This window comes from Pseudoalteromonas peptidolytica (assembly GCF_012641745.1).
Taxonomy (GTDB): Bacteria; Pseudomonadota; Gammaproteobacteria; order Enterobacterales; family Alteromonadaceae; genus Pseudoalteromonas; species Pseudoalteromonas peptidolytica.
This window is the reverse complement of the sequence record NZ_WEHZ01000018.1, coordinates 1-57671: the sequence shown is the minus strand read 5'-3', so window position 1 is coordinate 57671 and position 57671 is coordinate 1. Positions and strand designations below refer to the sequence as shown.

The following is a 57671-nucleotide window of genomic DNA, read 5'->3' as shown; positions in this document are numbered from 1 at the left end:
TTGGTACCATTGGTCTAACCGAGCCAGAAGCCGAAGAGAAATACGGCAAAGACAATATCAAGGTTTATACCTCTACCTTTGCTGCAATGTACACAGCGGTTACTCAGCATCGCCAGCCATGTCGTATGAAACTTGTTTGTGCGGGTAAAGAAGAGAAAATTGTTGGCCTGCATGGTATCGGTTTTGCGGTAGATGAAATGATCCAAGGCTTCGCCGTTGCCATGAAAATGGGCGCAACCAAAGCAGACTTTGACTCGGTAGTCGCGATACACCCAACCGGCTCCGAGGAGTTTGTTACTATGAGGTAACCTCATAATTTAATCATTAAGGCTAAATAATCAACGCGAGTTAACCAGTAACTCGCGTTTTTTGTTTAAACTAGGTCTCTTATTTATTTACCCGTTTAGATAGATACACTTAGCATGTCGGTATTCAAAACAGCGAATGCAAACACATAAACAGATTAAGGTTTAAATTCTAGAATATCGCCCGGTTGGCAGTCCAAATAATTGCAAATTTGGGCCAGTGTTTCAAACCTAACGCCTTTGACTTTACCGCGCTTTAACAGCGATAAGTTCGCTTCTGTGATGCCGATTTCTTTTGCTAGCTCTTTGGATGAGACCTTTCTCATGGCCATGACCACATCTAAGTTCACAACAATTTCCATCGCTAAATAAACTCCTTGTTTTCATCACTGATCTCTTGCGCTGCGCGCAGCAGATAAGCAACCGTCGCTAAAATACTAAGCGTAACCAACTCACCAAATTGTAATGACAGGACAAGGGTTGTGTGCTCAAAGTAAGCATCATGCCAGTATGCAAAGATAACGCTCAGTGCACTGACGAAAAATATCGACAACACTTCAGTAATGATGAAATAGATAAAGCAAGACAAACACTCTCGAGTAAAAAAGTATCCTTGCTCAAAATACTTTAGCAATCGAGTAATGAAATGGACCCCCGCCAATGCAAGGAACAATATTGGAGTCGTAGCTAGAAACAGAGCAACATTATTAACCTTATCAGACTGCCATAACTCATCAAACAGAGCATTGTCATAGTAACTGACACGATGATTGAATACCAACTCGTAGGCCAGAAATATCAGTACTATCGCTGTAGTAGATAGTACTCCCACGCGGATAAATTTACTTCTTCTTTGAATCATATCCAAAGTGATAGACATGTCAGCTCCTCATTTCTCATGCTCAGGGCGTACTATACCACACAGAAAAAAACATCAAAAAACAACAATGAATTATTGTTTTAAAATAATTAAAAATCATGTAATGATAATTTTAGAAAAAATGGAGTAGCCAATATGAAATACAATTTAATAAAAGTAAAAACGACAATTATCAGCTCACTTGTCCTTGCAGGGCTATCCCTAAGTGGTTGTCAAGTTGGTTCATTTACACAAAAAACCATACATACCGTTGCTCAAACGCAAACTCAGTTAATCGCGTTAAAAGATCTATTTAGTGAGCAAACAATGGAAAGTGTATCGCTATCACCTGATGGTGAATGGATTGCATTTCTTCAACCGCACAATGGTGCGAATAATATTCATCTAGTACGCAAAGGGGGGGATCTCTCTGATGCTAAACCAATCACCAACCTAACAGATTCTGTAGATAATTTCGTATGGTCTCACCATACGAATGAGATCATATTTAGCAAAGATCACGAGGGCAATGAAAACAAACAAATCTTCACGCTTCAGTTCAATCCTAATAATCTTAAAAATAGTATAATAATTACAAACCTAACGAACAAAGAAGATGTAAATTACATTCTTGCAAAACAGCTCCACGATAATTCAAACAAGCTGGCTGTATTTGCAAACCTGCTACAAAGTGATACATACAGCCTGTACCAGCTAGACACAAAAACCCACACTATGACGCTGATCGATCCCAATGAGCTGAAGTTTAGCAAGGCGATATTAAATCGCGCCGGAGAAATTATGGTGGGTGTCGTTTTAAACAATGATAGTTCTATGACTTTATACAAAAAAGAAGAGCAATCATGGCAACAGGTTTTGCGCACACAACCTGGTGAACAAGTTGAAGTTATTGGCTATAACGAACCAAAGCATACCGCAGTACTGTCAGGCAGCATCCAAGGGCGAGATAAGCAAGAACTTATTGAGCTTGATCTCGGTACAAATATATTACACACGCTACATCGTGATCCGCTCAATAACTCAGATTTATACCATGTTATTTTACAAGATGATGGGCAACCTCTTATCGCGGCATATTATGATTCGAGGCTAAGAAACTACCCGCTCACTGAAAGTGCAGCATCTATACTATCTCGTATTACTTCACATTTCTGAGCAGACGCAGACATACACGTTGAACAAATAGAAGGTAAAACTGGACATTGGCATATCACCGCAAAGTATGCCAATAAGCCAGACCAACAATTTGTATTTAACCCAAATACTGATCAGCTTATTGGCCTGCTAAATCCAGAACCTTCGTTTGACCCTGAGCAGCTAGGTACAAGACAGTCAATAAACTATACCGCAACAGATGGCACAAAAATCCAAGCATATCTAACATTGCCTAAATATGCTAACACCACACTTCCCACAATTGTATTGCCACATGGCGGCCCTTGGGTTAGAGATAAATGGGAATTTAGCAGTGGTTACTTTGTTCCTATTGCACATTACTTTGCCAACAGAGGTTATGCCGTTCTACAGCCTAATTTCAGGGGCTCAACAGGGTTTGGTAAACATTTTACTAGCGCAGGTAACAAACAGTGGGGCATAGGTTCAATGCAGCAAGATATTACTGATGGCGTGCATTATCTTATTGCTCAGGGCATCACAGATAAAAATCGTGTTGGTATTATGGGAGGGTCGTATGGTGGCTTTGCTGCATTAGCGGGAGCGACGTTTACACCAGATTTATATAAAGCCGTTATTTCATATGTAGGGCCTTCTGATCTTAATGTATTTATGGCGTCATTCCCTGAGGCATATAGACCATATTTAGGCAACTTCTACGCTGCGATTGGTGATCCGGCAATTGAGGCTGATAGAAAGGACATGGCTGCACGCTCTCCCATCAACTTTATCGACAACATTAAAGCGCCAATTATGTTAATTCAAGGAGCAAATGATCCAAGAGTGCCACAGGAACAGTCTGAATTAATTGCTAAAGCATTATTCAACGCTCAATTGCCTGTTGAATACATCTTAGCGAAAAACGAGGGGCATGGTTTTATTCAACACAACAATAAACTGGCTTCTATCATCGCCATGGAACGCTTTTTTGCAAAACATTTAGGTGGAACAAAGTCTGATAGCGATGATCCTGATTTAGTCAACCATCTAGCCACATTGACGGTAGATGTTAGCACCCTCTAAATACCGTGAACTCGGGATAATAACTTGTTTTCTTGCAGCTGTTATCCCTTACTACTGCCTTAAATTTTTTTGTAATAGACCAGCTATTGACGCACAAGTTGCCTGATATTAAAAAACAACTTTTGGCTAGTGTGATATTACACCTGTTGAGCTTAGGTAATTTAGTTGATTAACTCATTTCTGACCCCGAGTTCAAGTTACATAAGATTAGTGTCTCTTGAAGTAACGCACGGATAACTATATAAAAGCTTACAATCTAAACTGGGGGCTATAATGAACCAGCCCTTTTTATATTATAAGCAATCAAAAATGACACTATTTAATCGTCAGCACCATTTCGTACGCACTCAACTAAAAAAGCCCAAATAAGGATATTTGGGCTTGGGGGGAAGTGACGATGAACGTCAACTAGTATGGATTAGCGCTGGGCACTATGTCAGATGTTATCGGTTAGACAGCTCGATCAGTGCTTGCGTAATAAGCTCAGGGTGAGTGAGCGGGATCAAGTGCTCTGTAGAGGTTATTGGCAAATATTGCCCTCCGCTTATTTCTGCGACTTCTTGAGACCATTTTCGACCTTCGGCTTCCCACTTAATCAAACCCGCTCTGGCTTCTTCTGTTTCTGCTTTTTCAATATCTAACTGTTCAAACTCACTATCGATCACGGTAATTGGAATACTGCTATCTGGTTGCCAGTTTCTCACTAACTCCAGATCGTCATGATAGTTCATCATTTCATTTACTCGGATAAGTTGAGCCTCAATACTATAACGTGTTTGCATGATTTGATTGAAGTAATCCCAATCCATATGCTGGGCAAACTCACTTTCTTCTAGCAAAGACTCTACATGCGCCTGCTCCTCAGCTATTTTGCCATTCATTTTTTCCTGCCACTTTCCTGCACTCACGTGGTCTATCAAATGCTGACCCCACTCGCGATAAATATCAACAGGGTAACCCTGATACTGTGCAATTGAGTGCGGTAATAAAATGTCCGGATCCATCCACAACATACTGGCAATCTTTTGTTTGAAGTCTTCCGACTGTTGCATAGCAATAAGCGGTACAGAGTTGCTATTAGCAAAACTCACCAAATGCACATTGCTCAAATCAAGCTTCTCAAATAGCACTGGAAGATCCGTTGCAAACTTTTGCATTGACGGTGCGCTGGTGTTACTACTAAGCCCTTGCCCAAGCCTATCAATCACATACACATTAAACTGTGTTGATAAGTAAGGTTGTAGCAGTGCAAACCATGCGCTATCACTATGAAAGTGTAAATTGGCTCCTGACAGCATCACCACGGTTGGCTTGTCTGTTTGCGGTGTTACATTCCGCACATGGTAGTAGTCTTCATTAATAGCAATAAGATCAGAACCTTGTGGAAGCGGATGCTTACTAGCTTTTTCAAAAAACTCCATGATTGATTGAGTTGTGTTTATTGGCGAAAGGTTCCAGCTGTGACCAGCTCCATCAACACTGATAAGCTCCGTTTGAATAGCACGGTTTGGATAATAAGTTAACGTGACGCCTTGCTCTACTTTTTTATCTGTAGAAAGTGCTGAGTCATAGTTCAAGTTACCTATGATCTTGATCGCTTGTGGTGATGAGAGTAGACCAAAATTAGCATGACTTCTGCCGGTGTATGGCAACACTGTATCCGCCTTGCCATGCATAATACGATAATGTGTAGGTGTATCAAAACTACAGCTATCACCTAGCTGATATGACATGGGTGCTCCAACGGTCACGATTGCATTAAAGACCTCAGAGCGATTACATAATAAGTTTTGTACAAAGAGCCCGCCTTGAGAAAAACCAGTGGCATAAATTTCGCCATCAATTAGCTGATATTTGGCTTTAAGTTCAGCAATCATGTCATCTACAAAACCAAGATCATCCACACCTAAGCGATCTGCTTTATTACAACGGCAGCCTTCATTCCACTCTTCATTTTTTGATTTTGGATAAACCACTAAGTAGTCATCACTTTGTTCATGCAGTTTGGTCATCGCAGCCATACCTTGACTGTTCCCTCCAGAGCCGTGAAAAGCAAATAGTAACTTATACGCTTTATTGGTGTTTTCGACTGGCTTCATATAGTAGAAACGCTCATTTACTTCATGTTGTTCAAAACCACCAACCATCTTTGAATCATTACCATTACTCACTGGCGCTTCATCATTAATGTGATTGCTACCGCCACATCCAACAAGTAATGCAGCTAGCGTAAGGCTTAACACCCGTGGTAAAAAAAGGTTACTTGTCATGTTGGTCATTCCTATTTTATCGTTTTCCTGTACTCTAACTACCACGGGATAAAGCGCGACGATTTAATATGAAATCGTCATGACGAATTCATTACCATAAAATATAAATAATAAAATCAAGGGGATAAAAAGAGATGCGCTATGAGTTTGCAGCAATTCAGTTTGATACTGTTAATCGTACGCTGACAAATAGCACGAATACTATCAGGCTTGAGCCTAAACCTTATTCATTACTACTCACCTTAATTGAAGGCGGTGGTGATGTTGTCTCCCGCGATACATTAATAGAAAAAGTATGGCTGGGGCGTATTGTTACAGAAAGCGCCGTAAATAAAGCGGTCTCTACATTACGTCAACATATCAATAAGTTAGATGGACAAAATGAATATATTGAAACCATTCCAACACTTGGATATCGGCTCGTACCTGCGGTTACGCAGTTACACAAAGATGTAACTCCTACGGTTTCGAGCCGCAAAAATATTACGTTAATAGCGGCTACATTCATATTTAGTATTTGTATAGCGCTATTCGTAGCTTACTTTTTTCAAGCACAACCAAACGTCTCGCCTCTCGTTCCACACAAGTTGACTAGTCAAAATGGTATTGAATTACAATTAAGTGGCGCACCATTATCAAAGAGCTTTAGCTATCTGCATCCAATTTCTCCACCATACTCGGAGCTTTGGCTCAACCGTAATGGCACAAACATTCAGTTATTGAGTGGTAATTTGAGAGCGCAAACACTGAGCCAAGATGCAAAATACATTGCCTATATTGATGATGAACAAAACTGTTCAGTTAAACGACTAGATATAACAGCACAAAAAACACAGACACTATTCCCCTGTCAAGTAATAGAAAATATAAAACTCAGTTGGGGTAGAAACCATCAAGAGCTTATCTATCGTAAGCGCACTAACATACACAGTGGCTATGGACTTTACCGCTTTGACCTCAACACTCGTAGGCATACCCAGCTTACACTCCCTCCAGCAACAGGAAACCTGAAAGGCGACCACCTTTTTAGTTTGTCTCAAGCAAAGGACAAACTTAGTGTTGCAACGTACCTTGGTGAAGATAAACACCGATTAACGATTTATCGCTATCCAGAGATGACTGTTGAGCAAACTATTGCGCTCCCTCACCATTTGTCATCGATAACATGGTCAGCTGATGGCAAATTAGTGTACTTTACTGATGCAAATAGTATCTACAGTGCTAATGTTGGTAATAAAGCGGTGACATTGGTACACAAACTCACAGCCCCTATAGAGAGTATTGCTCTGTTAAATAGCAATAATACTCTGCTGTTTAATCAATATAAGCTCACGAGTGCAGTTAAACTCTTTGATATATCAGAAAACACCATAACGCCTGTCGTTAATAACCAAGCACTTAACCGCCTGCCCCGTGCAAACCACTCACAACAAGTATGGTACATCTCTGATCATGGTGCTGATTCAGCTTTATGGTCTGTCGATACAAACACACAAACCAATGTCGCTACGCCACTGCCACATGCTTTTAATTTTCAACGCTTTACACTTAATCATGATGCTTCAAAAGTTCTCTTTGAGTATCGAGATGCAATTTATCAATTTGATACCAAATCACAGCATGTAACTGAAGTCATCAGTGACGAATTAAAAGCTTACGTTGCTAACTATGGCAAACATGATGATGAGATAATCTACAGCAGTGAACGCTCAGGTAGTTGGCAATTATGGTCAGTCAACTTAAATACAGACAAACACCAACAGCTCACCACAAAGGGAGGATACAGTGGCTATGCACATGGTGATGCTATTTATTTCACCAAGTTTAGCCAACCAGGTATTTGGCAGCTACAGGAAGGCCTAGAGTCTCTTATTGTTCCTGATGTGGCGATTAGAAATTGGTTAAACTGGCGGCCAAGAGGCAACGCATTATACTATGAAAAAGATAACCATATTTGGCAGTTTGATCTCAACACTCAACAAGAAAAACAATACCTAACGCTGCCCTCAAGCTTCATTGGTCAATTTGATGTGTTAGCAAATGGGGATATTGTTTTTGCACAGCTAAACCAGCCCAGCGGCGAGCTTTGGCGGCTATCACTAAATAACTAAACAACTAAACAACTAAACAACTAAACAAAGGATTGTTTGGCTGAAAACAAAAAACCCAGCCGAGGCTGGGTTTTTATTGATTCTTGAAACGAATTACTTGATTTTCGCTTCTTTGAAGATCACGTGTTTACGAACCTTAGGGTCGAACTTTTTGATCTCCATTTTTTCAGGCATGTTACGCTTGTTCTTGTCGGTAGTGTAGAAATAACCAGTACCAGCTGTAGAAACTAAACGGATCTTATCACGCATGATTTAAGCTCCTTAAATTTTTTCGCCGCGAGCACGGATATCTGCTAGTACCGCGTCGATGCCTTTTTTATCGATAATACGCATACCTTTAGTAGTAGTGCGTAGAGAAACGAAACGCTTTTCGCTTTCAACCCAAAAACGGTGTGTTTGTAGGTTAGGTAGGAAGCGACGCTTAGTAGCGTTGCGCGCGTGCGAACGGTGGTTACCAACCACTGGGCGCTTACCTGTAACTTGACAGACTTTAGACATGTCTATGTATCTCCAATAACTTCGCTCGAGCTTAATTTTCCCTTAAAGGCCTTTTAACTGCGTGCCCTAGGTAAAATCAAAGGGCGCTCTTTATACAGTATCTACAGGCAGAGATCAAGGATCTGATCCTACTGAAATCAGCTCATGGGTAAATTTGATAGCGGCCAATTATAATGATCCGAAGCCCTTGAGGAAAGTAAAAACTGCATTTAAATTGAACTAATTTATAAAATTTATACAAATATGCTGATTTAACGAGCAAAATTCTTATTTTCCTCATTTCTAGCTATTTATTTTTGTTGTTTGATTTTCACTCTTAGCCATCCACTTTGTACTTATTTCTACAACACCTGCGTTAAAGTTGAGGAGCAAAGTCCAAACAACACTAAAACCCCTGAAATTTTATGCCCGCAACAACAAAGTCATATCATTGCCTATACAAGCCCTCGTTCAGCAAAAGAAATACAATGATTGCCTGCAACAATTAAGTGATCCAGCACATTGATATCAACTAGCCCCAGACCTTTTTGCAGCTTGTTGGTAATAAGTTTGTCGGCCTCGCTTGGTTCAGCCACTCCTGATGGGTGGTTATGGGCAAAAATAACCGATGCGGCATGGTGCTTAAGCGCAGCTTTAACAACCTCCCTTGGATACACCGATGCGCTATTTATTGTGCCATGAAATAACACTTCATCTTTTATTAAACGATTCTGATTATCTAGATAAAGCACCATAAAGACTTCATGCCCAAGTCCTCGCAGCTGAGCAGTTAAGTATTCGCGCACCGCGCTGGGATTGTGAAACACCGTATCTCGTTGACATTCTTCTCTCAAATAGCGACGACTCAACTCTAACACGGCTTGTAACTGGGTATATTTTGCAACACCTAACCCTTTTAACGCAGAAAACTCTTCCAACGACGCGTTAAATAGACATTGAAGTGTTTGCTGTTGTTCTAATAAGGACTCAGCCAACTCAATAGCGTTCAACCCTTGAATACCGGTGCGCAAGAAGATAGCCAACAGCTCAGCATCACTGAGCGCTTGTGCGCCATATTTAATCAGTTTTTCTCTCGGTCTAGCCGACTTTGGTAAAGCGGATATTTGCATGATATGTCCCTTATCTAGTAGATTTCCGAGCAATTTACTCAATTAACCTAAACTGCGGCTAATTAATTACAACCTCCCTTGCAGCCTCTTTGAACTTGTTTGTATTCGATTACTTCTCCTCCAATTGAACAAGTATAAAGCTAATTTGTGTAAACTAAGCTTAGCTGCCGTGCTCGATTATTCAAAAGCAAATACAGACTGTGTTATCTTAACGTTATGAACACCATCAATGTATAAAACTCACATGCAAAGAAATAAACGTCTCTTACTTGGGATCAGTGGCGGTATCGCTGCTTATAAATGCGCAGAACTTGTGCGACGCTTAAAAGAGCAGCACGTGGATGTCAAAGTAGTGATGACTGAATCAGCAAAACATTTTATCACTCCATTGACCATGCAAGCGGTATCTGGAGAAATAGTGTCTGACTCTTTGCTTGATCCACAAGCTGAAGCATCGATGGGTCACATTGAATTTGCCAAGTGGGCAGATCTTGTTTTAGTCGCACCAGCAACTGCTAACATGATAGCGAAAATGGCTGGCGGAATAGCGGATGACTTACTGACGACCTTGTTACTAGCCACCCCTGCACCAGTTGCTATTGCACCTGCTATGAATCAACAAATGTATGCTCACCTCTCCACGCAAGCAAACCTAAGCACGCTCGCATCACGCAATGTACACGTGTGGGGGCCTGGGAAAGGCGAGCAAGCGTGTGGAGATGTTGGTGCTGGTCGTATGCTTGAACCACACGAATTAGTCCAGCTTTGCCTTAATGCACTTACTCCTTTACCACAAGTTTTAGCAGGAAAAACAGTAACGATAACTGCAGGTCCAACACGTGAAGCACTAGATCCTGTACGCTTCATCACCAATCATAGCTCTGGAAAAATGGGCTTTAGCCTTGCCGAGGCTGCACATGCACTGGGTGCCAAAGTCAACCTAATAGCAGGGCCAGTTTCACTACCCACTCCTGGCGGTTGTAAACGCATTAACGTTGAAAGTGCAGCGCAAATGCACCAATCTGCACTAGAGTATGCTCCACAATCTGACATTTTTATCGGCTGTGCCGCGGTGGCAGACTACCGCGCCGCATCCGTTGCAAGTCAGAAAATCAAAAAGCAAGGTGATGAGATCACGCTTACCCTCACCAAAAATCCAGACATTATTGCCAGCGTTGCAGCCTTACCCACATCGCGCCCTTATACCGTCGGCTTTGCTGCGGAAACACAAAATGTTGCACAATATGCACAAGGCAAATTAATCAATAAGGGGTTAGATATGATTTGTGCCAATGATGTATCGAATAGTAATGTTGGCTTCAATTCTGATAACAATGCGCTGACCCTTTATTGGAAAAAAGAACGAATAGAGCTTCCCCAATCTAGCAAAAAAGAGTTAGCACTCACTGTCATGCAAGCCATTGCTGAAAAGATAAAATAACCTTCATGTAAAAAACTGGAAAGAAACTGAATAAAACATTAACATGATACCTCGATAGCGTGTAAACGAGTCGGGGTTTACATGGCTGTGCATTACTCTCTGTGCTTAATAAACCCGACAAAAAACATAACAATTAGAAAAATAAGGGAAATTTCATGCCAGCGACAAAACGCAGTAATCGCAAAGAGCAAATACTTCAATCTCTCGCACAGATGCTGGAAACCAGTCCGGGGCAACGTATCACCACCGCTAAGCTGGCCACCGAGGTCGGTGTATCTGAAGCTGCACTATATCGCCACTTTCCGAGTAAAGCGCGAATGTTTGAGGGCTTAATTGAATTTATCGAAGATACTTTACTATCTCGTATCAATTTAATTTTAGAAAATGAAAAAGAAACGCGTAGCCGCATTTACAATATTCTGACGTTACTACTTACTTTCGCCGAAAAAAACCCGGGGATCACGCGGATCCTAACAGGTGACGCTTTGCAAGGTGAACAAGAGCGTTTGCGTGAGCGCGTGCAAAGCTTATTTGAAAAGTTAGAAACACAATTCAAACAAGTATTAAGAGAGCGCAAGCTTCGTGAAGGCAAGGCGTTTACAAGTGAGGAAAGTGTCCTTGCGAACTTCTTTTTGGCATTTGTTGAAGGCAAAATGAACCAATTTGTGCGCAGTGACTTTAAAGCAAAGCCAACAGCACAGTTTGATAAACAATGGGTTGAACTAGAGAAAATTTGGCTGTGATTTAGTCGCTTAATAGCCACCTCACACCGCAGAGCATTTTAGTTTCACAGATAAAAGTGATAAAAATACAATAAATAATTAACTAAAATGCTCATCTTATGACTTTAAAACTATCCTTGCTAAGCGCAGCACTCATCAGTGCTAGCAGTTTTGCAGCAAAGCCCAGTCTTGAATTTAAAGACGTTTTTGATTTTCGTTACCCTCATGGCACCGTCATGTCCGAGCAAGGAAATTACCTTGGCTTGAGCGCTAAGCCCTACCGTGGCGATAGCGAAGGGCAAGTGTACGCATTACAAAATCATACCTTAATCGCTACCGTGCCACGCGGCACAAACCCTGTCATTAATAAAAATGCACAATGGGTTGGCTTTACTCAGGTTCCCACTTTACTCGCTAAAGAAACTGCCAGTAAAAAAGAAAAAAAAGCGCTAAAAAATAACTTAGTGTTAGTCAATACACACACTAAAGCGCAGCACACCTTTGCTGATGTGAAGGATTACCAACTATCAGATGATGGGTTATGGCTGGTATATCGGGAAGATAAAAAGAGTGCTAAGCAAGCAGAGTCAGCAGCCAAAGACGAAAAAGCCTCAAGCGATCTGAAAATCACAGCAGATAAGAAAGACCAAGCACTTACCTTAGTTGTCACCGACCTCACAACCAACAAGAGTACTCGTTACGACAACATAGCAGCTTATGATTTAGCACCAGACAGCCGCGGTATCCTTGTCAGCCAACATAGCGAAGATGGCGGAAAAAACCGCGTCGCATTTGTTGATTTACAAAACCTTCAACTTACCAGCTTGATAGATGAGCCCGGTGTAACCTTAGGTGATATTGCTTGGCAGCCAAATGCCGAGCGAGTTGCATTTTATTTAGGTAACTATGTTAACGATGATAAGCGCCGCCGCGACTACCAGCTAAAACTATGGTCTCCTGTAGACAATAAGCTGACTGACATCACTAACCCCAGCGGCTGGTTTTCAGGTAAGACTGCAAAATTAGAATGGTCAGAAGATAGTACTCGTCTCTTTTTTGAAAACCGCCCGGTTTTGGAGGCAAAAGTACCAGCAGCTAAATACGAAGATGAGCGCTCACTTTATGATTACGACACAATCCGTGAGCAAAAAGGTTTGAAAGTTTGGCATAACGCTGATCTTGAGATAAAGCCCAGAGAAATAAAAACATGGAATGAAAGTCGCCGCGATCAACACTACCAAGCGGTGTTTCATATTAATGGCCAGCGCATAGTCCAACTTGAAAACCAACAGGTGCCAAGCATTACATTACGTAGCAATGCAAACTTTGTATTAGGTAGTAATGATGAGCCTTATCTAAAACAAATCATGTATAAAGGCTTTTATCAAGATTATTACGCTGTAAACGTCAATTCTGGACATGCCCAGCTCATCGTAAAAGAAAGTGCCAATCGTCCAAGCCTTTCACCAACGGGTAAACATGCTGCATATTTTGACGGCGAGCAACTGTGGTTAACAGCACTCTCCACTCAAAAGCGCACAGCCATTAGCCAAGCGGTAAAAGAGGCGATATTTGTTGATGACAAGCACGATTACCCCGGACCAAACTCTGGCTATGGTTTTGCTGGTTGGCAGCTTGATGGCTCCGTACTTTACGCTTACAGTAAATATGACATTTGGGCATTTGATACCAGCACATTTAATGCGACACGCTTAACTGATGGTTACAAAACAAAAACCCAATACCGCATTGAATATAAGCCTAAAGACAGCCTTGGCTTTAAGGCTGATGACACCATGGTTTTGCGGGCACATAACCTCGAAAATAAGCAAACACATATCGCCACACTTGCACTAAAAGACGGCCAGTTGCAGCATGTGTTAACAGGTGAATCAAAACATCGTGTAGTCAAGAAATCTAAAGACGCAGACACTTACTTAGTAACTAGGCAGTCCTATCATGAATTTCCTGATTACTGGGTCACAAATGGCCAGTTCGCTCAGCCTACCAAGCTCACTAACTTGAATCCACAACAGCAAACTTTTGCTTGGGGTCAAAAGCCTGAGCTTGTGCAATACAAGGGCTATAACGGCGAAGCACTACAAGGTGTACTAATCAAACCTGCCAACTATAAAGCTGGTGATAAAGTGCCTGTGGTCATTTATTTCTATCGTTATATGAGTCAGCGTATGTATGACTTCCCAAAAATGGAGCTAAATCACAGGCCAAACTTCCCGATGTTCACTTCAAATGGCTATGCGATATTCTTACCGGATATTCGTTTTGAGGTGGGTCATCCAGGTCCGTCATCTACACAAACCATGATCAATGCAGCTCAAGCGCTGATAGATATGGGTGTTGCGGATCCTGAAAAAATTGGCTTGCAAGGTCACTCTTGGGCGGGCTACCAAAGTGCATTTATGATCACCCAGACGGATATGTTTAAAGCGGTTGTCTCTGGTGCACCGGTTTCAAACATGACCTCTGCATACAGTGGTATTCGCTTGAAGTCAGGCCTTGCGAGACAATTTCAGTATGAATCAGGGCAAAGCCGTATTGGTAAAACACTGACGGAAGCACCCGATTTATATATCGAAAACTCTCCGGTGTTTTTTGCAGATAAAGTAAATACGCCTATTCTCATCATGTTTGGCGATAAAGATGGCGCAGTACCTTGGCAAGAAGGTATTCAATACTATTTAGCATTAAGAAGACATGATAAAGACGCTATTTTCTTACAATACGAAGGTGAGCCGCACCACCTAAAACAGTTCCCTAACCAAGTCGATTTTTCAATTCGTATGAAAGAATATTTTGACTACCACCTAAAGGGGATGCCACCAGCCAAGTGGATAACCTCAGGTGAGGCATTTATCACTGAAGAGTAATCGGCACTTCTGGTATTAACCATCAAGGACACCATTTCGGTGTCCTTTTTTTTGGCAACACCGACCTACCTCTTTATACAGTTTTTGTTTAAAAATGCTTTATTTCAACTTGCCTTCATCTGATTTCATATACAAAAGCCCATATCATCATTACATTTGACGGTTTTATAAACGAATCATTGAACTTTACATAGATGCAATGTAAGTTCTATGTTGCAGGTACATTTTCCTACTCTGCTAAAAAATAAATAAAGAAATAAGGAAATAAGGAAATAAGATGAAACTTTCTAACTTATCAGCAACAATCAGGCTGTCTTTGCTTGCTTGTTCAACGCTGACTGCTGGCATATCAGGTACTGCGCACGCTGAAGAAGCAGACGTCGACGCTACTGATAGTGTAGAACGCATAGAGGTTACTGGTACTCGTATCAAGCGAGCAGCTATGACTGGTGCAAGCCCTGTCACAAGTGTTACAGCCGAAGACATTAAAGTTGCAGGTATTACGAGGGTAGAAGATCTACTCAACGATATGCCCGCAATCTTTGCTGACCAAACTTCAGGGCAAGCAAATGGAGCTACAGGTACCGCCACAGTGAATCTACGTAACTTAGGCACAGAACGTACATTGGTACTAGTTAATGGACGTCGTTTGCCTTCTGGCTCTCCTGTCGCAGGAGGTATCGGTGCTGATCTTAACCAGATCCCAGCAGCATTGGTAGAACGTGTTGATGTTCTTACTGGTGGTTCGTCAGCAACATACGGTTCTGATGCTGTTGCTGGTGTTGTAAACTTTATCATGAGAGATGACTTTGAAGGCTTCCAAGTTGAATATCAAGGTAGTGTTTATCAACATGATAACGACCACAAAGACATGCAACGAGCGCTGAATGAAAGAGGCTTCCCAGTACCTGATGGTAGTCAATGGGACGGTGATACTCATGATATCTCTTTAACTTTTGGTGCTAACTCTGCAGATGGTCGTGCAAACATCACAGGTTATGCAACTTGGCGTGATATCGAAGAAGTAACGCAAGACAATCGTGATTACAGTGCTTGTGCTATGAACATAAACGCCACAGGTACTCGAATTTGCGGGGGGTCAGGAACAATTCCAGAAGGCCGTATTACCGATTTTGACACTTACGACTACAAAGTATCTGGCACTGACTTCGTTCCTACTGATGGCACGGTTTATAACTTTGGCCCTCTTAACTACTTCCAACGTCCAGACAAACGTAAAACATTTGGCTTGCTAGGTCATTATGACTTTAATGACAGCCATACCTTTTATGCTGAATTTAACTACATGGATAACCGCACTGTAGCACAAATTGCTCCTTCAGGTTCATTCCTGAATGAAGTTGATATTAGCTGTGATAACCCGCTACTTTCAGCTTCACAAAGAAACACACTTTGTGGGCCTGATGGTGTCGCAACAAATGGTATTGTTGAGGGTGCCTTTATCGGTAAACGAAATGTTGAAGGTGGACCTCGTCAAGACGATATTCGCCATACCTCAACTCGTTTTGTACTAGGTATTCGCGGTGAAATCGATGACAATTGGATTTATGATGCGTATATGAATTTCGGTAACGTGTCATATAGTCAAACTTACCAAAACGACATGTCGACTACCCGAATCATTCGTTCATTGCAAGCTACAACTGATGACGATGGTAATGTGGTATGTAAGTCAGTTGTAGATGGTAGCGATCCAACTTGTATTCCATGGAACATATTTGATCCATCGAAAATCACGCAAGAGCAAATAGATTACCTAACGATACCTTTATTTGCTCGCGGTGACACCAGAACAAAACAAATTAGCGGCTATGTTACCGGTGATCTTACAGATTATGGTGTTGTAGTACCAGGTACTTCTACTGGTGTGGGCGTAGTATTTGGTCTTGAGCACAGAAAAGAATCGCTAGATTTTAATCCAGATCAAGGCTTCGAATCAGGTGATGGTGCGGGTCAAGGTGGTCCTGTTCTTGGCGTAAGTGGTGAGTTTGACGTCAATGAATTCTTTACGGAGCTCAACGTGCCATTAGTTGAAGACTCTGAATTCGCTGATTATATTACACTAGAGTTAGCTTATCGCTACTCTGATTATTCAACGGACAAAACGACTAATACCTATAAAGGTGCGTTTGATATTCGTGTTAATGATCAACTTGGTTTGAGAACAAGCTTTCAGCGTGCTGTACGTGCAGGCAACGTGCGTGACCTATTCAGATCTGCTGGCTTAGGTTTGTTTAACTGGGAAGATCCATGTGGTGGTGACAACCCAACTTTAACGGTTGAGCAATGTGCAAGAACAGGTCTTGACCCATCTAAATATGGTTCAAACGCACTTATCAGCCCTGCAGGTCAATACAACAGTATCACTGGTGGTAACCCAGATCTAGAACCAGAAAAGTCAGACACTGTTTCATTCGGTATTCTACTATCCCCTGACGCTATTGAAGGCTTAGACATTGCTATTGACTACTTCGACATTACTGTTGAAAATGCAATTCAAGAAATCCCTGAAGCAACAATCTTCAACCAGTGTGCGATTAATGGTAACGATCAGTTCTGTGCACTTATCAACCGTGGTCCGACTGGCTCTTTATGGTTAAGCCAGGACTCGATCACAGCGATTGATACCAACATTGGTAGTGTAGAAACAAGCGGTATTGATTTCGATGCTTCTTATCGTTATAGCCTACCTGATGACATGGGTCTTTTACGCTTTAAGCTAATCGGTACATGGCTAGATAAATTTGCAACACAAAACTTACCGGGTGGTGATATTGACGACTGTGCTGGTCGCTGGGATAGAGCGGTATGTGAGTACCCTGTTCCTGACTTTAAAACAAACTTCTCAACAACTTGGGTCACTCCTTGGGACGCAAACATAACAGCAACCTATCGTTATGTAAGTGAAGTGAAGGAGTTTGCACGAAATGACGAGGGTCAAGTAATCGATGGACCAGTACCATTGACTGCACGTGACTACCTTGATATTGCAGTGACTTGGAATGCATCTGACAACCTGCAATTCCGAGGTGGTGTGAATAATGTCTTTGATAATACTGCTCCACTAGTACCAAATGGTCCTTCAGGTCCAGCAAATGGTAACATTTACCCTGGTTTCTATGATTCTTTGGGCCGCTATATCTTCGCAGGTTTCACATTTAGACTATAGTCTAGAATTCGAAAGATTTAGCATAACTCCCCCCATAAGTTAATAACTTGTGGGGGCTTTTGACTTTAAGATCACTCTCATCACTTTTTAATTATACTCTCTCGTGAACAAATATTTGTTAAATCTCCACCTTTCATCTTGCCCTTTTCTGCTAGCTACGCTTCTGCCTGCTACTATCGCCAAAGTTTTGGGTTGTTCTAAGATAATTTTTATCGTAGCTAGCATCAGGTTTAATCCTTCATATTAACTAACCGGAACCCGAAATAAAAGTTAGTTAGTCAACTAAAATATCCATGTTCAAAAGTGTAGTGTCGATCTATCCAAATGTTATTTCTAAATAAAAGGAAAACTTGTATGTCAATAGCTGCTCTGTTGCAAACGAATTTAACGCTGTAGTAAGGAGTAACAGCTGTTAAAACACAAGATACTGAACACACAGCAATACCCTGTATCATTAACGTTCAGGTATGGTAAGCACAATTAAATAAAGGAAGTAAGTTGGAGTAAAGTGATGACGACTCCTGGAGCAATATCTCTTGCATAAATTTGCCTACCCAAACTAAGTAAAGCAAACGCGTAATTAAAATTGGAGAGACAGGGAAATGGTTCCCCTATCAGAGAAGCTTTCTGTACAGTGAGCAACGGCTCACTCAACTAGAACAATTGCTCACCTAAAAAACAAAAATTATTGTTTGCCAACAGTATTTTGCTGTCGGTTAAGCATGTCTTTTGCAGCACGTTGTTCAGATTCAAGCTGATCTTTTGTACGGCATCTTCGCTTTGTAAATTTACTACCAGTGATGATATCTTGCTTACAGTATAGATCTTCTTGATTCTTAGCTATCTTGTCCTCAGTATTATTTTTTGCCGACTCGGTTGTCGAGCTACAACCCGACAGAAGTCCCAATAGAACCACACAAATTCCTGCGATTTTCATAGCAAATCCTTTATTATTAATTATATAAAGTACCTAAGTACACTTCAGAACGAAGTGTTCAAACTTTAGTCTAATCAACATTACAAAGAAAAGCAATTGCACCGATTTTAACAACATAATTGACTAATTTGACTTTAAGAACTCCAGTAATTTCTTTTCTGGCATCGGTTTCGCAAGCAAGAACCCTTGTACTTCATCACATCCAAGCTTTTGTAGCACCGCCATTTGATCCTCAGTTTCAACTCCCTCTGCAATCGTCTTCAGCCCTAACATTTGGCTCAGTGAGATCACAAGATCAGCAATCGCACCGCTGTCATCATGCGGTATATCCTTCACAAAAGCGCGGTCTATTTTTAATCTGGCAAGCGGCAGTCTTTGTAAATAACTTAAAGAAGAAAAGCCTGTACCAAAGTCATCAATGGCGACTTCAACACCAAACTCCTGCAACTCTTGTAGTGTATTAATCACCGCGTTAACTTCGTCCATAACGACACTTTCTGTGACTTCTAGCTCAATATGCTTGGGATCGACATTGAAAGCACGGATGGTATCTTTAACTTGCTGTGCATAATGAGGAACTTTAAATTGGGGTACTGATACGTTCACCGCAACACTTAAATTACCATACCCTTGCTGCTGTAAAGTCGCTTGTAGTTGACAAGCTTGCTCTAGCACCCACTGACCTATCTCGACGATTAAGCCTGCATTCTCTGCCAAAGGCACAAAAATCCCTGGTGAAATGTAGTTACCATTACCAGAAGGCCACCTTAGTAACGCTTCACAGCCAATCACTTTTCGATCTGCAATAGAAAATTGTGGTTGATACCACACTTCTAGCTTATTCATCTCAAAGTCTTGGCGAAGCTGCCTGATCAAGCCGAGCTTCCAAGCCATTTTTTCTTCAAGGTCAGGCGTATACCAATCAAGTGGAATACTAGATTGTTTAGCTTGGTTCAAGGCAATATATGCCAGCTTTAGGGTTTCTATACCTTGCGCCTGAAAGTCTTCTTGGCGGCATACGCCGATATGAAAGTGCATTGTCAATACATGTTCACCAACTTGATATGGTACGCATAAGTTGTCTATAAATGATGCTTCGTCAAATTGTGCCTCTGCTAATAACAAACCAAAGACATCAGCACCTATCCTTGATATCAGCTGGGCTTCAGGAAATTCCATAGCAATACGCTCTGCAACCCCTTGCAGTAACAAGTTACCAACCTCCTGTCCCAAACCATTATTAATGTCTGAAAATTGGGCAATATCGATGAGGATAAATACAAGCGACTGCTGTTGGTTAAAGTAGCCCTCAATCTTCTCAATGAAATTAGTGCGGTTTGGAAGTTTAGTGAGATTGTCCTTGTACGCTACCTCACGTAATTCGTGAAATAATTTAATATTGTCCAAGCCGACACCAACATTAGTTAAAAATATTTCCGCAAACTTCAGTTGTGCCGCGGATGGCTCAGCCTCCAGCTCTAAGAATATCGCAGCTTTTTTGTTTTTACTCTCCAGTAAAAATGTAACATCGTGCTCGGTAGATTGATGTGTTTCTGTATCAATACAGTTTTGCACCTGCATGATAACGCGGCCATTATCGAGCTGCTCAATACCATGACCAAAAAATGCTCGATATTCCTCACTACCACCAAACACCCGCAGGTGCACCTCATCCTCAGGGGAACCTATCACCACCCCTTCACCAGGCGCCCTTAGTATATTAGCCAATTGTGCGACCACTGCGGCGGCAAAGGAACTCATATCGGTGTGACCAAGTATGGCTCGAGAAGCAGTTAATATGTGCTCAAGCGCATGGCTTTGGGCTTCAAGTTCACAGATCTGTTGATACGATCGAATTGCGGTAAGTAGGGAGGTAACAAGCTTGCTACGTGTAAGCTCCGTCTTCATTTTATAGTCATTAATATCAAACTCTCTAATGACTTTTTCTTCAGGCGCATAACCTGGCTGACCAGTACGCATGATAATTCGCACTGCCATATTTTTAATTTCTTCACGAACCCTACGCACCACATTAAGACCAGCGTCATCGGTTTCCATAACAACATCAAGCAGCATAATGCTAATGTCATTTTGCTGTTTTAGTATTTCGATTGCCTCAGCGCCTGAATAGGCATGCAAAAACCTGAGTCTTTTACCCCAAAATTCTAGGTTTGACAGAGCAAGTTTAGTAACAGAATGAATTTCTGGATCATCATCAACAACTAATACATCCCAAAAAGCACTTGTTATTTCTTCTTCTTGAGTAACTTCATCGTGCTCTGCAAACAAATAATCATCTTGCTCAGGTGCCATGCTTTACCCTTTAAATCCGTACTACTCTTTCATTATAGGCACTGATCCAACGCAGTGTTTACCATCAAATAAAATATGGTACATTTTTACTATTACAGTTCAGTTTGATTAAAAAACGTGAAATATTATAGTCGAGCATAGAACAAAATAGATGATTTAGCATACTTTTTACTAAAGAGGATTTTGTATCAAACGACTATCGACTCCCATGAGAACGCTGATGCTTCTAGCACTGCTGATTATCATTTCAGGATTAGCGATGCCGCACGACTATAAAGTAGTGAAGCAAAGCAGAGCTGAAGTAACGAACACTGCGCTAACTCCCCTTGTGTTAACTCACTGGCCAACACTATTTAATTGGCAATCAACACAGAGTGTTTATTTTCGAATACTCCCAAAGAAGCAACACGTAGGTAGTTCAGCGGTTTTAGTCCACCCATGGGGCGAAGCTGAGTTAACCGTGACCAAAAGTACGGCTCAACATCTTGGGTTATCTTTATATATTGATGATGAACACTTTGCCAACATAACCCTTAACTTATTGACTGCACAAGCCGATACACAATTAATGGTCTCCATCGAAGGCAGAGTGAATACTCCATTTTTAGGAAGCTTTATTGCCCTATTTATGCAGCAATATTTGCAGCAAATCACAGACTCCGCCGTTAACCATATGAACACACATTATAAATTAAGAGCATGATATGGCAGTCAAAAATGCACAGGTAAAGTCAGCACTGGCACTTTCTATTGAAGAGCAGCTTGGCTACCCAATGGTCAAAAGGATCACTCCTCTCGTGACACAAAATGACCATTACCAGTCTGATAAGAACAAAGATAATCAATATACCGTCAGCACCCCGCACAGCACGCTGAAGCGCGCGCTAAAGCGTCAGCAATTGATAAAAATCCAACAGCAGCAAAATTTAGAAACTATTATGGGCATGTCACTCACAATCTGCCCTGAGGTAACTTCAAGAGGTCGACCAGATCCAGATTGGCTAGCGCACTTTAATACGATGGCTGAAGACATTGCCAATCACTCAATGCAAAAGTTATGGGCAAAGATTTTAGTCGGCGAAAGTATCAACCCTGGTACATTTTCAATTAAAAGTTTGCAAACATTGAAAATGATGACACAACGCGAAGCAACGGCACTGCAAAAGTGTGCACCGCTTTGCGGTTACTTGGAAAAAGAAGATAGCTATTTGATACTTCACGGTTACTATAAAAAGCCATCTATTTTTGATTTGTTGAGAAAAGGCAGTACTGAATCTGTAAACCTTAGCCAAGCGGGGTTAAGCTTTCCGAACGTACTGACACTCATGGATATCAATATCCTGTATCGACAAGAGATAGAGTCTGCTTCTTTGCAAAAAGGGCAATCTATGCAGCTGGTTTATCAGCGTAAAAAGCTCACACTGACAGCCAAGTCTAATGACCTCGTATTAAGTTACTACAAACTAACGCAGACAGGAGATGAGCTGAAAAAGCTACTACAAAATCCAATCAACAAAAACTATAAGCAACTACTAGAAAAAGCACTAGAGAATGAGTTTTTACTAGAGTGGGAAAGTAGATAACTAACCAGAGGTTTGGATAAAGGATGTTCCAACTCATTGTTGCTAAAACACAACTTAGTTTTCCCCTTGTCTAGCCAGAGCTTTAGGGAAAACTCCGCTCCCGTGTCCTGCTCTCGCTAAGGTACCTACATTCTGTAGGCAAGGCGAGTTCACTCCCAATAGTTGGCAATTGGGAGTGAATTCAACGCAGTTAGCGCTAAAACTGGCTGCTAGAAAGGCATTAATGCTCTAAAGCTCAGGTTATTTATCATTTTATAGCTGTTTTTAAGTTAGAAATGTAACTGGATCCCAGCAAAAGGTCCCGATACATCTAAATCAGTATAAATATCATCAATATCATCTAACTCAAGTACCATTGAGCGATAACCTACTTTAACGGCAACATCAACAGCCATATTATCGATGAACTCGTAAGCAAGACCTACTTGATAATCTTGAATTTTACTATCGTCAATCGCCAACATACTGCCCTCAGCAAAAATGCTCAGCCCAGTTAATGGTAATCCAACTTCACCACGTAAGTAACCTAAAGGTACAAAGCCCGAAAACTCAACTTCTTCCGTTCTAGTTTGGCCATTCGCAGTACCTGTAACCATAATTGAGCCGTCAAATTGTTTGAAGTTCAAACCAAAGTCAAACGTCAACAAGTCGCTGTCTAGTACTTCGTAGTACAGCGTATAATCAATATGGTTTAGATCGGCACTCGTCGTTGCATTGGTACCCACCGTGTACACTTGGCCGCCAAAGTCAAAAGACTCGGTCAGCGTCGTTTGACCCGCTAATTCGAGTTCGGTGTAGCGCAACTTGATATTTGGCACTAAAGGTACTGGGTGCTCCAATGCCGCATAAAAGCTAGTAAACGTCTCGTCGTCAAAATTAAAGGTTTGCATATTGCCTTTTTCAGCAAAGCTTCCTTCGGTTTCGGTATCCCACCCTTCTGCACCGACATAAAGTCCAAGTACCGTATCTGCATGCGCAGCCGGCGCTAGGCAAGCGAGAGATAATGCCGCTGCTAAAAAGTGTTTTTTCATGATGTTATCCTTGCGCTAAAAGTTCACTAAGTTCGATAAGAGCCGCATTGGCTCGCGAAATATAATTTGCCATAACCAACGAATGGTTCGCCACTAAGCCAAACCCACTACCGTTTAAAACCATAGGGCTCCACACTGTTTCCTGTGTTGCTTCTAATTCTCTAATGATCTGTTGGAGGCTCACCAACGCATTTTTCTTTTCGAGTACCGGCCTAAAATCATGTTCAACTGCTTTTAGGTAATGCAGCAACGCCCAGGTAGCGCCTCTTGCTTCGTAAAATACATCGTCAATTTTCCACCAAGAGGTTTTCACCACATTATGACTAGGAGCCGATGTTGCCTGATCAGCAGCCGAGTCGCCAGCTAAATCTGTGTTCAGCCTATCTTGACCAACACTGGCGCTGAGTCTTTGGCTTAAACTACCCATACGTTTTTCAGCTTCTTTTAGCCAAGCTCTCAGGTTGTCAGCGCGCGCATAAAATTGGCTATCGCGATCACTGTTATCAGAAATTTGCGTCAAATACTGGCGCAGCAAATCGTTGCCTTTTTGGTATTCACCCTCAGCACTTGGCCACATCCACGCCGTTGAGCTGATATTAAACTGTGGTTGAGCTAATTTTAAACTTGGGTGTTCTGTCGATTGAGATTGTGAACGACTGAAGTCTTTGCGCATCGAAAGCGTAAGATCTCGTGTCATTTCTAACACGCCATACTCCCAAGCAGGCATATTATCCATTATTACACTTGGTGGCATCATATCATTAGATAAATAGCCTCCAGGCTTATTCAGCAAGGTATCCGTCACTTTTATCAAGGTATGTGTTGTCACATATCCAGTAACTAATGTATTACCATTTTTCTGCGCATCTGCCTTTGCAGCTGCGACAACGTCAAACTGATCCGGCTCGACACTCCAGTAAACAGCAATAACATACCCAAGCAGTATGACAGCGATAATACCAGAGATGATTTTTCCCGTATGATTTCCCATTTAATACTCCACAGAGTTAATGATGAGTGTGATGTGGTGTGTCTGACTTTGCTTTACCACCAAACATATCTGCAAGTGCCACGATATCTGCCATCGTGTAGACTCGATCACCATCAGCAAAATATAGCGTAAGCTTGTGCTTATCACCGACTTTTAGTGTCTTAAGTGGCTCAAAAACCATTAAGTGATACCCGCCAGGTTGAAATACCACTGACTTTCCAGCTGGGATCGTCAACTCATCAACACGCTGCATAGTCATCATGTCTTCTTTGTGAATATGTTCATGAATTTCAACGCGTTTCACCCCCTCAAGCGACGCCTTCACTAGTATTTTGTCGTGTTGGGTTGGGTTGTCGATAACAAGATAACCCGCTGTTGAGGGCGCTGCCGGTAAAAACGCACGTACCGTCGCGCTGTGTACCATAAGCTGCTCAGAACTATGATGATGGTGAGCTTGCTCATCGTTTTGATGAGAAAAAGCGTTAAAGCCGATAAAAGTTGATAAAGCAAAAAATAAGGTTTTGATTACACTTGATTTCATATTGGCTTTCCTTGGAATTATACTGCAAATAACTATATCACAGATCCCAATTTAGCGTGTTTTTATCTGCTACATCAATATAAGTCAAAGGCTCAAGCTTGCGCCTGAGCAGACTTATCAACCACTAGCCACACTATCGCAATAATACAGATGAGTGGAAATAGGACAATCAGCGAATTAAATAGCAGTGTCATTACTAGCCCAATGAACACAATAAGGAGTAGACCTAAAATACCCGCACTAAGGAGTGCAACTATTACCACCAAGGCCACGATTGCCAAAAGCAACGCCAATATCTCAAAACCGACCCAACCTAGGTCAACACCCATTTCAAATTGCAAGTCGCTGATGTCCAGCCACATTAGTGGTAGCGACACCCACGAAAGCGCCAATAAACATACCAACGCAAAAAATATACCGGCAACAACTTTCATAGTGCCTACCTCGCCACCTTGTCTTAGTTATCGTATTTGGCTTTTGGCATCGCAAACCACGCCACACCGTAGACCAACATTACAAACATTGGGAACTTAAAAAACAGTAGTACTGTAAGTAAACGCGTTAGCCAAATTGGCATATCAAAGCGTTGTGCTAATTGCGCACAAACGCCGCCGATTTTCTTTGAACTATTCATTTGAGACAGTGTTGATTGATATCTATTTTTCATCTTAATCCCCTTTTGCTTTAGTTGTTCAGCCGTCATTTAAAGCGAGCTTAGCTCGCTATTTTTTGCTTCAATTGTGCCAGCTCATCGTCAATTTGCTGTTGCTTTTGCTCATCTTCAAAGCGTTGCCACATATCTGGCTGCCCCAAATCGTAAGACTCAACTTCAGCCTCTATCCGCGCCACTTTACGCTCCAACTCATCAAATTTGCGTGTCGCTGAGCGCATTTCATCACTACTTAGTGTTTGCTTAATATGTAGCCTTGCTTGCCCTGCCTCCAGACGGCGTAGCATTCCTTTCTCTTTTGCTTTCAACTGTTGGATTTTGCTTTGCAACTTATCAGCATCTCCACTGAGTTTTTCTAGTGCAGGGGCTAGGTCATCAACCTTTTGCTGTGCTTCTTGCGCCTTTTCTATTTCTCGCTGCTTTTGCTCAAGGGCAGAGCGAGCGAGATCTTCACGACCTTTTTCAAGTGCATGTTCAGCTTTGCTTTGCCACGTTGCAGAAGCGTTATTTGCTTGCTCAATTTGGCGCTGTGCAATTTTTTGCTGACAAATAAACTCCGCAGCGGTTGCACGACAGTCAGCTAGCGCCTCTTCTAAATCACGAATTAACTGAGATGTCAGTTTTTGTGGATCTTCAGCTTTGTCTAGTAACGCGTTAAATTCTGCTTTGATAAGATCTTCAATTCTGTTGATGATGGTCATTGTTCGGCTCCTTTTATAATATAGTTAAACTATTCCAAGAGCCGTGCCAAAAATAAAAACAAAATTAAATCATGAGGTTATATATTTTTTAGAAGGTAGCCAGATTAATTGAAAAGCATTAAATAGTGAAAAAGACGATAAAATCGTCTTTTTCACACTGAAGGTGGGAGTAATATATTTTACACTTCAGGCACAAAAGACAGTGCCTTTTCCATCACCTCAATACCTGCCTCTTTTTTGTGGCCATTTTCTGATAAGTGGCGGCGAAAGCCTCGCGCACCAGGTTGGTTTTGAAAAATACCCAACATATGACGCGCGATATGCCAAAAGTTTGCGCCATTCGACATCTCACTTTCAAAGTAGTCATACATGCTTCTTACCACCTGATGGCGAGTTTGCGTAAACGCAGCTTCGCCATACAGTAGCTCATCAACTTGCGACAACATAAACGGGTTACTGTAGGCTTCGCGGCCAACCATTACACCGTCAAGATGAGCCAAATGGTGCTGACACTCCTCAAGGGTTTTAACACCACCATTAATACTTATGTGCAGATCAGGGTAGTCTTTCTTTAATTGATAAACACGGGGGTAATCAAGCGGTGGGATCTCGCGATTTTCTTTCGGGCTTAACCCTTGCAACCACGCTTTTCGAGCATGGATAATAAAATCATCACAGCCAACGGCCTTTGAAGCTTCAATCAACGCAGTGAGAAACTCATAAGAGTCTTGTTCATCAATACCGATGCGTGTCTTTACTGTAACCGGAATACTCACTTGCGCCTTCATTGCGGCCACACAGTCGGCAACGAGCTGAGGTTCAGCCATTAAACACGCCCCAAAGCTACCATTTTGCACACGATCTGACGGGCAACCTACATTCAGGTTTACTTCACTGTAGCCATATTCTTCTGCGCGTTTAGCGCATTCTGCTAATGCTTTAGGATCAGAGCCACCCAACTGTAGCGCTACCGGCAATTCATGCGCACCAAATGCCAAATAATCCCCTTTACCAAAAATAATCGCACCTGTGGTGATCATCTCAGTATAAAGTACCGCATGTTTTGTCAGTTTACGGTGAAAGGTTCTGCAATGTCGATCCGTCCAATCCAGCATGGGTGCTACGGAAAATCTTCTATCTATAGTTTTCATTGGGAAACCGCACTATATATAGGTTTTACAATAATTTTTTTCAATTTTAAAAATCTCTAATACTCGCTCATTTCTGCACATTTTGACATATTTTAACAATAATTGTCCCCTAGGGAACTTCAAAAGGGGACATTCCTGGGTACATTTCTCGGAGCGACTGTGTTAAAATTGGGCATTATATCAGAACAAGGAACGAACATGGCTACTGTTTCTATAGAAAAGCGTAAGTTAAAAGACGGGGTTTCATACCGAGCAAGAGTAAGAATTACTAAATTCGGGAAAGTCATTGATAAAGCAGAAAAAACTTTTAAGAACCGTGAAACAGCCGCAGCTTGGGCAAAAAAAGCAGCCAAAAAACTTGAAGAAAAACAGGTTGAAATTGCAAATGGTACTTACTTTGCGCCTAATGAAAAAAAGGAATATCGAGAGGTAACAGTTGGGGAGTTAATAAAAGAGTACATTACAAATCCTCTAACCTCCAAAGACCTAGGACGTACCAAAGGCTTTGTTTTAGAGTCACTTTTAAATCATGATATAGCAAACAAAATTGTCAGTCACTTAACCCATGATGATCTTATAAGCCACTGCAAGATAAGACTACAAGGTCAAGAGATTAATAATAAAATGGTCATCCCTTCCCCTCAGACTGTTTATCATGATGTCACTTACCTTCACTCAGTAGTAAAAGTTGCCAAGTCCATTTTTAAAGTAAATGCCAACCTTTCCTACCATGAAGAAGCTATACCTTTATTGGTGAAACTTGGACTGATCGGTCGTAGTAAGAAAAGAAACAGAAGACCAACAAGGGAAGAACTTAGACTGTTGGAAGAAGGATTAGAAAAGAGAGAGAGCCACAGATCTGCCAAAATTCCATTTTGTGATATTTTACAGTTTTCAATCTTTACCGCTATGCGAGTTGGTGAGATAACAAAGTTAAAATGGTCAGATGTTGACCATGAGCATAAAACAATTATCGTCAGAGACAGAAAAGATCCTCGTAGGAAAGAAGATAATAACTGGGAAGTGCCATTATTGGCGGATGCTTACCCAATATTAATGAAACAAAAAGAACGATTAGATCCCGAAAAACAAAATCTTATTTTCCCATATAATCCAAGAAGCATCACTGCTGGCTGGCAACGTGTAAGAGCAAAACTAGGGATTGAAGATTTACGTTACCATGATCTGAGACGTGAAGCAGCTTCGCGTCTAGCTGAACAAGGTTATGATATTCGAACAGTAGCTAAAGTTACTGGTCATAAAAATTTAAATATTCTCTATGATATTTATACAGCACTAGAAATTAAAACACTTTCAAAAAATGAATATGAAAAACATCAATTAAAAAAAGAAGCTGAATTACAAGAGGGACTATAAAGTCCCTCTTAAAAAAATAAAAATTATTTATTATTATATTCCTGAACTAACTTCTTGGCTAAACTTTGCTCTTCTTTGTCTGTAATATTTTTATAGTCAACTACTTCAATCTTTTTCTCAGAAAAAGTATTTTTAGCCCTGCCAATAGCAAGCTTCAAGCCTTCCTCAGTTCGTGCAAAGCTTTGTCTTTCAAGTACCAAAGTGCGCTTTCTACGTGGCTTAGTAGAACCAGTTGGTACTAGCATTTCAACACTTAAACCTTCTTTCTCTAGCATTTGAATCAGTTCAGGAGATAAGCTTTTAAGGTGTGACACAGCCCCTTGATCTTCCACACCATCACCAACCAATACAGATTTAATTTTCATTGAATTAGCAACGTCTAGAGATTCAAAAAACTTGATAAGCTTATTTCTATCAGTTAAAAATTCAATAAGTTCTTGGTTTGACATTATCAATGATCCTTTTTATTTAAAATAACAAAACTTCAATTAACAATAGTTTTATTCTAAAGTTCAAAATCCACATCTTCAACTTCACCAAAGTCAATATCTTCCAGTTTTTCCCAACCTTCTCTTGTGTCTAGTGGCATATCGCTATTCAAAAAGCGGGAAAGTTGCTCAAGTTCATTTTCAACGGAGTTTTCTTGAAAAACAATTTCTATTTCATTATTTCTAACATAGTCTTCAAGAGCAGATTTTTCTTTTTCCTCAAGCTCTGTCAAATTCCTTTGGTTGTTCTTCTCTTTATTATATTCTTTTACATGCCTTGACTGAAAAACATGGTAATTATCTGATTCTTCGCTGTATGACCAAGAAATAAGAAAACCACTATTGACTAAAGCATCAAAGTAATCAGATATATCACTCTTTGATATATCCTTATCTCTATGATAAACGTTACTAAATGATTCATCATCACCATTCAAATAGACAATTTTATGACCTAAAACTTGTTCTAAAGTGGAACGCTTAAACTCAGTTATGATGAAGCCACCTTTATTATTATAATCTATTGAATTAAAATAAAAATATAGTTTCTTTGCACCAAAGGTTTCTATTGAATTGTATTCTTCACGAGTAAAAAATGTTTCTCGTTTTGATTTTTCTAAAAACCTAATCAAATTTTCAGGAAAGCTTACTCTATAAGTTGTTTTAGCTGATTTTCCTTTATCATAAACAACTTCATTAATTAGACCTGTTATCACCCCTATTGAATCACCTTTCAAATCTAAATCCAAAGTAATACCGCGCAATCTTCTCAAGCAAGACTTAAATATGTGACCATACCTTTTATTGTTAAATTTTTTAATACCAAAAAAATCTTGAATTTCTTTCAAAGACACGTCTATCCATAGGTCATGGTACGTTATTTTTTTATTAATTATTTTCCTATTCAATTTTTGTAGTAAAAAACAGTAGATCAGAAAATCTTTGTCCATATTAAGAAATTCAGAGTTAATTAGTATCCTACACTTTCTGTCATCTAAGACTCTGTTTTTATTTTTTAAAATATTTAAGCATAGCGACTTGCTGTCTCCACCTAAAAGTGAATTATCATCATCACGAGCTTCTTTAGTGTAATCAACAACAATTGGAGCATAAGCTGCAAAAAGTAAATACCAATTTATAAATAGTGTATCATCATTAAGATAGCTATTGCTTATTTTATTAGGCCTTTCCATTTATCAACCCTCTCCTTCTGTCTTGATCAAAAAAAACGAATTCATAAACATTTAGATCTAATAGCTTACTATATACCGATGCTACATTTTTAAAACTACGTGATTCCACGGTACCAAACTTTAATATTGAATATTTTTCACTCTGCGAGTCTAAAACACAAAATTTAAAAACTTCATTTTCTTTATAGACTATTCCTTTTTTGAAAAAATGGCCTACACTCATTTTCTTTAAATCTTTTTCTAAAATTAACCTTGTCATTTTATCCCTCCATAAGATTAGATTAACAACAATAAAAAAATCCTCAACACCATTTACTAAATAATTTAAAATTAATTATTTAATTTAACCTTATCTTTGTTATTTTTAATTTAACAATAAATCCAATTTTTATTTTGTTATTTTAAATAAGAAAAATTAATTACAATTTATCTTTTCAGCATGATAATTAAGGCAATTTAATAACTATCCTTAAAAGGATGCAGGCGGGTTGGTAAAAGGATGTAGGCAGATTACAAAAAAGATGCAGGCAGGTTAGGGAATTTGCATTTACGCCTTACCAGTAAAGGGATTTATAAAAAATAATACTATATAACACCCTTAATAAGCTTCGCATTTTTATCTGAGGAATATTTTTAAGAAATACTTAACGTTTCTTACCTTTCCTTTTTTTTATGTTTATTAACTTTGAAAAATCTAATTCATACTTTCTATTTTTAGAATCGTATTTTACATGTTCTTTCATGCTTTTAAGTAAATTTTGATGTTCATTGGACAAGTTTGATTCACTTCTGTAATCCAAATCCTTCATAACAAGCAAGTTATTCATAATTATGACCTCCTGACTAAAATCTTTAATTTTGCTTTTTATTTCTAATCTTTTTTTAACACTCAATCTTCTATATAATTTTTTCAAATATTCTTTTAACTCTTTCAATTTAGCTCTAATTTCACCAATATCACGCTCCTGATTGCATACGCTTATGACTGATTTTTGTCTCTGTAGTAGACGATAGCGATGCTCTTTACATACAAGAAAATTATTAATTTCATAATCGTTAGGTTGATGTAGAAGTTCAAAGAAAATTGCATCATGTTCTTTATTAACATACTGCAAAAAGTCGCCAAAAACATCTCTATCACTTGAATGGTCAGCATGTTTTATCAGAGATTTGAATCCCTCCAGCACTTCATCAGAGCATATTTCATAAGGATTATATTTTTTCATTACAGTAACCCATTCTGAATTTTATATAGTTCTTTTATTTTGTTATAAAAGTCTGCATCAGATTTTATTAGTTCAAATAGCTCCCTATCATCAAATTCTGCAAGAGAGTCATATTCAAGAAGCACTTCGTGAAGATCATAATCTTGTTCAACGAATTCTGAGAATCCAACAATTAAATTTTCAACCTCTGAAAATGTAAATTCAAAATCCATCTCCAATTTTAATTTCTCCTTAAATCATTCCTAATTTCAAGTTAACTTAAAAACAAAATAAATCAACAGGCAATAACATTTAAAACGAATTAGTCTTTTATCTATTTCATTATTTAAAAAATATGAAAAAATTAAATTAGAGAGAAATTGAGTACCAGAAGCTCCATTTCTGACTTTTTTGCTTCGCTGCAATAGTCAGTTGCAATACTCGCAGGCTCGATTGAAATGGTCTGGTGCTTAATCAGCAGGATCAAAAAACAAAAAAGGACTTATTAAAAATGAATTTTAACAATGAAGATTTCAAAAATAAAAAAGCAAATCAAAAGCAAAATAAAATTGAAAAAGCATCAAAATCTTTTAATAAACAGTTAGAAGCTAGTGAGCGTCAACAACAACAACACGAAGAAGCTAAAGCTAAAGCAGCATCTGAGAAGATGATGCTAGACTTAGAGAAGCTTGTAAAAGAAGCTGCAAAGCAACAAAAGATAAGCGATTTCAAAACAAAATCAGCTAAGAAATTAGTATCAACTTTTAGAAATAGATTACCGATTGATAAACATTTCAACAATAAGATTCTGAACGTCTTTGAAGCTAATAATAGAACACCGACAAAGCAAATCACAGGGCGTTTTAGCTCGATAAATTACAGAGCTATGCAACAAGGAAAAAGGTCACTAAAAACGCTTAAAAACAGCCTTACACATTCATTGAGGTTACAGAAAAAAGATGTTTTGGAATGGGAAGACCAACTAACAGAAAAAAATTTGTACTTTTATAATAATACTATCTATAAAGGTGATGAATTTAATGACATTAATCAGAAAATTTTTGATGAAATCATTTCGGATAAAGAAACAGATCTGCTGAATCAAGATGATATCCAAAACAAAAAGGCCATAAAAAGATTATCAACATCTAGAGCAAACTACAGGAAAAAAGTTCTAACTATTGCAGATGATGATGCGTTCAAAAAGGTCATTAATATGCTTGAAAATAGATCTAGCAAGTTAAAAGGTAATGAAGATGAAAAGATAGCCCTGATCATAAATAAAGCGCGAGAGATGGCTTATAAGCGCATTGAAAATTTAAATCTATCACCAGCCAAAGCAGAACAGAAAAAACGTAATTTTGAGAATTTTATAAACATAAGAGATAAGCACATAAAAGCTAGAAGTGAAAAGCGTATTTTCTCAAGCGCACAAACATGTCTAATACAAGAAAGTGTGTTTAAAATCCCTCATAAAAACGGGGATCTGTCAAAGATTGAAGCTCAAGAGTATATGCAAGTTGCACAGACTTGGTTTAAAAAAGCATATCCTAATCACCCTGTAATTTTTGGTGCTATCCACCTTGATGAAACAGCCGATCTTTCCATTCGTTCTGGTGATAATTTACATTTTTTTGTTAATGGTAAAAACTTTCAAACTGGTGAGTACGATATCCGCCAAGCTCAGATTGATTTTGCTCGTAAAGAGCAACACAGACTAAATAAAATTTACGATATTGATTTCAATTTAGATGAAGATAACGGTTATAGACTTACTGACAAAGAAATGACCTTAATAGGCCAAATTATAAACTTATCTTTTTATACAGAAATGCAGAACATGCTTTTTAGACATAACATTGCATTAAAGTTTCTAAATTCCACAGAAAAATCTTCTTTTGAATATATTCAAGCTTGCCTTCAAGAGCAACTCCCTCTTTCATGTCGTACACAGAGCCGTTATCAAATGAAAAAAGAAATGACTGAACAAGCACAGATTGGGCTTGAGAAAACACAAAGATTGTCTGTTAAAGCAAAACAAGACTTAAGGGCTACGAATGAAACCATTGAAAATAAACAGAAACTCAAAAAGGAGCTTTCTTCAAACATATTGTCAAAACTTAGTAAAATAGATTTGCTTAATAAAGAAATTGAAAGTCTTACTAAAGCAGCACTTAAAAAGATTAATTATTGGCAACGCACCATTGAAATAAATGATATTGAAGTCAATAAACAATTCGCAACAAAAGAAGCTGCTGAAGCTATAGATAAGCTGAATCATGTTTCTCCAAAAGTTACAGATAGAATAGTTAAAAGTGCTGTTAAATTCGAATCCGCCAAAGACAACTTTATTGAAGAGCGATTTAAGGTGTCAAATCAATTAATTTACAAATCACAAAATAAAAGAAACAAGTTATAATAAAAATTATTTTTTAAATCATGGTTGACAAATACCCCAAGTGAGATAAACATTCAAGTTACAAATAAAAATTAAAGGAGAAAAAATGATTAATATATGCAACTTTTGCGCTGGCACTTGCTTTGATGTTTCACGAGAGTTCGTTGGTTGTTCAATCGAATGGAAAAAAGAAGTTAATTCGGTTGTTAATAAACAGCTCGATCAACCAATTGATCCTAATGAAATTGATGGATTTATTATTTGCAGTAAGTGTGAAGCAGTAAATTATCTTTTTGTAAGAGAATAATTTCATCTAAAAGTATGTAACTAACGCGCAAGCTTGTTTCCTCAAAATTTCAAACAAAACAAGTTTATTATAAATTTTCGAGCTTCAATAAAAACATAAACATTATAATCCAGTCCATCTGGATTATTTAGATCAGAATCACTACAGAAAGCCCACAAATCACGTCATCTTGCCAATCAACGTAATCATATCAGCAATCAGTAAAAATGGGTTACAGAGCGTGATAGTGATGATTTAGACATAAAAAAGGTCAGCAATTGCCAACCTTTTCACAACTTAAACTTTACCAAATCTCTAGAATAAATTGCTGGTCATTTGGAATTGTCTTTGAACTTTAAATGAATCTGAATCTTCATCAAAATTAACTAGGACTGTGTTCATATTTTCAAAAGCCACTTTGTACGACTTTTCTTCTTTAACTTCTTCCACATCTTTTATAGAACAGTCAATCTTATTCGATATATTATGCTCATACATATCCATATTCATTTTATGAAGTCCCTGAAATGCATTTATAACATCAGGATCGGCAATATCTTTCATCTTAAAATTTGCTTCCGCAATATTATCGCAGAACTGAACTGCTACTGATTTAGCGTCAGCAGCAGGATCACCACAACCAGTTATAGCAGTTACTAAAGCTGATATTATTAGTAGTTTTTTCATTTTATTAAGCTCCGTTTGTTTTTCTTTTTAGTCGTTAAATTAGTTTTTTCGTCTTGCCAGTAATCCACCACAAAGTAGAAGCATCAGCCACCCGAATGATCCGCCACTACTGCTTTTCTCTGGTTGTGTAGTTTCTGGCGTACTAGTAGAGGTTTCGACATTTTTCACCGTTACGATTGAAGAAGTACTTACTTCATCAAAACCATCAGATACAAAAACCTCTACTGTTATACCTGTATCATTTGAAACGTCAGGAGCTGTAAAAGAAACTGTATTGGTTGTATCGCCACTTAAAGTGATAGAAGCACCGTTAACAAGCCAACGATAAGACAAAGCATCATTGTCATCATCAGAGGCTGTTACAGAGAGAGATACACTGTCACCTTCATTGACGGTTTGATCTGCTGGTAACTCAATCACAGGGGAATTATTTGGTTGAATAGTAACAGTCACTTCACCTTTTATATTATCAACAGAATCAGAAACACTAGCTTCTAATATCACTGTACTAACAGCATCAACTAAAGGTGCAGTAAATGACACTGTAGCAGTGTCAGAACCGTTTAAAGTAACGCCTGAACCGCCTGTTTGTCCCCAATTAAAGGTTAAAGCATCACCATCAGCATCTGAAGCTACAACAGTCAGTTCGACTGGAGATCCAAGACGAACTGTAAGATCATCAGGCATGGTCAAAACAGGTGCGTTATTTAAAATTACTGTTTGATCTTTGAACTCAATTACTTCAATACTTTTCAAAGAATCAACATCACCAGTTGACAGGGAGGTTACAGTGACGAAGTTATCACCCTGATCTATTGAATAATCAGCTTTATTACCAGGATAAATGACTTTATCTGAGCCTAAGCCCCCATCCAGTTCATTATTGGCTTCATTACCAACTAACGTATCATTACCTGAACCACCTATAGCATTTTCAATAACCGTATCAAACGAAATAGCAAGGCTGTTGTGGCTTCGGTTCATGTGTTCACCGCCAACATCAGCATCATAAAAACCTGTAGGGTTTGGAGCAATTGAACTGAATGCGCCAGAGCGTAAATCAATAACATTGTTTCGCTCACTGTTGGTTACGCTGATCGTATCAATACCGTCCGTATCAACAATCATCTTGTGATATGAAAAAGTATCATCATATTCATAATGGTCATTTTCAATAGGCTTGGCAGGTGCGCCATACAGGTGTTGGAGTGCTACAACGTCATACTTTTTAACCGTAGTGGGTTTGTACAATTCAGAGGTTGTTGCGGGTAAGTTGTAAGACATTGCAGTAAACATCTTATTTTCTTCACTGTCATCCAAAAGACGTACTATTGTACCGTTATCAATGTACGCAGGATGTTTCAAACCCAGCGCATGTAAGACTTCATGAACTATTGCGTCTTTAGAACGAGATACATCATGCTTAAAATCAATATCGTTTGTTTTTTTACGATCATAAGGTTGAATATCACGATTAGGATCTAGGTAATTTAAGTAGTCATTTTCACCAACATGAACAATTCTAGGACGAGAGGCATCACTATCGTTTGTTGGTGGAAATTCGGCACCAGCAGCATTAGAGCTAATTGTAAAAATAATATTGGTGTTGGCAACATCACTTACTTCAACAAAAGTAACACCTGTCACCGAGCTGATATTTTCAAAAACTTCTAAAAAAGCCTCTTTTTCATAATCTTTAAAGTCACGTTCAACGCAGCAGTCAGCATATGGATAACCAAAATCACTACCAGCAAAAGCATAAGTGACTGTAACAGATGTCCCTAAAGGATTATTGTAATTCCACCTGCTTTCTTCATTGAGAACAAGCGCATCTAAAACGTATTGCTTGGAATATTTTTCATTCTGAACATATGAATGCGTAGTATTCATATCAAATGGTTCTGTTGCATTTGAAGTAAAATTAAATGAAGCCAAAACAAGCGCTATAGGGGTGATAGTTAATTTTTTCATTACGTCCCTTTAATTAATCATATAAAGATCACAAAAGGCCAGTTCATAGACCAGCCTTTCAACAATTTAAAATAAAACATTTAAATAAGTTTTAGTGTATTGATATTATTTTCTTTATATACGTACACTTTCTTAAACTTCTTAAAATAGAACTTCGTTTGCTTTTTACTTTCTCTCGTCTCTACGATCTCACAATCATATTTTTCGGCTTTAGTTTTATGCCTTGCTATTTCTTTCTCATTGGCAAAATAAATACTTTTAAATTCTTTCCAATCGCTTTCATTACCAACTAGAACCTGTAATTGTTCTAAGTTCGTATCTTTCATTGCAGTGCAATAAAGCGTGGCCAACTCTGGCGCAGACATTTTTGCTAAATCTTCATTCGCAATCACTTCAGTACCACAACCTACTAGACCAGCAGTTACCAAGCCCACAGCAATGGCCTTTTTCAAATTCATCATATCAATTCCTTATAACCCTTCTTCAAAAACAAATTCCAAGTGTGACTTGGAGATATAGATTACAAGACTACTTAAAATTTCTCAATAAAAACATGAATTTATTGAGGAACATCTAGGTGTTAGATCAAGATGAAGTTAACGCATTGATATCAAAGAACTTACGAGCAATTAGACTAGAAAGGGGGTACTCATTACAGAGGCTTGGGGATGTGCTGAATTGCTCTAACCAACAGTACTCTCTATTTGAACTCAATAAAAATCGTATATTCGCTGCTCAGCTTGCTTTGATAGCAGATTTTTATGGGGTTGATATTGGTTACTTTTTTAGTGAGTAACCTACTAAGTAATTGTAATCACAAAAGCTTACCAGAAAGCTCTATGTCAAGCTAAAGCGATGCTACTTATAATCTGTAGACTTATAGTGTTCATATGCAATTATCCTTTTGAAAATAAAAGAGGTAATCATGCGAAAGCCAAGTACAGAGCTTCTAAAGATATTAGCCAATAATATTCAATGTTTAAGAAAGGAAAGCGGCCTTTCTCAAGAAGAGTTAGCTGAAAAGTGCGGTTTACACCGAACCTACATTGGTTCAGTAGAAAGATGTGAACGAAATGTAACTCTTAGCACACTAGAAGCTCTATCAAAAGCCCTCCAAACCCCTATTCCACAATTACTAACTAAATAATGGACTTAAAATTTTATGGATACGTTATCTTCTGCTGTAACTAAAGTTACCAATATTTCCAATTCTGGACTCTCAATATACGACCAAATCGAAACAGGAGATCTAGATTTATGGCTAACTAGTGAAGAGTTGTCATCTATTTTAAATGAAAAATTAAAAGGGAACTCTTTTGAAAACCTCCCAATTAGAACTCGCTCAAAAGTAGCAAAAGAACTAGTTTGTGAAGCACTCGGATACCCTCAACCAAAATCATTTAAGAAATGCCAGCCCAGATTTACTGGTCAATTCTTTGATACGTATGTACAAAAATCAAATAACCTTCAAGTTTGGAACGAAGAACTAGATGTTGAAAGAAGATATGTGATTATCCGTACAGACGAAAATGACATAATAACAAAAGTTAAAGTTATTTCAGGAAGTGATTTAGCTGCATTAGATACAACAGGAACATTAACTCAAAAATTTCAAGCTCGCTTATTACCCACAGATGAAACTTATGAATTAATAAGTTCTCAGGATACGCCGAATGTCAATACATTGTTAAATGAGAGTGTTAAGAACTTATCTAGCAGTTGCCCTATATCTAAACCTCAAGCAAACCTACTACTTCCAATATCTACATGCTTCGAAAAGCTAAAATCTATTGTGGGTAAATCGTTCAAAGATGCTGGAGCAGATCAAGAGCGTAATAGGGGTGCAGTGCTTCATGCTTTAGTTTGTGAAGCTTTAGGTTACTCAGACTATAGAGACAATGGGCAATTTCCCGATGTTAAACATCAACTTTTGGAAGTTAAATTACAAACTTCTCCAACTATAGATTTAGGTTTAGTTTGTCCAAATAGTGAAGCATACCTTGATATTGAAAAAGTAAATGGTTATCAGATAAGGCATTGCGATGTCAGATATGCTCTTTTCTATGGGAATATAGAAAATGGAATGGTTAACATAACTAAATTATATTTATCAACAGGCGCAGATTTTTTTAGCAGGTTTGAACAGTTTGGAGGTAAAGTTTTAAATAAAAAAATTCAAATACCTTTACCCCGCAATTTTTTTGACAATTAAGATTCGATAGGGAGGTAAAAAGCCTCCCAAACTAATTCATTTAATTTGGCTTGAATGCTATCCGATTTCTCTTGATTTTCTTCATTAAAAATTTCTTTAGCCATATTAATCATTTTTAAAGAAATTTTAGAATCAGGATCTGGTAAAGGGAACTTTTCTACATACTGAGAGATAAACCTTCTTTTATTCGAATACAGTTTATTATTAAATTTAATATCATAAAATTTTTCTATAAACTTTGAATTTGCTACTGCCAAAATAAGCCACAATATATCATCAGACTTTGAATAAGTCTCATTAGTCATCCAATAACAATCACCATTAACAACAGATTTTTTATCATCTATCCAGAATGTAGGCTCTTCACAAATATCTCTAAATACAATTTTCTTTTCTAACCAGAGTTTGGGGTTTTGAGGAACCCATATTTCGTACCAGTTCCTTTTAGCCTTGATTACATAGTTACGTGCTTCCAATTGCTCTCGATGTTGTAATAAGTACTCTTTACTAATTGGGTACTGTTCAATATCAATAGCTTTCTTTTTTCCCTCTCGCACTTCATGGGTATACAGTATCTTTTTTGTTTCACCTTTAGCTTGCTTAAATCTACCTGCAACATGGTGAGTTATCAGAGGTTTGAGTAATTCTGGTTCAAAGCCCGTTTCTTCTTTCCAAAAGTCTTTGATAAAAACATTATCTGCTGTGGTTTTTACACCAACTCTAATTTTTCCAATATCTCCAAACTCTGCCCAAGTATTATTTTTAATGTGATCCAGCCATTTCTCAGAATCTTTATCCTGTATTCTCCAAATATCCTTTGGCTCAGAATCAAACACTAATTTCCCACGTTTTACTTGGTAAGATTTACCATTAGCGCATTTCACTATTCCATCAAGTAATACAGCGTCTACAGGGGTATCAGCATATAGATTTGATTCTTCTGTTGACTCATATATTGAGCTAAATTCTGTTTCTGAAATATTGTTTTCAGATTTAAGTGAAAATAACAATACTGCTGGTAATACAGCTGCTTCGAAAAGCTTTGTATCACCAAAATCCCAAATATTATATATATCATATAAACTAAAAAGTGACTTTCTTAACTCGCCAGTTCCTTTAGTGGTAAGAAATCTATTTGATACAATTACGCCAGCAATGCCATCTTCTTCAAGGCATTTACTCATACCAACTAAGAAAGCTTGGTAAATATCAACTCTACCTTTGAGACCAAAGTTCTTTGCAAGAATTTGTGCTTTTTCAGAACCTAATACTTGAGTTCTTATATAAGGTGGATTTGCAATGATTAAATCGAATTTTGGAATTGATATATCTTCTAAACATGTACCGACATTTAAGCAAAAGTCTAGAAAATCTCCATTTATAAGATTAATTTTAACGTTTGGAAAATATTGATGAATTCTTCTCTTGCTTAACTCTATTGACTCAGCATTAACATCAAAGCCAAATACTTCTACTTCTACACCTTCCCCAATAGTTTCCAGTAAACTTAAAATCAACTCAGCATCGCCAATAGCTGGATCTGCAATCGTTAATTTTTTTTTATTATTTGATTTTTCTAAAATCCTTGAAGCTACAAACTGAGATAACTTCTGAGGTGTGTAATGAGCACCTTCACTTTTTCTACATTCTACATGTTCATATCTTTCTACGGTTGCACTCATTGATTCTCTACTTATAGTCATCATTATTTAGCTATACTAACATGGTTTAAGTTTAGTGAAAATGAATTACATACCTTCTAACCAAGTCCTAAGTACTTCGCTCGCTATCTTGCCTCTATTGTAGTTGATGGCTAAATTCCTCTTGAAGCAATTAATACTCTTATCTCATTTGTAAGTTTTACTTTTAAAAAATATTTTGTGTTTGTTATTATGTTACAGCTAGATTTAGCAAGACTCGCTTATTGTACATTGTCTAAAAAGTAGCAATGTTTCAATGGGATTACGCAGTAAGCTATTGATAAAACTATTTTTAGCTAAATCTTCTTTTTCATAAGTGATGAAAGTTTGAGTGCTGATGCAATAAACGATCAGGTGATCTTATGACAAAAGCAAGAAATGCTACACAAACACAAACCGTTTATCTTCTGATGGCTGAATATGGCGCGAAGATCATGATACCACTCGAAGATCTAGCACTTAAAGTGCTGGGTATGAGCGTGAATACAGCCAAGCGCAAGGCAAAAAGTAATGAATTACCTTTTCCAGCGGTGAAGCTCAATGATAGTCAAAAAGCACCTTATTTAGTTCATATACAAGACTTGGCTGCTTACATTGAAAACCAATGTAGTTCAGCTAGGATCGAATGGGGAAAAGCACAGTGTTTTTAACGTGGCACAGTGAGGGGACAAGCAATTGTCCCCTTTCTTTTTTAATTCATTCAACCCGTAAATTTATCCCTTTTTATCCCCTGCGAATTATCAAAACAAAATAACAATCTGATTTAAAAGGAAAATAAAATTCAATCCCGCCAATCCAGCATGGGTGCAACGCTAAAGCGGCGAAAGGCGTCAACGCAGTGGTTCGGTGTTTGTGGCGCTAAGGGTGGAGTTGGTTGTTGGCTCATGGTATGGCTTTCTCAATCAGATTTGCTATCAACGAGCAGTGCTAGATTATCTATAGCAGTACATAGCTCAAATAGGTGATTGTGTATTATACCGCAGCTTCTAATAGTTCTTAAGTATAAATACACAAAAAAGCCGCAAGCCCTTGAACTTGCGGCTCTTAACCTGTCGGGCTTGTGGCCTTTTGATGACTTATAGATGGCGCTCTACTTCCGCCATTTTATTTTTTGCAAACTGGCTATTTGGGTTGATGGTAAGTAGTTGCTGGTAGTGCGCAAATGCTTGTGCATATTGCTTATTTAACTCATACGCTTGTGCGATACTGTTGTGGTAATAAGGCTGCTCGTTATTTTGCGTCAGCGCAAATTTAAAGATTTCAATGCCATTATTAACTTGGCCATTTTCAACAAGTTTGTTGCCCCACTCCACCAAAATCTCTAAATCATAAATTACGCCAGTATCTTGTTGCGCTGTTGCAAACGTCGCGGCAAAGTTGCTAAAGCCTCGCTCATCTGTGAGCTGCGATAAGTATGCCATTGGCTGATAGGCCTTTTGCTTACTTGGCTCATTAAATTCTGGAATATAATATGCGGCAATATCATCGACAAAAGTAATGGGTAACCCGCCCAGTAGATTAGTAAGCACGATTACTGACACCTTGTCTTCAGGATAGGTGATCACTGTCACCGCGTCGCCACCGCTGGCACTGATCGCTGAGTGATATTTGCGCTGCGTTACCTGCCAGCCCATTGCATAGCCGTTTTCTTTGTTGTTAAAGGCCTCAGTGCGACCATTATTCAGCGTAACTGGTGTCCATAGCATATCCAGCTCTTTAATTAGTTTACCTTGTTGTAACGATACAAGATAATTAGCCAATTCTGTTGCAGTTGAGCTCATTCCTGCTGCAGTTCTTAGTATGTAAGGGAATTCACCGTAAAAGTTTTTATAGTTCCCCTCACCTAAATGAATATATTGACGAGCCTGATGAGGCACCATGCGTTCAAGATAATCAAATCCAGCTTGCGCCGTTTGCGGCATATTGGCGCGTGCTAACTGCATCTTGGTAATAAAAGCAGGAAACCCTTCTGGTACATATTTATCAATAATCTTACCCAAAATCACATAGCCAGTTTGGTTATAACTAAAACGCGAATTAGGTGTAAATTGAAAAGGCTGCTTTTGTACAGCTTGCCATGAGGCCTCTGCATCGTTTGGGACAATGGTTTCTAAGCCAGCACTTAATTCGAGGATAGGCGGTAACCCAGTTGTATGACCCATTAACTGATTAATTTTGAGTGGCTGCCAAGCCTCTGGTAACTCCGGTAAGTGCTTACCAATTTCATCATCAATATTTAAATAGCCTTGCTCAGCGAGCTGCACAATTGCAACACCGGTAAACGCCTTTGTCATCGAGTTAATCGGAAATAATGTCTGCTCCGTCACTGGTACTTGATGCTGTAAATCTGCAAAACCATAACTTCCTTGCTTAACTACTTTATCGTCCTTAATAACGGCCAACTGTAAGCCCGGAATGTGTCTTTCTTTCATGAGGGTTTTGATCAGCTTATCGACCGACTCAGCTTTGACCAAAGATGAAAATAATGCTGACCATAACAGCGTGCCAAGCCATAACACAGTTGATAATAATACTTTGTTGTTCTTATACATGTTCGTTCCATTGCTCATTTCGTTTGAGAGATAGTGCTATCTTTCCAAGTACTATACCAACATTAAAATTCATTTATAATCAAAAGGTTAAATTAAATCTAGAGCTATTTGTAGTAAAAGAATTAATAAAAAGTGGTGAGATGGACAAACAAGTGGTGTATTTAACAAGAAGTAGTAAAGTGGAAGTCTCAAGCGTAAACATCTCATGTTGGGATGTTTACGCTTGAGGTGTGAGTCAGCCTATAAGCCGGGTTCTGTTCTCTCCCGAGGGAGATCGATAATCATTCGTCTAGGCCTAGGATCGCTCCTAGGCTCAAGCAACCTACCCGGTTCCGATGCGGGCCACACCATAAGGAACCCTATTTGGTCTTGCTCCGGGTGGAGTTTACCTTGCAACCAACTGTTACCAGTGGCCCGGTGCGCTCTTACCGCACCCTTTCACCCTTACCGGTCCCGAAGGACTTAGGCGGTCTTCTCTCTGCTGCACTTGTCGTAGGCTCACGCCCCCCAGCCGTTAGCTGGCACCCTGCCCATTGGAGCCCGGACTTTCCTCCCCCTGATCATTTTCGTCACAGGCAGCGATTATCCGGCTGACTCAGGCGGTGGATTATACGCAGTATTGTGCCAAATAGATATAGCCCATTATTGATAAATTGTTTCTGCAATAGTTTGCTTTTGGCATTTCATTAGGTGCAGTTGAACAATGATTAACACCAATATTTGCAGACCGGCTCCGAATCCAAGTATATACTCGACTTGAAGTGGCTCTATTGAAAATTGACTTTGCAACCAAGGACTCAGCAATAACGATAACAATCCTCCCAAAAGCACCCCAAGCATGCAAACAAGGGTAAACTCTCCAGCAACGGCGATGCTTTGTTTACGGTGACTGATCCCAAGCGCACGTAATATTCCCATGGTTTTTTGTCTCGCCACAAAGTTAAACTTTACGACCCCCCAGACAGTTGCAAAAACCACCAACATAAATGCCCCCATCACAGCAGATAGCATAGCGCTCAATGCAAAATCTTTTCTCAATCCAGCAGCGCGATAGCTTGGTAATACGCCGCTTTTTGCTATTACTCGCTTTAGCGCTTGCTGTTGCAGCGCATTCTCCAGCATACTTTGTGCTATCGCAGTGTCTGTATCTGGCGCAAATTTCACTAACATCGATGTCCACTTGCCCAGCTTCACTTGAGGTAGCACGACCACAAATTGGCCTCGTGTAGATTTAAAGTTTGCGCCCACCAGCGGATCAATGACTCCTACTATGGTATAGCTACTATCACCTGCGGTGATAACTTTGCCAACAACAGAATATTCACCAAATAACTTGAGTGCGAGCGCCTTGTTGATTAAGGCCACACTGGCATCTTCATCACTACTGACCACATCATTCGAAATAAAGTTTCTACCTGCAATGATGTCCACCGCTAGGGTTGGGACAAACTGCTCATCGGCATAAAACACACTACTGGTTAATTCATCATTGCTATTGGGCTGCTGTAACTTCAGCTCAGGACCGCCGCCTCCAAATGGCACGGGGGTCGCAAAACTGACAGTCTCCACTTCAGCCATCGCTAGTAGTATTGCCTCATCCTTTTTCGCTTGCATATCATAGTCAACATCCTGCTCAAGGTACTTGAGCCATACCGAGAATGTTGTTTCACCAAAATAAGGCGTGTGCTTTATCTCTCCTTGTGCTTTGTTCAGTACCGCTGCGGCATTCACCATCACCAACAAGGCTAAGGCAATAATAACGGCCATCAACAAATAAGGGAGTTTTCGATACGCTAAAAATTGAAGTGTTGTTTTTATTATCATTGCTTACCTCTGCACCGTTAACCCATCAGCATTACAGCACTTACCTATTGGCAATGCACTGGCCAAGAATACACCAATAAAGCATGTTGCCACTGCCAACATCACCGGCACTACATTCATATTGGCGACCTGTGCATAACTGCTGCCATACAGAAGCTCCATGTAAGACAGCCCTATTGCTATAAATATCACGCCTAGCAAACATCCAAGTGCAGTTAAAACACTTAACTCCGCTAACAACAGTTTTATGAGGTATTGCTTTGATGCGCCTATGGCTCGGTATACGTTCAAGGCATGTTGTCTTGAGGCATAACTTGCAAAGAGCAACCCTGCAACACAGAGCAAGCAAATTAATAAAAATACAATCGCCAAAAAGAGTAGAAATTGACTATCACTATTAACTACTTCGTTTTCACGCAACCATTGAGATGGGGTCAGTAGTCTAAATTTATCTTGACCGCGTAACATTCGGCCAGATTGGTGTAGCGCGTTTGCATACCCAGCCACACGCTGCTCATAGGCTTGCATTTGTGCGCCACTGTCAAAACTAACCCACAGCTGTAGCCAGATCATGGTGGTATTAAACACGTCCTGAAAACCACTCAGCGGCTCATTGCGCCACCCTAATAAGCGCCCGTGTGGCAAGACACTGTTTTTAACTGCGGTAGAAAATGGAATAAACACGCCCTCAATATCTGAGTATGGTGCTACATGTAAATCGTATATCTTAGGTGTCATACTAAATTCAAACAGCACACCGACAACCGTATAGGGACGATTATCTAGCATTAGCGTTTTACCAACGCTATTTATACCGTTAAATAATTGCGCGTTTGCTTGTTGAGACAAAACTACCACCTCAGTTTCATCATGCTCATCTTGCATAGACCAAGCATTTCCATATCGAAATGGTATCGTAAATATGGAAAAAAAGTCGGGGGTGGTAGCTCTGGCTGTGAATTCATAGATATAAGGCGAATCAGGTACTTGTGACACCAGCTTTGAGTCGTAAGTTAAAGCACTTTTCCCCATTTCGTTCAGTGCGGCGAGCTGCTTTGCATCTTGATAGCTCAGAAGCGGCGGAGAAAAGTCAAACTCTTTGTCTGGACTCCAATCATCTAACAACACATATCTTGTGGTGTGCTCAGCATATGACATTGGATTGCTAGACATGACGTGATACACAGAATAGGTAGTGCCAAATGCCCCAAGGCCGGTGGCGATAAGTAATATAACTAATGCACTAATCAAACTCTGTGACTTAAGGTTATTAACTAACGAGCCTAACCGCATGAAGCTAACTCCTGCTGCTGAGACTCTATGATATTACCGTCCGACAACATAATTTGCCTCGTTGCCAACTGTGATAAATGCTCATCATGCGTCACCATCAAAATGGTAGTGCCTTCTGCATTAATTTCTTTCAACAGTTTCATAATTTCCATTGCCATTTGCGAATTCAAATTCCCTGTTGGTTCATCGGCGAGGATAACTTTAGGCTCTGAAATCAATGCACGCGCAATCGCAACCCGTTGTTGCTGACCTCCAGAGAGCAAGAAATGCTTGTGATCCATTCGCCCTTTTAGTCCCATCCTTTCCAGCTGATATACCGCTTTTTCTTTTGCTATGGCAGAGGAGACACCCGCTATTTCTAGCGGCAACATCACGTTATCTAGCACCGTCATCTCAGGTAATAAATTAAAATTTTGAAAAATAAACCCAATATATTGGTTTCTCAGCTGCGAAAGCTGTTGGTCTTTCATTGTTGCAACGTCTGCTCCCGCTACTTGTAAGCGCCCAGACTGAAACTTCTCCAACAACCCGATTGTATTTAGTAACGTTGTTTTTCCTGCACCGGATGGCCCAACGATAGAAACAAACTCTCCTTCCTCAACTGCAAATGACAGCGAGTTAAAAACCTGCGTCTTAATATTGCCGACTTGATAATACTTTCCGAGTTCACTGGCTTTGATAATGGCTTTTGACATCTTACTTCCTCTTATTATTAACCACCCAAAGACTGATATTTAGGTCTTCCTACCGTCCATAGCAGTTTACTGAATAAAATAAATACCAAGAGCCATAGTAGTTGTAACTCAATTGCACTGAGCCCTGTGACACTTTGGCTTGGTAAAACTTGTGAAATTGGTGCGTGAAAAAGTGCAGCAAATGGAGAATAAAGGGCTATTTCTCCTAGCCATTGAGGCAAAATACTCAAAGGTAATAACTGACCTGAGAGCAGCATCATAAAGCTAAATAAAATATCTCTTAGCCCAAATACCTTTTCCAACCACAATGATAGTAGACCAATAACTTTTTGAATTTCAATTAATAGTAATAAGGACAACCATACTGAAAACGTGAACATCACCCAACTAAAGACGCTACTTTGCTGAGGGGCGAGCCACACTGCAATGACCAGTACAGGCAAGGCGAACAGCGCATCAATCCCAGGTCTGGACAGGTTTTTTATTGAGATTAGCGTTAAATAATTGAAAGGCCGACAAAGGAATTTATCCAGTCCTCCTTCATTGATATCACTCCATACTTGATAGTTCACAGTATATGCTGATGATAAAAATGAATTAATAAAATGCACTAAAAAATAATACATGACGATATGTTGCAAGCTGTAACCCGCAACTGAGTCAGTAAAGTGAAATATCCCTTGCCATAGCATGTAAATAATCAACAACTGCAATGGATGCGATAACACCCAAGCGTACAAGTTTGTTCGAAAGTGGGTTGCTTCTTTTAACTCTAACCGGAGTAATTGTAATACGCTCATCTTACCCCCCTAACGAGTCGTAACGGCGCAAAGCGCAGCGCCAAAGCCAGACAAAGCCACATAGCCAGAAGAGTAAAATAACTCCCTGAATAATCAGCATCGAGGCTGGCTCGTCATACATTCCAACAAGAAACATGACCGGTATAGATGACACTAAACCAATGGGCAAAACATAAATAAGAAAGTGCTGTAATAATTTAGGAAATAAAGTGATGGGATAGCGCTGAAAATCGCCAAAACTATTGATTAAATAAAATAACCTGTCCACATTACCAAACCAAAATGCACTCAGTGCAATGCAACCCTCCATCAGTACCAGCGTTAAACTGCCCACCAAAATAGAGATTGAAAAGTACACAAAAGATAGCGTAGTAAACTGGTAGTCATACACTTGGTCCATAAAGAAGAACAAAATGCTACAAGTTAATAATGAATGGCCCGCAGCCCAAATCTTGGTATCTTCAGCTAGTAACGCTAACAAAGGGGAAACTGGACGACAAAGGTATTTATCAAGTTCACCGTTGATCACCTTGCTACTCATGGTAGTGAATCCGAAAAATAGCATTCTGATTGAAGAAAATATTAAGCCAACCAAAATAAGTAGTGCCAAGCTCCCTTTGTCCCACTCACCCAGTGGTGAGTCCAGTTGTCGTAGTAACGCATCCCAAAATAAAATAAAGATCCCCTGATAGATAAGGATGTGTATGATGCTAATAATAAAATCACTACGAAATACCGATAAATCTTTGAGTGACAACTGCAAGAAGCGAATAAAAACCATGCTATTCATAACGTATTTCTCGCTGCAGTCATAAAGTGATGAATGGCATGATCTAAGCTCGGTGGAGAGAGGTTGACGTCTTTCACGTTAGGGTGAAAAGCCAGCCGTGACAGCGCTTCTTTCGCAAGTTCAGTTGAGGTCTTTATACGATAGTGATTATCTTCTATCAATTCGTATTCGAACTCAGACAACAACTGGCTATCAAGCGCTGAGCAGGTTTTAATTTCTAATACCTTACCGTGCTCCAATGACAAGATATCCGAGGTTTTACCATCAAATAGCACTGCGCCTTGCTCCATTATCACACTGCGCTGACAATAGTGATGAACATCTGCCATATTATGAGATGTCAGCACGATACTCGTGCCTTCATCTCGATTAAGCTGCAACAAGAAGTTCATCAAATTAAGCCGCGAAACCGGATCCATGGCAATGGTTGGCTCATCCAGAAAAATAAGCTGTGGCTGATGTAGCAACGAAGCGACAACTTCAGCTTTCATGCGCTGACCCAAAGAAAGTTTTTTCGGTGGCGACGACAACAAATCTCTGAGTCCAAGTAACTCGCTGAGTTGCTCAATGCGACGTTCACTATCTTGGCGGCTGAGTTTGTAGATAGAAGCATAAAGCCGAAACGACTCAATGATAGCCACATTCCACCACAGTAAGCTCTTTTGCCCAAATACGGCACCAATTTTCTTGGTGTACGCTTTGCGCTCTTTAGATGGGTGATGCCCAAGTACCGTAAGCGAACCAGCATCAGGCTGCAAAATCCCTGTGAGTAATTTCAACAATGTTGACTTGCCTGAACCATTCGCCCCCAACAGCCCCACAAACTCACCTTGCTGAACGGATAGGGAGACGTTATCAATAACATTGATATTCTCTTTTGGTGGTGCAACAAATTGTTTTATCGCCGCAATAACCCCAGTTTGGGTCGACGCCAAAGGTCTTGAAAACGTCTTACACACGGCATTTGCTTTTATCACTTCCATATTTTACACCTCAAAACATTTCCACTGGAGGTTCAGGTAACTTTGCACATAAATAGTCAGGCGCATAAAGTCGGCCATTAATCAATTGAGCGCGGTAATAGCAACGTTGACGCACATTGCATTGCTGAAAATGATCACAGTCAAAACATGGCGTCCCCTCATACTCTTCTCGTGGCGGATCTAGCAAGTATTCCAATGCTTCACCATTCCAGATATCGCGAATAGAAGATTCTTTCACGTTGCCAATTCGAGCCTGTTGATAAGGCATAGTGCGATCGCATGTCGCACACTCTCCATCAGAGCCGATTACCAGTGCCGTCTTACCACCCGCGCAAGAGCCAAAGCCAGGGATCGATACAGACACTTCTCTTTCACTCTTCACGGAGATGTTGCCTATTTCAATATCAGGGTATTGTGCTGATATTTCGTTAACAGCATTAACTAGCCACTCTCGTTGCTGCTGATTAATTAGCAGATCATCATCATGTTTATGTTCAGAACGTAAATAGCTCGACATGCCAACATCTGTAATACCCTTTTCTTCAATGAGGTATCTCAGCAAGTCTGGGATCCCATCAATATTCATGGCCGTCACAACAATATTAGCGCGAACATTCAAATCATATTTCTGACATAGCTCAATAGTTTGGTTAATTTTTGGCAGCCAGTTTTTTACTTTCACAATGGCATCGGCAATTTTTGGTATTTTGCTATCTATACTGACCTGAAGCGTATCTAACCCCGCCTTTGCTAGGCGCTCGATTAAACTCTCCCGTAGTGGCATTTTGGTTGACACATCTACGAATACATCATGCTCAAGCAGGTACTCAATGATCTCTATCATGTCTTTACGTAAGAAAGGATCGCCACCATGCAAATTGACATACTTCACCCCAAGTGCAACACACTCAGACAAAAACTTAAATGCCTGCTCTGTTGTGAGTTCATTTGGCGCAATTTCATTGGCTTTTAATGTCGGGATAACACAATAAACACAATCAGCAGGACAACGATTTGTTGTCATCCACACCACGGTATTGGGCACCTCTAGTTTATTTTGCCAGGGTGTTGGCTCGGCTTGATATATAAAGTCCTCGGCATCATAACGTGCATTAAGCTCAGTAAAAGCATGGTCTTGCACATCGATAAAGTCAGCCGTTTGAACAAGCAAATCACTGATGAGCTGCTGCGCTTCACTTTGCTCAAAGTCAAAAATCTCCATCAATCCATCTCGGATATCCGTGGTACTGTTTTCACCAGTACTCAGTGCAAGCACCAACGCGTGCACCACAGATAAAGAGGCAAACTTCTCTCCATTGTCGACAGTAAATAAGATGACGCGGTTGGACTCTTTGACTAGTCGTGATTTATCTTTTAGCTTTAAGAATTGATTAACAAACACTTTTCACCCCCACCATATATTTGCATGCCCCTTCCTGCGGGCCATATAATGTTCCCGTTGACATGTAAGCACCGTAGTAGCAACGCCCGCGAATATTACAGGTGTCAAAACTGTCACAGGTAAAGCAAGGAGTGCCTTTATACTTATCTCTTGGTGGGTCTAACGATTCTAATAAGGCCGTGCTATTCCATGCTTCAAAAACACTTTGATTCAACACGCTGCCAACTATCATGTCTCCACCAGGTAGCTTCTTATCGCACTTGGAAATGTCCCCATTAGGATAAAACAATAATTGTGTACGGCCGTTATGACAGACAAAGCCGTCAATATCATAATCGATGTCTTTTTCTATCTGTTCAGAGCGATAATACACTTTCAACTTTGGCTGGGTGGCTAAAAAAGTGTCAACCGCATCGCGGACTTCGTGCATTTGTGCCACTGAGGCGTGTAAATCATCATCATGACGCTGTAGGTTATCAGAGTAGGTATCAATCGTGATGGAGTGAGCCCCAAGTCGCTCTAAAGTTTCTAACGTTTCAGTGTAGGCATGAGCATTAAGCGAAGTTAACAGTGACTTCGCGTGCACACGTATTCCCTCTGTAACCATATTCTCAACGGTTTGGCCGATTTTCTTGGCAAACCCACCAATTCCTGTGAGTGATTTCGCGGCCTCTTTTTCTAGGCTATCAATGCTGAAAAACGCATCTTTCAACCCAGCAGCTGCAAGCTTTTTAGCGTTCTCTACACTCACAAATTGTTTACTGATGAAGTCAGGAGTTAAACCGTGTTGTAACGCATATACCATGACTTCATAAATATCTTCACGTAGTAACGGCTCACCGCCTGTCAGTAGTACTTCTTTGCCACCAAGCTGCGCGGTTTCTCTAATCAATCTTTTTATGACATCAATATCAACAGAGGAATCTTCCGTTTTACTACTTAGCGGTGCACCTTGATAACAATACACGCATTTACGGTTACAAAAGTCTGTAACAAGCCACTGTAATGTCATCGGAAATGGCGAGCGATTACCTTTAAATACGGTTGTTCGAGTGGTCAGTGGTGTATGCTGACTTAGCGCTCGTACTTGTGTTCGGACGGCCTCTTCATCAATAGTAACACCTGAAGGCTCATGCTGCTGTGAAGTAAAGTGACGTTCAAAAACGACATCAACATCATCTGTAATTTCTTGTGCATGTTCTGGCGCAATATCAAAATGACGCGGTAAATCTTCCACTATTTTTTCAACTGTCCACTGCTTATCTAACAAAGACAAGATATAGACAACCAAAGGGTGTAACTCAATACTCGGCGTTTCTTGCTGTCCCGCGATGGGAAAGTAGTCAAGCGAGTAGCTATCTGCGTGTTGGTGAATGACACCAAGTTTTCCAAATCTTCTCATCGCCATCACTCCTACGCATTAATTACGTGTACATCGATCTCATTACTTTTATGAAATTCACCGATGGGACAATAAAGATCAGGCGCATGAATAGTGCCGAACTTCCCTTTAGCTGTAACGGTGCAACGACCACGGACGTAGTTGCAGTTTCGAAACAGATCGCATTTATAACACGATGTGCCTTTGAAAAATTTACGACTTGGAATGACTATCTCTTTCATTTTTTCAGAGATCCAAATATCCAGCAAACCACTTTCGTTTAAATCACCAAAGGTATTATGAGGTCCAGGTGGTATATGTTCACACTTAACACACAGTCCATTTGGCTGAACGGTGATCCCTTTTAAGCCTTCCATGCACCCTTTGGTTTCGGTCGCTTCTCGTAAATCGAAGTTAAATCCGAACTTTGCCTGCGTATACCTCTCTTTTAGGCTTTTTACTGTGACTTTTAGTTGTGCTTCTTGTTCGTCACTCAGCATAAAACTAGGCTCATGGCGACCACAGGTTTTCCCATATACATCAATCACAAACTCTCTGACTCCCATGGCATAGGTCTGAGAAATCAGCTGCTCAAGATTGTCTACATTAATCGCCGTCATGACTGGCCTTAGTACGACTTTAATACCATTTTCACAGCAAGCGTTGATGGTCACTAGCATGTCATCTAAAGCACCTTCAACACCAACTAGCTTCTCGACCTCCGCTTCGACTACTGAATCTAGACTGACATGAAGCTCTTCTAGGCCGGCTTTTACTAACCGTGCCATCATGTCACCTTCTACTCGCATTTTTGTGATGACTATTGGAATAATATTTTGATCTATCGTATGCCCTATGACTTCTGGCAAGTCTTGGCGCAGTAAGGGCTCTCCTCCGGTGAAGATCAAGCGATTGACACCTATCATTGCGGCTTCATCAATTATTTGAGTAACGCGCTCGAAAGGAAAAGCAATATCACGAGCAAACCCATCAGCTACAAACTTGGCATCTTTATAGCAGTACTTACACTTACGGTTACAATCTTCCGTGACAACCCATACGATAGCTCCCGGTGCATCCTCGCGACGGTTAACGATGAGTGTATCGTCTCCTTCGAACAAAAAAGCCTCTGGGTTATGAGAAAGCAATGATGTGTCGGATAAAGGCGTGTCGGTAAAAAATAACGAAAATCGATTAAGAAGTGTTTCGACAATATCAACCGCTGCTTGCGGTTCGATACTCATTACCTCTGCTATCACTTGTGCAACTTTGCTTTTGTCGTTCTGTCCATCAAATAACACCATAATGAACGCTTGAATTGGATGTATTCTAATTTCGGCTTTTGACCCATTTGGTAACTCACGACAAAGAACAACTAATCCCTCTTCTTCGCGTGGCACAAATTGAATATCCTTTTTGAGCAATGGAACCATTGCAAACCCCTTATTATTGTTTTACACGGCGCGGTATTTTCCCTAACAATCACCAAGTGACGGCTGATAATCATTAAGATAACGGTGAACAACAGCACCAATCTATTGATAAAACTGATGCTGTATTGGGAGCGGATTGATGACATCAGTCGTCTAAGCACTCTCCCTGAAATAACTCAGTGCGGTCTTAACCCACTTTGTTACTTCATTTCTTGCGAGTTACCACCGCCACTGAAACTACAGCAGCTTGAGCAACCTTGTGTACGCATAATGCTTAAAGCATCTTTGCTTACTTGAACTTGTTTTAGTTTTGATAATTTCTTTAGTTTTTGAATACTCATTATTCTTCTCCGAATAGTATTTATCTCAATGCTAAGTACAGTCCCTATCCACCATTGAATTAACATGCCGACCAACATAGTGTGTGACGGCTTGTCGACACAAAGAGAGTAGCGGCGACTGGCTTAAGGATGCTTACTGAATATTTCTCGCTTCTTGTGAGTTACCACCTTCACTAAAGCTACAGCAGCTTGAACAGCCTTGAGTACGCATGATCTGTAGTACTTCTTTAGAAGCATTGATTTTTTGTTTTTGTGCAATTTCTTTAAGTTTGTTGATAGACATTTTTGTATTCCTTTAAATCTCACCCATCTTGTTTAAAACAATGCACGCTGGGTGATAAAACATGCACTGCTATTTGGAAAATCGGTTTAGCTGTTAGGCGCCTCGGGCGAAGGCTCTGATGATTTACACTGACCAGACTCGGGACATTCACTACAGCCATTTTTAAACCACTTAATCTCATTCATTTTTTGCTGTTGAAGTATTTTGGGTTGAGATAGCGCTATTGATTTTAGTTTCTCGAATCGCTTCATATTCACACCCTAATAACAAGCGTTAATCTTTGTGATAATTTATGTTTCACAAACAAACTTATATCCCTTAGAATCATTAATGGAATAACTAAATCCTAATTTTTCAAAAACCGAAACGTATGATATTGTTTTATATGGTTTTATTTTTTAACTCTTACAAGAATGACAATTATGAAAAGAATAATCTTGTTAAAGGACGAGCATAAATTATGTATAGAGGAAGAATTAATAGAGCTAGAGCCGAAGGTTTTTGAAGTTTTAGAGTACTTATATAACAATCAAGATCGATACATTAGTATCAATGAGCTACATGATGAAGTATGGGCCGGGGTGCTTGTCAGTGACGCTGCTGTAAGGCGTTGCATTAGTAAACTTCGTCAAGCATTTAAGGACGACCCTAAACAACCACACTTTATCCAGCATGTATCAAAAAGAGGATATAAGCTGGTGTGTAATGCCAACACCTGTAAAACAACACAGTGCCCTTCACAAGGGCATGGAAATCACCAATGTTCACAGTGGCAAGCAAAAAAGTCGTCTCATCTGTCCCCCTATTTACTGTTGCTTGCATTCCCCCTATTGGCGTTATTTATTCCACTTTCGCAACAAACCTCTATTTCAGCTCAACCACTAGTACAAACAACCGTAGGCGCAGATCAGCTGTCATTTGCTGAGTCAACTTCGGGGCTTTCTGCCTATGCAGCAAAGCTTAATGGAGAACAGGATTATTCCATCATACTGAGCAATCAAGGCACAGGCACAGAAAGTGTCATCATGGAGAACGTTAATTGGCCTGATGCAATGGCATTTTCTCACTCTGGTGAGCGTTTATTTATCTCTGATGTTGTGAAAGGCAACTCGACTATCATCGAGTATAATATTCAAACTGGTCAAACGCGGCATATTATTGACCCTCAATTTCTTATTGCTGATATTTTCCTTGGACCAACTGAAGACACCTTATACTTTCTCGGCGCTTCACACGCACAAAGTGCGTTTCATCTTTATCAGTACAGCCATAAAACAGGCACGATTGAGGCGGTAATTAAAAATGCGGAATCCTATATTAACTTTTTCGCAGGCGCAGTTTCGACACAGCAAGATAAAATCGCGCTGCTTGTTTTCGATAGCTTAGCTGAGCACTCTTATATAGAAATATATGACCTTCGCAGTTTACAACGTATCGGGTTAGTGCCACATTCAAGTAAACTGATAGACCTTGACTGGCGAGACAACAACACCCTCTTAATCGCAACAGAGCAAGGCCTCATAGAGCACAACTTAGAGCAACAAATGCAAACCCATCTTGCCGATGATTTTGTGTACATGTTGAGTTATCAGCCTCAGAACCAGCAGCTTCATATGCTGTCAGAGCTAAAAAAAGGGGCGTTCTTTTTGGAGCTAACACTACCTCTTAATAGTACTCCAAAACGTAAGCTGTATCACTTTGATAGCGACATTCAATCACTTATCAACATAAGTGATGACGGTAGCTTTATTGCCAAAATTCAACATCAAGACAATACACAAATAGTCAAGTTTCAAAGCTCAATGCCAAATAAGAAAGGTGTTTTATTGCAAAGCACAGATAAATTAACCGACCTGAGCCACGCTCGTAAAGCTCAAGCATTTGCAGTCAAACAAGATAAAACCATTATAAAAGTTGACTACACTCACTCCTCCCCGATAACTGAGTCTATCCGCCATACTGCGACCCCTCACAGCGTAGTGATCGCCAGTGATGGGAAAGCCGTTTATTTTACCACTAAGTCAGACTCCCAATGGCTGGTATATCGCTGGGAGCATAACGAGTTGACGCATCTCTTCAGTGGTTTTAAGTTTGTGCGAGAATTTGAGGGAAACTTATTGCTGGCGAATATAGAAGGTGAGCTATTTATCAAACCAAAAGATGCAAGTATTCTTCCTCTACATACTAGAGCAGTATTAGAATCCAATTCAGAAATACAGCTATATGAAGATCTGGTCATCTGGACTGAACATGATTTATCACGTGTTAGCTATCATCAACTCGATATATCAAAAACCGAACCAGAGCACAAAAAGTTTGAGCTACCGTACGACTCAAGCGCTACTAATTTTTACATAAGTAACAGAAACAATGCGTTAATCATCAAAAAAGACGCTCAGACCCAAAGTAGCCAACTGATGGCTCAAGTAAAAGTTACAAAAAAGTTCACTCTTAATTATTTATTGGAAGCGTTAGAAATGTAGAGATGTGGTGGTAGCAAAAAACAAGGAAAAACAAATGAAAAAGCTAACTGCCATTTACATCATATCTCTGTTCTTTACCTCAATGACCCAAGCTAGTTCTCTTGGTATGAAACAAAGCGAGCAAGTACTACCAACACATAAGTACAACAGCACTCTACAATCTGGTATGTGCCTTGTGACACCATGGAAATGCAGTAACGACAAGTGATCTGAGTTTGGAATAACAAGGTGTAGTTACGTGAATTAGTTCAGACAAGATCTGACATTTCGATTTGAAAAATTGAGAGTTACCCGTTTTGATAAAGGTGTCGAATCTTTGTTCAAAACAACTAAGGAGTAACTCTCATGTTACATACTAACAATCCA

At 39.6% G+C, this 57671-nt stretch carries 55 protein-coding genes and 1 other RNA gene (1 of these 56 running past the window's edge); 19 read left to right on the top strand and 37 right to left on the bottom strand.

From position 1 onward, the window contains the following. A protein-coding gene (gorA, locus tag F9Y84_RS12980) for a glutathione-disulfide reductase (RefSeq protein WP_147389053.1) crosses the window boundary here: on the top strand, nucleotides 1–308 show its end. 1051 nt of this gene lie to the left of the window's left edge; the window shows 308 of its 1359 coding nt (coding positions 1052–1359); its start codon lies off the left edge, out of view; the stop codon is at nucleotides 306–308. 155 nt (nucleotides 309–463) lie between these two features. Here gorA and F9Y84_RS12975 read toward each other — a convergent pair whose 3' ends face one another. Both F9Y84_RS12975 and F9Y84_RS12970 read right to left on the bottom strand, forming a co-directional pair. Next, nucleotides 464–667: a helix-turn-helix domain-containing protein gene (locus tag F9Y84_RS12975; protein WP_128726032.1), complete on the bottom strand. Its 204-nt coding sequence runs from the start codon at nucleotides 665–667 to the stop codon at nucleotides 464–466. A gap of 2 nt (nucleotides 668–669) precedes the next feature. Next, a complete protein-coding gene (locus F9Y84_RS12970) occupies nucleotides 670–1185 on the bottom strand; it encodes a hypothetical protein (protein ID WP_147389054.1) in 516 nt (171 codons plus the stop codon). Nucleotides 1186–1320: 135 nt separating this feature from the next. Between F9Y84_RS12970 and F9Y84_RS12965 the strand changes: the two genes are divergently transcribed. Both F9Y84_RS12965 and F9Y84_RS12960 read left to right on the top strand, forming a co-directional pair. Then, entirely contained in the window at nucleotides 1321–2340 is a 1020-nt protein-coding gene (locus tag F9Y84_RS12965) for a TolB family protein (protein WP_147389055.1), read from the top strand. Nucleotides 2341–2352: 12 nt separating this feature from the next. Beyond that, nucleotides 2353–3381 (top strand): alpha/beta hydrolase family protein, encoded by a 1029-nt coding sequence (locus F9Y84_RS12960; RefSeq protein ID WP_147389056.1) that lies wholly within the window; start codon nucleotides 2353–2355, stop codon nucleotides 3379–3381. 443 nt (nucleotides 3382–3824) lie between these two features. Here F9Y84_RS12960 and F9Y84_RS12955 read toward each other — a convergent pair whose 3' ends face one another. Next, nucleotides 3825–5651: an alpha/beta hydrolase gene (locus F9Y84_RS12955; RefSeq protein ID WP_147389057.1), complete on the bottom strand. Its 1827-nt coding sequence runs from the start codon at nucleotides 5649–5651 to the stop codon at nucleotides 3825–3827. A 134-nt stretch (nucleotides 5652–5785) separates the two neighbouring features. Here F9Y84_RS12955 and F9Y84_RS12950 point away from each other — a divergent pair, with 134 nt between their 5' ends. Further along, nucleotides 5786–7762, top strand: coding sequence for a winged helix-turn-helix domain-containing protein (locus F9Y84_RS12950; RefSeq protein WP_147389058.1), 1977 nt, complete (start codon nucleotides 5786–5788; stop codon nucleotides 7760–7762). 93 nt (nucleotides 7763–7855) lie between these two features. On the opposite strand, the gene rpmG is transcribed toward F9Y84_RS12950, so the two are convergent. From rpmG to radC, 3 genes are all read right to left on the bottom strand, one after another. Next, the gene (rpmG, locus tag F9Y84_RS12945; protein WP_010364212.1) at nucleotides 7856–8011 is read right to left on the bottom strand and encodes a 50S ribosomal protein L33; all 156 of its coding nucleotides are present in this window, start codon (nucleotides 8009–8011) and stop codon (nucleotides 7856–7858) included. Between the two features lie 12 nt (nucleotides 8012–8023). Then, nucleotides 8024–8260: a 50S ribosomal protein L28 gene (gene rpmB / locus F9Y84_RS12940; RefSeq protein WP_099643122.1), complete on the bottom strand. Its 237-nt coding sequence runs from the start codon at nucleotides 8258–8260 to the stop codon at nucleotides 8024–8026. Nucleotides 8261–8694: 434 nt separating this feature from the next. After that, entirely contained in the window at nucleotides 8695–9369 is a 675-nt protein-coding gene (gene radC / locus F9Y84_RS12935) for a RadC family protein (protein WP_125251127.1), read from the bottom strand. A gap of 244 nt (nucleotides 9370–9613) precedes the next feature. On the opposite strand from radC, the gene coaBC reads away from it, so the two are divergent. The 4 genes from coaBC to F9Y84_RS12915 all read left to right on the top strand — a co-directional run bounded on the left by coaBC (nucleotide 9614) and on the right by F9Y84_RS12915 (nucleotide 17610). Further along, nucleotides 9614–10810: a bifunctional phosphopantothenoylcysteine decarboxylase/phosphopantothenate--cysteine ligase CoaBC gene (gene coaBC / locus F9Y84_RS12930; RefSeq protein ID WP_147389059.1), complete on the top strand. Its 1197-nt coding sequence runs from the start codon at nucleotides 9614–9616 to the stop codon at nucleotides 10808–10810. Between the two features lie 155 nt (nucleotides 10811–10965). Further along, nucleotides 10966–11553 (top strand): nucleoid occlusion factor SlmA, encoded by a 588-nt coding sequence (gene slmA / locus F9Y84_RS12925; RefSeq protein WP_125251128.1) that lies wholly within the window; start codon nucleotides 10966–10968, stop codon nucleotides 11551–11553. A 98-nt stretch (nucleotides 11554–11651) separates the two neighbouring features. Beyond that, nucleotides 11652–14420 (top strand): S9 family peptidase, encoded by a 2769-nt coding sequence (locus tag F9Y84_RS12920; protein WP_147389060.1) that lies wholly within the window; start codon nucleotides 11652–11654, stop codon nucleotides 14418–14420. A 277-nt stretch (nucleotides 14421–14697) separates the two neighbouring features. Further along, nucleotides 14698–17610 carry a TonB-dependent receptor plug domain-containing protein gene (locus tag F9Y84_RS12915; protein ID WP_128731577.1) on the top strand — a complete coding sequence of 971 codons (2913 nt, stop codon included), beginning with the start codon at nucleotides 14698–14700 and terminating at the stop codon, nucleotides 17608–17610. Nucleotides 17611–18295: 685 nt separating this feature from the next. On the opposite strand, the gene F9Y84_RS12910 is transcribed toward F9Y84_RS12915, so the two are convergent. Continuing rightward, nucleotides 18296–18547, bottom strand: coding sequence for a hypothetical protein (locus F9Y84_RS12910; protein WP_147389061.1), 252 nt, complete (start codon nucleotides 18545–18547; stop codon nucleotides 18296–18298). Nucleotides 18548–18670: 123 nt separating this feature from the next. Then, nucleotides 18671–20860, bottom strand: coding sequence for a bifunctional diguanylate cyclase/phosphodiesterase (locus tag F9Y84_RS12905; protein WP_128731579.1), 2190 nt, complete (start codon nucleotides 20858–20860; stop codon nucleotides 18671–18673). A gap of 220 nt (nucleotides 20861–21080) precedes the next feature. Between F9Y84_RS12905 and F9Y84_RS12900 the strand changes: the two genes are divergently transcribed. Beyond that, nucleotides 21081–21563, top strand: coding sequence for a hypothetical protein (locus F9Y84_RS12900; RefSeq protein ID WP_125251133.1), 483 nt, complete (start codon nucleotides 21081–21083; stop codon nucleotides 21561–21563). Between the two features lies 1 nt (nucleotide 21564). Next, a complete protein-coding gene (locus F9Y84_RS12895) occupies nucleotides 21565–22443 on the top strand; it encodes a TIGR03899 family protein (RefSeq protein ID WP_125251134.1) in 879 nt (292 codons plus the stop codon). Nucleotides 22444–22712: 269 nt separating this feature from the next. On the opposite strand, the gene F9Y84_RS12890 is transcribed toward F9Y84_RS12895, so the two are convergent. The 7 genes from F9Y84_RS12890 to dusA form a co-directional block, all read right to left on the bottom strand. Further along, on the bottom strand, nucleotides 22713–23474 hold the full coding sequence (locus F9Y84_RS12890) for a TIGR04219 family outer membrane beta-barrel protein (protein ID WP_128731580.1): 762 nt from the start codon (nucleotides 23472–23474) through the stop codon (nucleotides 22713–22715). A 4-nt stretch (nucleotides 23475–23478) separates the two neighbouring features. After that, nucleotides 23479–24465, bottom strand: a complete 987-nt coding sequence (locus F9Y84_RS12885) for a DUF2333 family protein (RefSeq protein ID WP_147389062.1) — start codon at nucleotides 24463–24465, stop codon at nucleotides 23479–23481. 16 nt (nucleotides 24466–24481) lie between these two features. Further along, nucleotides 24482–25006: a copper chaperone PCu(A)C gene (locus F9Y84_RS12880; protein ID WP_125251137.1), complete on the bottom strand. Its 525-nt coding sequence runs from the start codon at nucleotides 25004–25006 to the stop codon at nucleotides 24482–24484. A 92-nt stretch (nucleotides 25007–25098) separates the two neighbouring features. Beyond that, nucleotides 25099–25440, bottom strand: a complete 342-nt coding sequence (locus F9Y84_RS12875; protein ID WP_147389063.1) for a hypothetical protein — start codon at nucleotides 25438–25440, stop codon at nucleotides 25099–25101. Nucleotides 25441–25463: 23 nt separating this feature from the next. Beyond that, nucleotides 25464–25673: a PspC domain-containing protein gene (locus F9Y84_RS12870; RefSeq protein ID WP_128731582.1), complete on the bottom strand. Its 210-nt coding sequence runs from the start codon at nucleotides 25671–25673 to the stop codon at nucleotides 25464–25466. A gap of 47 nt (nucleotides 25674–25720) precedes the next feature. After that, nucleotides 25721–26377: a PspA/IM30 family protein gene (locus F9Y84_RS12865; protein WP_147389064.1), complete on the bottom strand. Its 657-nt coding sequence runs from the start codon at nucleotides 26375–26377 to the stop codon at nucleotides 25721–25723. Between the two features lie 179 nt (nucleotides 26378–26556). Beyond that, the gene (gene dusA, locus F9Y84_RS12860) at nucleotides 26557–27528 is read right to left on the bottom strand and encodes a tRNA dihydrouridine(20/20a) synthase DusA (protein WP_147389065.1); all 972 of its coding nucleotides are present in this window, start codon (nucleotides 27526–27528) and stop codon (nucleotides 26557–26559) included. A 198-nt stretch (nucleotides 27529–27726) separates the two neighbouring features. Here dusA and F9Y84_RS12855 point away from each other — a divergent pair, with 198 nt between their 5' ends. Next, the gene (locus tag F9Y84_RS12855; protein ID WP_147389066.1) at nucleotides 27727–28905 is read left to right on the top strand and encodes a site-specific integrase; all 1179 of its coding nucleotides are present in this window, start codon (nucleotides 27727–27729) and stop codon (nucleotides 28903–28905) included. Nucleotides 28906–28928: 23 nt separating this feature from the next. Here F9Y84_RS12855 and F9Y84_RS12850 read toward each other — a convergent pair whose 3' ends face one another. The 5 genes from F9Y84_RS12850 to F9Y84_RS12830 all read right to left on the bottom strand — a co-directional run bounded on the left by F9Y84_RS12850 (nucleotide 28929) and on the right by F9Y84_RS12830 (nucleotide 32024). Beyond that, entirely contained in the window at nucleotides 28929–29354 is a 426-nt protein-coding gene (locus F9Y84_RS12850) for a hypothetical protein (RefSeq protein WP_147389067.1), read from the bottom strand. A 56-nt stretch (nucleotides 29355–29410) separates the two neighbouring features. After that, complete coding sequence (locus F9Y84_RS12845) at nucleotides 29411–30586, bottom strand: hypothetical protein (RefSeq protein ID WP_147389068.1); 1176 nt, start codon at nucleotides 30584–30586, stop codon at nucleotides 29411–29413. Next, entirely contained in the window at nucleotides 30573–30845 is a 273-nt protein-coding gene (locus F9Y84_RS12840) for a hypothetical protein (protein WP_147389069.1), read from the bottom strand. Before F9Y84_RS12840 ends, F9Y84_RS12845 begins: the two co-directional genes overlap by 14 nt. Before the next feature lie 385 nt (nucleotides 30846–31230). After that, nucleotides 31231–31812, bottom strand: coding sequence for a hypothetical protein (locus F9Y84_RS12835; RefSeq protein ID WP_147389070.1), 582 nt, complete (start codon nucleotides 31810–31812; stop codon nucleotides 31231–31233). Then, nucleotides 31812–32024: a hypothetical protein gene (locus F9Y84_RS12830; protein WP_147389071.1), complete on the bottom strand. Its 213-nt coding sequence runs from the start codon at nucleotides 32022–32024 to the stop codon at nucleotides 31812–31814. The genes F9Y84_RS12835 and F9Y84_RS12830 overlap by 1 nt, the downstream gene beginning before the upstream one ends. A 278-nt stretch (nucleotides 32025–32302) precedes the next feature. Here F9Y84_RS12830 and F9Y84_RS12825 point away from each other — a divergent pair, with 278 nt between their 5' ends. Both F9Y84_RS12825 and F9Y84_RS12820 read left to right on the top strand, forming a co-directional pair. Next, a complete protein-coding gene (locus tag F9Y84_RS12825; protein WP_147389072.1) occupies nucleotides 32303–34210 on the top strand; it encodes a hypothetical protein in 1908 nt (635 codons plus the stop codon). 85 nt (nucleotides 34211–34295) lie between these two features. Then, nucleotides 34296–34496: a hypothetical protein gene (locus F9Y84_RS12820; protein ID WP_147389073.1), complete on the top strand. Its 201-nt coding sequence runs from the start codon at nucleotides 34296–34298 to the stop codon at nucleotides 34494–34496. Between the two features lie 294 nt (nucleotides 34497–34790). On the opposite strand, the gene F9Y84_RS12815 is transcribed toward F9Y84_RS12820, so the two are convergent. From F9Y84_RS12815 to F9Y84_RS12805, 3 genes are all read right to left on the bottom strand, one after another. Then, nucleotides 34791–35162: a hypothetical protein gene (locus F9Y84_RS12815; protein ID WP_147389074.1), complete on the bottom strand. Its 372-nt coding sequence runs from the start codon at nucleotides 35160–35162 to the stop codon at nucleotides 34791–34793. 39 nt (nucleotides 35163–35201) lie between these two features. After that, nucleotides 35202–37133 carry a PKD domain-containing protein gene (locus F9Y84_RS12810; RefSeq protein WP_147389075.1) on the bottom strand — a complete coding sequence of 644 codons (1932 nt, stop codon included), beginning with the start codon at nucleotides 37131–37133 and terminating at the stop codon, nucleotides 35202–35204. Nucleotides 37134–37213: 80 nt separating this feature from the next. Further along, nucleotides 37214–37594 (bottom strand): hypothetical protein, encoded by a 381-nt coding sequence (locus tag F9Y84_RS12805; RefSeq protein ID WP_147389076.1) that lies wholly within the window; start codon nucleotides 37592–37594, stop codon nucleotides 37214–37216. A gap of 116 nt (nucleotides 37595–37710) precedes the next feature. On the opposite strand from F9Y84_RS12805, the gene F9Y84_RS12800 reads away from it, so the two are divergent. The 3 genes from F9Y84_RS12800 to F9Y84_RS12790 all read left to right on the top strand — a co-directional run bounded on the left by F9Y84_RS12800 (nucleotide 37711) and on the right by F9Y84_RS12790 (nucleotide 39345). Continuing rightward, nucleotides 37711–37929 (top strand): helix-turn-helix domain-containing protein, encoded by a 219-nt coding sequence (locus tag F9Y84_RS12800; RefSeq protein ID WP_147389077.1) that lies wholly within the window; start codon nucleotides 37711–37713, stop codon nucleotides 37927–37929. Between the two features lie 129 nt (nucleotides 37930–38058). Then, complete coding sequence (locus F9Y84_RS12795) at nucleotides 38059–38280, top strand: helix-turn-helix domain-containing protein (protein ID WP_147389078.1); 222 nt, start codon at nucleotides 38059–38061, stop codon at nucleotides 38278–38280. 15 nt (nucleotides 38281–38295) lie between these two features. After that, on the top strand, nucleotides 38296–39345 hold the full coding sequence (locus F9Y84_RS12790; RefSeq protein WP_147389079.1) for a restriction endonuclease: 1050 nt from the start codon (nucleotides 38296–38298) through the stop codon (nucleotides 39343–39345). On the opposite strand, the gene F9Y84_RS12785 is transcribed toward F9Y84_RS12790, so the two are convergent. Then, complete coding sequence (locus F9Y84_RS12785; RefSeq protein WP_225740664.1) at nucleotides 39342–41027, bottom strand: Eco57I restriction-modification methylase domain-containing protein; 1686 nt, start codon at nucleotides 41025–41027, stop codon at nucleotides 39342–39344. The two genes, F9Y84_RS12790 and F9Y84_RS12785, sit on opposite strands and share 4 nt — an antisense overlap. A 380-nt stretch (nucleotides 41028–41407) precedes the next feature. Here F9Y84_RS12785 and F9Y84_RS12780 point away from each other — a divergent pair, with 380 nt between their 5' ends. After that, on the top strand, nucleotides 41408–41695 hold the full coding sequence (locus tag F9Y84_RS12780; RefSeq protein ID WP_147389080.1) for a pyocin activator PrtN family protein: 288 nt from the start codon (nucleotides 41408–41410) through the stop codon (nucleotides 41693–41695). Between the two features lie 426 nt (nucleotides 41696–42121). On the opposite strand, the gene F9Y84_RS12770 is transcribed toward F9Y84_RS12780, so the two are convergent. From F9Y84_RS12770 to F9Y84_RS12710, 13 genes are all read right to left on the bottom strand, one after another. Beyond that, nucleotides 42122–43597, bottom strand: coding sequence for a serine hydrolase domain-containing protein (locus F9Y84_RS12770; RefSeq protein ID WP_147389081.1), 1476 nt, complete (start codon nucleotides 43595–43597; stop codon nucleotides 42122–42124). Nucleotides 43598–43824: 227 nt separating this feature from the next. Beyond that, nucleotides 43825–44195, bottom strand: an RNA gene (gene rnpB, locus F9Y84_RS12765) — RNase P RNA component class A. Between the two features lie 44 nt (nucleotides 44196–44239). Continuing rightward, the gene (locus F9Y84_RS12760; RefSeq protein WP_147389082.1) at nucleotides 44240–45421 is read right to left on the bottom strand and encodes an ABC transporter permease; all 1182 of its coding nucleotides are present in this window, start codon (nucleotides 45419–45421) and stop codon (nucleotides 44240–44242) included. A gap of 3 nt (nucleotides 45422–45424) precedes the next feature. Beyond that, the gene (locus tag F9Y84_RS12755) at nucleotides 45425–46714 is read right to left on the bottom strand and encodes an ABC transporter permease (protein WP_147389083.1); all 1290 of its coding nucleotides are present in this window, start codon (nucleotides 46712–46714) and stop codon (nucleotides 45425–45427) included. After that, entirely contained in the window at nucleotides 46705–47409 is a 705-nt protein-coding gene (locus F9Y84_RS12750) for an ABC transporter ATP-binding protein (protein WP_125251145.1), read from the bottom strand. Before F9Y84_RS12750 ends, F9Y84_RS12755 begins: the two co-directional genes overlap by 10 nt. A gap of 17 nt (nucleotides 47410–47426) precedes the next feature. Beyond that, entirely contained in the window at nucleotides 47427–48209 is a 783-nt protein-coding gene (locus F9Y84_RS12745) for an ABC transporter permease (protein ID WP_147389084.1), read from the bottom strand. Between the two features lies 1 nt (nucleotide 48210). Continuing rightward, complete coding sequence (locus tag F9Y84_RS12740; protein ID WP_125251147.1) at nucleotides 48211–48999, bottom strand: ABC-2 family transporter protein; 789 nt, start codon at nucleotides 48997–48999, stop codon at nucleotides 48211–48213. Next, the gene (locus F9Y84_RS12735) at nucleotides 48996–49982 is read right to left on the bottom strand and encodes an ABC transporter ATP-binding protein (protein ID WP_147389085.1); all 987 of its coding nucleotides are present in this window, start codon (nucleotides 49980–49982) and stop codon (nucleotides 48996–48998) included. Before F9Y84_RS12735 ends, F9Y84_RS12740 begins: the two co-directional genes overlap by 4 nt. Before the next feature lie 10 nt (nucleotides 49983–49992). Further along, the gene (locus F9Y84_RS12730; protein ID WP_147389086.1) at nucleotides 49993–51384 is read right to left on the bottom strand and encodes a radical SAM/SPASM domain-containing protein; all 1392 of its coding nucleotides are present in this window, start codon (nucleotides 51382–51384) and stop codon (nucleotides 49993–49995) included. Then, complete coding sequence (locus tag F9Y84_RS12725; protein WP_167508217.1) at nucleotides 51374–52786, bottom strand: radical SAM/SPASM domain-containing protein; 1413 nt, start codon at nucleotides 52784–52786, stop codon at nucleotides 51374–51376. The genes F9Y84_RS12730 and F9Y84_RS12725 overlap by 11 nt, the downstream gene beginning before the upstream one ends. Nucleotides 52787–52797: 11 nt before the next feature. Continuing rightward, the gene (locus tag F9Y84_RS12720; RefSeq protein WP_147389088.1) at nucleotides 52798–54198 is read right to left on the bottom strand and encodes a radical SAM/SPASM domain-containing protein; all 1401 of its coding nucleotides are present in this window, start codon (nucleotides 54196–54198) and stop codon (nucleotides 52798–52800) included. Nucleotides 54199–54398: 200 nt separating this feature from the next. After that, nucleotides 54399–54539 (bottom strand): hypothetical protein, encoded by a 141-nt coding sequence (locus F9Y84_RS12715; protein ID WP_167508218.1) that lies wholly within the window; start codon nucleotides 54537–54539, stop codon nucleotides 54399–54401. Between the two features lie 133 nt (nucleotides 54540–54672). After that, nucleotides 54673–54822 carry a hypothetical protein gene (locus F9Y84_RS12710; RefSeq protein ID WP_167508219.1) on the bottom strand — a complete coding sequence of 50 codons (150 nt, stop codon included), beginning with the start codon at nucleotides 54820–54822 and terminating at the stop codon, nucleotides 54673–54675. A 422-nt stretch (nucleotides 54823–55244) separates the two neighbouring features. On the opposite strand from F9Y84_RS12710, the gene F9Y84_RS12705 reads away from it, so the two are divergent. Both F9Y84_RS12705 and F9Y84_RS12700 read left to right on the top strand, forming a co-directional pair. Next, entirely contained in the window at nucleotides 55245–57305 is a 2061-nt protein-coding gene (locus F9Y84_RS12705; protein WP_167508220.1) for a winged helix-turn-helix domain-containing protein, read from the top strand. 34 nt (nucleotides 57306–57339) lie between these two features. Further along, nucleotides 57340–57513: a hypothetical protein gene (locus tag F9Y84_RS12700; RefSeq protein ID WP_167508221.1), complete on the top strand. Its 174-nt coding sequence runs from the start codon at nucleotides 57340–57342 to the stop codon at nucleotides 57511–57513. The last annotated feature ends 158 nt before the right edge of the window (nucleotides 57514–57671 follow it).

Bases quoted from the DNA above. Each gene is read 5' to 3' on its own strand.
- coaBC (WP_147389059.1), top strand. From the start codon at position 9,614: ATGCAAAGAAATAAACGTCTCTTACTTGGGATCAGTGGCGGTATCGCT.
- F9Y84_RS12885 (WP_147389062.1), bottom strand. From the start codon at position 24,465: ATGGGAAATCATACGGGAAAAATCATCTCTGGTATTATCGCTGTCATA.
- F9Y84_RS12915 (WP_128731577.1), top strand. From the start codon at position 14,698: ATGAAACTTTCTAACTTATCAGCAACAATCAGGCTGTCTTTGCTTGCT.
- slmA (WP_125251128.1), top strand. From the start codon at position 10,966: ATGCCAGCGACAAAACGCAGTAATCGCAAAGAGCAAATACTTCAATCT.
- F9Y84_RS12825 (WP_147389072.1), top strand. From the start codon at position 32,303: ATGAATTTTAACAATGAAGATTTCAAAAATAAAAAAGCAAATCAAAAG.
- F9Y84_RS12910 (WP_147389061.1), bottom strand. From the start codon at position 18,547: ATGAAAATCGCAGGAATTTGTGTGGTTCTATTGGGACTTCTGTCGGGT.
- F9Y84_RS12815 (WP_147389074.1), bottom strand. From the start codon at position 35,162: ATGAAAAAACTACTAATAATATCAGCTTTAGTAACTGCTATAACTGGT.
- F9Y84_RS12700 (WP_167508221.1), top strand. From the start codon at position 57,340: ATGAAAAAGCTAACTGCCATTTACATCATATCTCTGTTCTTTACCTCA.
- F9Y84_RS12875 (WP_147389063.1), bottom strand. From the start codon at position 25,440: ATGAAAGTTGTTGCCGGTATATTTTTTGCGTTGGTATGTTTATTGGCG.
- F9Y84_RS12905 (WP_128731579.1), bottom strand. From the start codon at position 20,860: ATGGCACCTGAGCAAGATGATTATTTGTTTGCAGAGCACGATGAAGTT.
- F9Y84_RS12845 (WP_147389068.1), bottom strand. From the start codon at position 30,586: ATGGAAAGGCCTAATAAAATAAGCAATAGCTATCTTAATGATGATACA.
- F9Y84_RS12835 (WP_147389070.1), bottom strand. From the start codon at position 31,812: ATGAAAAAATATAATCCTTATGAAATATGCTCTGATGAAGTGCTGGAG.
- F9Y84_RS12895 (WP_125251134.1), top strand. From the start codon at position 21,565: ATGGCAGTCAAAAATGCACAGGTAAAGTCAGCACTGGCACTTTCTATT.
- F9Y84_RS12755 (WP_147389083.1), bottom strand. From the start codon at position 46,714: ATGCGGTTAGGCTCGTTAGTTAATAACCTTAAGTCACAGAGTTTGATT.
- F9Y84_RS12955 (WP_147389057.1), bottom strand. From the start codon at position 5,651: ATGACAAGTAACCTTTTTTTACCACGGGTGTTAAGCCTTACGCTAGCT.
- F9Y84_RS12855 (WP_147389066.1), top strand. From the start codon at position 27,727: ATGGCTACTGTTTCTATAGAAAAGCGTAAGTTAAAAGACGGGGTTTCA.
- F9Y84_RS12965 (WP_147389055.1), top strand. From the start codon at position 1,321: ATGAAATACAATTTAATAAAAGTAAAAACGACAATTATCAGCTCACTT.
- F9Y84_RS12740 (WP_125251147.1), bottom strand. From the start codon at position 48,999: ATGAATAGCATGGTTTTTATTCGCTTCTTGCAGTTGTCACTCAAAGAT.
- F9Y84_RS12975 (WP_128726032.1), bottom strand. From the start codon at position 667: ATGGAAATTGTTGTGAACTTAGATGTGGTCATGGCCATGAGAAAGGTC.
- F9Y84_RS12830 (WP_147389071.1), bottom strand. From the start codon at position 32,024: ATGGATTTTGAATTTACATTTTCAGAGGTTGAAAATTTAATTGTTGGA.
- F9Y84_RS12785 (WP_225740664.1), bottom strand. From the start codon at position 41,027: ATGAGTGCAACCGTAGAAAGATATGAACATGTAGAATGTAGAAAAAGT.
- F9Y84_RS12795 (WP_147389078.1), top strand. From the start codon at position 38,059: ATGCGAAAGCCAAGTACAGAGCTTCTAAAGATATTAGCCAATAATATT.
- F9Y84_RS12805 (WP_147389076.1), bottom strand. From the start codon at position 37,594: ATGATGAATTTGAAAAAGGCCATTGCTGTGGGCTTGGTAACTGCTGGT.
- F9Y84_RS12760 (WP_147389082.1), bottom strand. From the start codon at position 45,421: ATGATAATAAAAACAACACTTCAATTTTTAGCGTATCGAAAACTCCCT.
- F9Y84_RS12735 (WP_147389085.1), bottom strand. From the start codon at position 49,982: ATGGAAGTGATAAAAGCAAATGCCGTGTGTAAGACGTTTTCAAGACCT.
- F9Y84_RS12870 (WP_128731582.1), bottom strand. From the start codon at position 25,673: ATGAAAAATAGATATCAATCAACACTGTCTCAAATGAATAGTTCAAAG.
- F9Y84_RS12705 (WP_167508220.1), top strand. From the start codon at position 55,245: ATGAAAAGAATAATCTTGTTAAAGGACGAGCATAAATTATGTATAGAG.
- F9Y84_RS12770 (WP_147389081.1), bottom strand. From the start codon at position 43,597: ATGTATAAGAACAACAAAGTATTATTATCAACTGTGTTATGGCTTGGC.
- F9Y84_RS12780 (WP_147389080.1), top strand. From the start codon at position 41,408: ATGACAAAAGCAAGAAATGCTACACAAACACAAACCGTTTATCTTCTG.
- F9Y84_RS12890 (WP_128731580.1), bottom strand. From the start codon at position 23,474: ATGAAAAAACACTTTTTAGCAGCGGCATTATCTCTCGCTTGCCTAGCG.
- F9Y84_RS12865 (WP_147389064.1), bottom strand. From the start codon at position 26,377: ATGACCATCATCAACAGAATTGAAGATCTTATCAAAGCAGAATTTAAC.
- F9Y84_RS12840 (WP_147389069.1), bottom strand. From the start codon at position 30,845: ATGACAAGGTTAATTTTAGAAAAAGATTTAAAGAAAATGAGTGTAGGC.
- rpmG (WP_010364212.1), bottom strand. From the start codon at position 8,011: ATGCGTGATAAGATCCGTTTAGTTTCTACAGCTGGTACTGGTTATTTC.
- F9Y84_RS12725 (WP_167508217.1), bottom strand. From the start codon at position 52,786: ATGAGAAGATTTGGAAAACTTGGTGTCATTCACCAACACGCAGATAGC.
- F9Y84_RS12715 (WP_167508218.1), bottom strand. From the start codon at position 54,539: ATGAGTATTCAAAAACTAAAGAAATTATCAAAACTAAAACAAGTTCAA.
- F9Y84_RS12880 (WP_125251137.1), bottom strand. From the start codon at position 25,006: ATGAAATCAAGTGTAATCAAAACCTTATTTTTTGCTTTATCAACTTTT.
- F9Y84_RS12950 (WP_147389058.1), top strand. From the start codon at position 5,786: ATGCGCTATGAGTTTGCAGCAATTCAGTTTGATACTGTTAATCGTACG.
- F9Y84_RS12720 (WP_147389088.1), bottom strand. From the start codon at position 54,198: ATGGTTCCATTGCTCAAAAAGGATATTCAATTTGTGCCACGCGAAGAA.
- F9Y84_RS12750 (WP_125251145.1), bottom strand. From the start codon at position 47,409: ATGTCAAAAGCCATTATCAAAGCCAGTGAACTCGGAAAGTATTATCAA.
- F9Y84_RS12810 (WP_147389075.1), bottom strand. From the start codon at position 37,133: ATGAAAAAATTAACTATCACCCCTATAGCGCTTGTTTTGGCTTCATTT.
- F9Y84_RS12850 (WP_147389067.1), bottom strand. From the start codon at position 29,354: ATGTCAAACCAAGAACTTATTGAATTTTTAACTGATAGAAATAAGCTT.
- F9Y84_RS12820 (WP_147389073.1), top strand. From the start codon at position 34,296: ATGATTAATATATGCAACTTTTGCGCTGGCACTTGCTTTGATGTTTCA.
- rpmB (WP_099643122.1), bottom strand. From the start codon at position 8,260: ATGTCTAAAGTCTGTCAAGTTACAGGTAAGCGCCCAGTGGTTGGTAAC.
- F9Y84_RS12970 (WP_147389054.1), bottom strand. From the start codon at position 1,185: ATGTCTATCACTTTGGATATGATTCAAAGAAGAAGTAAATTTATCCGC.
- F9Y84_RS12790 (WP_147389079.1), top strand. From the start codon at position 38,296: ATGGATACGTTATCTTCTGCTGTAACTAAAGTTACCAATATTTCCAAT.
- F9Y84_RS12745 (WP_147389084.1), bottom strand. From the start codon at position 48,209: ATGAGCGTATTACAATTACTCCGGTTAGAGTTAAAAGAAGCAACCCAC.
- F9Y84_RS12900 (WP_125251133.1), top strand. From the start codon at position 21,081: ATGCTTCTAGCACTGCTGATTATCATTTCAGGATTAGCGATGCCGCAC.
- dusA (WP_147389065.1), bottom strand. From the start codon at position 27,528: ATGAAAACTATAGATAGAAGATTTTCCGTAGCACCCATGCTGGATTGG.
- F9Y84_RS12920 (WP_147389060.1), top strand. From the start codon at position 11,652: ATGACTTTAAAACTATCCTTGCTAAGCGCAGCACTCATCAGTGCTAGC.
- F9Y84_RS12710 (WP_167508219.1), bottom strand. From the start codon at position 54,822: ATGTCTATCAACAAACTTAAAGAAATTGCACAAAAACAAAAAATCAAT.
- radC (WP_125251127.1), bottom strand. From the start codon at position 9,369: ATGCAAATATCCGCTTTACCAAAGTCGGCTAGACCGAGAGAAAAACTG.